Source organism: Phyllobacterium sp. GQ127, assembly GCF_059758635.1.
In genome coordinates, this window is sequence record NZ_JCAXDZ010000013.1 from 1 (window position 1) to 51,534 (window position 51,534).

A 51,534-nucleotide genomic window follows, 5' to 3' on the forward strand; every position below is an offset into this window, starting at 1 on the left:
TGGTCAGCGGACCAAGATCCTGCACGATCTTGTCGAAACCATCTGCAACGAACATTTGGCAGTTCTCAAAAGCGCCGCAGGTGCATGACGCACATCTCTACTAATAATTTGCAAAAGTTCAGTTCCCTAAACGTGCCCGACCACGAGCAATCGCGTGCAAGCCAAAGTGCTATACAACCCCGCGTTGAGTACTTTCAGATTATAGTAGACTAACTGCCCCGCTATTCGATTTTTAATGAGATCCCAACTATGCAATACATTAGGGGCTTTGGCTAATTGAGGTGGCGAAGCTGGCCTTTCCAATTTCAGCATGAGATGTCTTCGATACCCGTGCATCCGAACACTGAACGAGGCCACCATACTGCAAGGGAGTGCCTTTGAGACCTAGGAGTAAGGGCCAGACCGAAGGGCAATAAATAGGCTGAAAACGTCTCAAACCCGCCATATGCGGCCGCGCAAGCGCAGAACTTCCTCGAGCTAAAATACTGTGGCCCCACCTAGCCACCACACTTTGAATATCCTGTTAAGTGCAGCAGCAATCTTTGGGCAGTGCGACAGCGCCGACGCGATGCTAGGCTTGTGTCATGGTGAGACTGGTGCACGAGTCGATTCTCCGTATAACGGCGCGTTCAGTTCCATTGCCTGGAACCGGATTGCCAGCCAGAGCAATCAAATCAAATGAAGGCTTGCACCATCCCGAGCAGCAATTTGCATATATTTTCAGCAGCGCCATCGGAACGGTGAACCGCGTCAGTATGGCCGCCACAATTGCCGAACTTTCCGACGGCAAAGGCAATCCATCCACAACAGTTTGAAGAGCATAAGCATTCATGGGACGGTCAAGCGCTGAGGGCTGTTTCAGAGGCCACGTCTTGCGGCTCTTTTTAAACCATTAAACAAAGCACCGGTGTCACATCCGCTCTCCTCTGAAGATACCTTTCAAATGACAGGGCGTCCTTTGTTGCTTGGAACCTCCATTTGCTTCCAGCCTCCGAAGCAACGTGTTTCAGCTACTTTTTTCGTAGCGGGAGATCTTGGGACTGCCGGACAAGAGATATTCGCCGGATTTCACCAGGAAGTGCTCGTTGTCGCGAATTCTACGTTGTGCCGCCTCGCCAATCTTGCTGATAGTCAAGGCGGCGAGAATGTTGGCGATGGCGATTGCTCCGAGCGTGGATTCGGGGAATGCAGGGCCCGACGATTGCGCCACAAAATGCAGCGGCCCTGCAAACTTGCTGATGGGGGCGGCGAAGCTGTCAGTGATCGCGATAATCTTCCCTCCTGAAAGCGACGCCTTTTCAGTCAGCCTGTGCACAAGGCGGTTGAATGGTGCGAAGGTTGTCGCGACAAAGGCATCGCCGGGCTGGATATCGTCCAAAGCGCCCTCCGGCCCACCGCCTGGAGTGTCCAGCAGGACAATGTTTGGACGCGCTTTCTGTAGGGTATAGGCGAGGGTATAGGCAGGCGTGAACGCCGTTCGCCGGCCGATGACATAGACTTTCGGGGCGCTGGCCAGCAGTTCGACGGCACTTTCAAGTCTTTCCTCTGACAGATGCGCTCTTGCTTGCGCAACGACGCCTTGCTCGGTCGCAAAGAAGGAATCGACGAAAGCCTTCAGTCCGGAGCTTTTGCCCATTTCGGAGATGAGCGTCCGCGCGCTCGATTCATTGCGGTGTATGGACTGGCGATCTCGTTGACGGCCCTCCGGTGTTGTATCGATGAATTGTTGCCGCAGATCGCCATAACCTGCCATCCCCAACTTTTGAGCCAGCCGGACAAGGCTTACGGGCTGAACATTCGCGCGTCGCGCGATCTCCCGCATCGAGTAAAATGGAATCTCGTCGGCATTGTTGATGACGTAATGGGCAGCGTCTACGGTCTGTCCCGACAGTTCAACGCATATCACCTTAATTCGCTCGATCAGATCTAGCTTGGTCATTACTCCCTCTGAAGTTCGACTGTTGGTTGCAGTCGCCGGGCATTGCCCCGCGACGACCTAACAGATGAAGACTGTTCAGATCATACCTGCGACCTCGATTTTTCGACATGAATTGGGCATCCAGACACCACAAACCAAATGTTCCTCAGCGCACAACGTTACGCAGGATGCCCACATTCTCAAGCTCCACCTCTACAATATCGCCCGGCTTCAACCACATCGGCGGCTGCCGCTTTGCACCAATACCCTTGGGAGTGCCCGTCGTAATGATATCGCCAGGCGAAAGAGTCAGAAAATAGGAAACATAGCTCACCAAATGGCGAACCGGAAAAATCATTAGATGCGTATTGGATGATTGGACCTGCGCATCATTGACGCGGGTCTGAATATCGAGGCCCTGGATGTCCCCGACTTCATCCAACGTGACAAGCGCTGGACCACATGGCGTCGAACCATCCACAGCCTTGCCTGGCAGCCACTGCGTTCCGCGGTACTGAAGATCACGCGCCGTGATGTCATTCAAGACGGTCACGCCGGCTACAAAATCAAGCGCGTCCTGCGCAGGGACGGAGTGGCATTGCTTTCCGATGACGATTGCGAGCTCACCTTCAAAATCCAGGTTTGGTGTGATTTTGGAGCAGCATATCTCGTCGAAAGGACCGATAAGAGAACTCGCGAACTTCGCGAAAATGTCGGGGTGCGATGGTGGCGCGCGCCCGGTCTCCGCGACGTGATCGTTATAGTTGAGGCCGATGCAAAGGACTTTAGACGGATCCGTAACCGGCGGGCCAAGCTTCACCTTGTCAAACGGCCCAACCTCGGCTTGCGGATTCTCCCGGACAGCAGCAGTAAGCCGCGCCGAGAGTTCTGACAGCGCTCCTCCGTGTTCCTGCAGCAATCCACGGACCGATAAGACTGGTCTCGCGTTCTCTCCGGATTCGCTTTTGAGAAGCATATCCACGTCGAAAATCAACGAATCCACCACAACACCTGCTCGCCAAATGCCATCCGAGTCATAGGTAACGAGTTTCATAGGTCCTCCCGCACCATGTCGGTGCTTTCGATTCAAGAGTGAAAATGACAAAATTCAACCATCGGGCGATGGACCACAGCTTGAACTATCCGTCCGCAGTTGAAACTGGTTGACCCAATAGAGGGCTACACATTGTTGGTGTTTAGATCCGGTTCCCCTTCATGAAGTCGGCGGCGCGCTCACCGATCATGATCGCAGGCGCGTTTAGATTGCTCGATGACACGAACGGCATGACGGAGGTATCAGCAACCCGAAGACCGTCTATACCATGGACGCGCAACTGGGGATCGACCACGGCCATCTCGTCCGTCCCGATCTTGCAGGCACCGCTCAGATGATATGCCCCCTGTGTGTACGTTCTGACGAACGCTTCGAACTCTGCGCGGGTTTTCAACGGCTTGGCAGGCAAGTGCGACTCGCTCACGAACTTCTTCATCGAAGGCTGTTGCATGATCTCCTGCCCAAGCCGAATCCCATCAACAAGCCGATCTACGTCATACTGATGACTGAGATAGTTCGGGTCCACGATTGGCGGAACACTCGGATCCGACGAGCGAAGAGCAATCCGGCCGCGCGATTTGGGCCGGCAGGCATATACGTTAAGGGTGCATCCGCTTCCGCTCGCCGTCGTTTCCACACCTTCCTCAATGCCGGCACCAGCCAGAAAGTGATATTGGAGATCCGGTGTGGGATCCGCTTGATCACCCCACCAGAAGGCACCGCCCTCGCAGATATTTGACGTAATCGGCCCGGTTCCGAAAAGCATATATTGAGCTGCCGCCGCCAGCTGCCACCGTAACTTCTTGTACTTGTCGTAGCTTGTGTTCGACTTCAAGTTATAGATCAGGAAGCAATCGGTATGATCTTGCAGATTCTGCCCAACGCCAGGAAGGTCGTGAACGACCCGAACGCCAGCGCGCTGGAGTTCGGCAGCAGGCCCTATTCCCGAAAGTAAGAGAAGACGAGGAGATCCGACGCCTCCTGAGGATATGACGACCTCGCGTTCAGCCCGCATCGTTTCAACGCGGCCGTTCACCACGTACTGAACGCCAACGGCGCGACCGCCCTCGACCAGTATCTTCGTGACCTGTTTGTCGGTTACAACGTTCAAATTCCGGCGCTTTCGGGCCGGGTGGAGATAAGCGTCGGCCGAACTGCATCGCCGTCCGTTCTTCGTGGTCAACTGGTAAAGTCCGGCCCCCTTCAGCTCTCCAGAATTGAAGTCTGGATTGTAGGGTATGCCTGCCTCTTGGCACGCCTTCACCCATGCCTTGGTAAGCGGCAATGTATGCTGCTGGTTCGACACACTCAGCGGCCCATCTTGGCCGTGGACATCGCTCGAATAGACTTCATTGTTTTCTGCCTTGCGAAAGTAGGGGAGCACATCCTTATAGCCCCAACCGTCTGCTCCATGATCGACCCAACGGTCGTAGTCCGACGGCGCGCCCCTCATATAGATCATGGCGTTAAGCGAGCTGCCACCGCCCAAAACGCGCGCTTGTCCGACTTGTGGCTCGATGTCGTTCTGATGCTTGAGTTTTTCGACCTTGTACCAGTGAAGCAAAGAGCTCTTGAACGATTTGTAAAATGTTACCGGAAAGCGTATCCAGAGGCTGCTGTCCCTGGGCCCGGCCTCAAACAGCGTCACCGATACATCGGGATCCTCGCTCAGACGCCCCGCAATAGCGCATCCTGCGGATCCCCCACCTACCACAATAAAATCGGGCATCACCTATCCTAATCCGAGTCATATACCGCAAACGGCCCACATGGATATCGCGGGCAATGATCAGTGCTTTTTGGCGCCTATCGGATACCCGAGAAGAACGCATCAACTTCTGCCTGACGCATGTCACAAAACCAGCACTCCACGATCTGCTCGTTTTCGAAACGATAAGCTGCGAGTCGGTCAGTACGGACCTTCTTGTCACCACGCGTCCAGATTTCATGAACCATGATCAGGATCGCCTCATCCGACTCTGCGATGACCTCGTCATGTCCCGCCTCACCGCCGACTATCCACTCGTCGGTGTACGCGGCGACCTTATTTACCCAGCCTTCGACGAAGCCGTTGGCGCCGTGGAAATCGCCGGAAAGGACGGGGTGCGTACCCCCCATGTGCACGACGAGATTGTCTGCATAGTAGCTACAGCCCTTTTCAACATCACCGCTCGACCAAGCTTCGTGATATTCACGAAGAATGTCCTTCGCACGCTTCTTGCTCATGTTTGCTCCTCAATGGTTATACGGACATTTCATCGCTTTGAACCGCAGGGGGAAAATCATGCCGCCTTCTGTCTTGCCTCGGTCGAGAGAATGGATTTTTCATCGACCGAGATGGCGACCCCATAAGTCGCGAGTGCTGCCTGTCGAGATACCACACCGTCACGGACATCGCGCAGGACGGACGCAGGGTCGCGATGGTGCGGATGCCCCCAACCACCGCCAGCCGTAGCCTCAATCACCAAGTGAAACGGCTTGACCGCTTCAACTCCATAAGGCGGGCAGTAAAGCTCTTCACCGGTAGCAAGATCGAAAGCCTTGATCGATCCCTTCTCACCCCAATGTCCGCCATTGACACCGGCACCGCTTTTTTTGCGGGCACCTTCACCTCGCAGCAGATGCTCGCCACCGACCAAAACATCGACCACGTAGTCGACGCCGGTTCCACCCCGGTACTGCCCCGCCCCACCGGTATCACAGCGCATCTGGTAGCGGTGCACGCGGATCGGATAAGATTGCTCATAGGTTTCCACATTCGGAATGAACATACCGCCGAGCGTCATCTGGTGACTGGAAGTGGCAAAGCCATCTCGCCCTTTTACTGCGCCGCCACCGGAGCTGCCGTGCCAATGGTAGAGAACAAAGACGCCCCCGCCAGGTTTCGTGCCTGACGAAATGCCGAATACCGATTTTCCCCAACCTGCGCAGGCGCGTTCGGGGTCGGCTTGAGCCAGTGCCCCCCAGCACGCATTCATGATGTCGATCGCCGGGTATACCGTATTCATCGTCATCGGCGCCGGCGACAAGGCGTTCACAACAGTTCCTTCGGGCGCTATGATTTTAACACAGCGGTAGGTACCTTCGTTGTGCGGAATTGCTGGGTCCAAAAAAGCAGAAAGAGCGCAAAAGACGGCCGAATGCGTGTTGGCGATCCCGCTGTTCTTGAAACCTTTGATCTGCGGCGACGTACCGGTAAAATCAAACGTTATCTTATCTTCGTCGACAGTCATCTTTACGCGCGTTTCGATGTCGACAAGATCAAAGCAGTCGGTATCACTGAAGTCGGAAGCATGCCATACGCCGTTCGGAAGTTCGGAGATAGCTTGGCGCATCCGCCGCTCGCCGTAGTCGAGAAGAGCATCGAGGTAAGCACGGCCCTTCGTGACACCCAGTTGGACAATGACGTCAGCCAACCGCTGGCCGCCGATCCGTGTGGAGCCAATCATTGCGCCAAGATCGCCCTCCAGCAAATCCGGGCAGCGCGAGTTCAAGAGCAACATGCGCCACAGGTCGTCGCGTAGCTGGCCTTTTTCAATCAGCTTGAGGACAGGCAGGCGAATTCCCTCATGGAAAATCTCGGTAGCCTTGGCATTGTAGGTCCCGGCCGCACCTCCACCGATGTCGGACTGATGCGCACGATTGCTGCAAAAGCCGACCAGCTCACCGTCCACGAAAACCGGACGAATAAGAGTCCAGTCAGGCAAATGATTGCCGCCGGCCGCGTAGGGATCACTTAGAATAAAGACGTCTTCTGGCTCAATGCGTCCGGAGAAATCCCTTAGGACTGCGCGAACGGCAAATCCGCCACTGCCGGAATGGATGGGCAGACCATCCGCCTGTGCGATCGTCTCACCATCCGCATTGCTCAAGAAACAGGAAAAATCATGACTCTGGCTGAAGATCGGACTGCGCGCCGTCCGAATCATAATCGTTCCCATCTGCAGACTGATATGATCCAGCTGTCGCTGCAAAATGGCAATAAGAACCGGATCGTATTCGGAAGACAAAACAGTGCTCATAGTTTGACCTCATCAATTCTTGCAATAAAAAACCTGCCTTGCGGGGAATTAAACTGCTGTCGAGCCAACGATGCGGCGGTTTTCAAATAGTGCCCAAGGGTGCGTAGCTTGTTCATGCTGCTTTGCCCTTGAGAAGGTCTACGTGATAGTTTCCGGCATCAGTCATCGTCAGCTTGTCACCCGCCCCCAGCAGGAGCGTGGTGGTTGCTTCCTCAATGATGGCGGGCCCGGTCAGCTCCTGTCTCGGGGTCAGAACCGTACCATCGTAAACGGGTGTTTCGACGAAGCCCAACCCCTTGTCGATCCATACCGGCCGCCGCGAAATGGCCACCGGATCGGAAACCGTGGGAGAAACCTTCCCGACTTCCAAGGCATCCAGCTTACCGATCGCCGCCAATCTCAGATTGACGATCTCGATCGCACCCGCTGGCTGAACATAACCGAAAAGACGTTGGTAGATCTGTTCAAACGCTGCCCTTATCGTTGAGGCATCCGTCGAGGAGCATTCCACGGGTATGGTCCATTGCTGGCCGAAATAACGAAGGTCGTAGGCACGCTTGAGAAGCGTCTTATCCCCCGTGAAGCCTTCGCGCGCCAGAACCTCATTCGCTTCCGCCTGCATCTGGGCAAAAGCGGCTTCGATCGGTCCCGTTCCAGACGTCTGCACATTGCTCAACTCTTTGAGCCAGCTTCGCACAAAGTCGTGGCGAAGGTCAGAATTGCACATCCCAAACGCGCAGAACACGCCCGCAAGCCGCGGAACATAAAGACTTGAGCAACCGAGCAATCTTGCGGTCGAAGGACCGTGCAACGGCCCCGCTCCACCGCAGGCTACGAGCGTAAACGCCCGCGGATTGTAACCTTTCTCAAGCGAGGCTCGCTCCACTGCGTGAAGAATATTTTGTTCGACGAGTTGAATGATGCCAGCCGCTGCATCTGTGACGCTGAGACCAAGAGGCTTGGCGACATGTGTCTCAATCGCCTCGATCGCCTTTTCGAGGCTCAACGTGATCACTCCGCCGGCATATGGACCCGGCTTGAGTCGGCCGAGCACCAACTGCGCATCGGTCACTGTCGGACGTGTGCCGCCGCGGCCATAGCTTGCCGGTCCGGGCGTCGAGCCCGCTCCTTCCGGCCCAGCCTTCAGGAGGCCGGCACCGTCCACAGCTGCGATCGTCCCTCCGCCTGCACCTACCGTGTGAATATCGACGGACGGAATGTTCAAGTGGTAACCGTCGACCACGATCTGGTCGGTCATTGAGACCATACCGTGCTCCATCAACGTAACGTCGCAGCTCGTTCCACCGACCTCGATCGACAGCAAATGCTCGGACCCGGTATCCTGACCGAAGAACTTCAAGGAACCGACGCCGGCGGCCGGGCCCGAAAGAACCAGACTGGCGGGCGTGTGGCCAATCTCATCGATGGAAATCGCTCCGCCATTCGACTGAATCATCAACAGCTTGCGCTGCAAGCCGAGCGAGGCGAGCCGTTTTGATAGACTTTCAAGATAAGGGACAACACGGCGCGCAACATAGGCGTTGACGACGGTCGTCGACGTGCGTTCATATTCACCGATCGTTGGGGCGATTTCCGACGAAGCGGTGACCCAGACATTTGGAAGAAGCTTCTTCAGCTCTGCTTTGGCAGCCTGTTCATGTGCTGGATTTGCGTAGGAATGCAGGAAACAGATCGCCACAGCCTCAACGCCCTCCTCCTCGAAAACACGCGCAGCGGCCGCGACGGAACCGGAATCGAAAGGTATCCTCACCGTGCCATCCTGCTCCAGGCGCTCGAGGATAGGGAGGCGTAGATAACGGGGGACCAGGACTTCGGGAAACGGCTTTCGATGGTCCCACACGTCTTCACGCATCGAGCGCCTGATCTCCAGGGAGTCCCGGAAGCCGTCCGTGACCAGAAGTCCGACCTTTGCACCCTTCTTTTCAAGCAGCGTGTTGGTAGCAATGGTCGAGCCATGAACAAATAACTCAGTATTGGAAAGTAAGGTTTCGACTTCGATTGCCAAAGCACCGGCCGCGAGTCGGATTGCCGAAAGAACGCCTTCCGTTGGATCGGAAGGCACTGAAGGAGCTTTGAACGCACGAACCGCTCCTGTGGAGTCGACCATCACCAGATCGGTAAAGGTACCGCCAATATCAACTCCGACGCGGTAGGGTGCAATTAACATCGGCTGTCCACTCATCATTGCTCACCATATCCTTCTATGTTCTGTCAGAGGTTCAACTGAACTCTCCGGGTTCAGCCTGCCGAGCCTTGGTGAGCGCCGAGCTCCCTTTCGACGACGCGCACCAGTTTGTCTGCTATCGAAAAAACCTCGACTTCGGTCATTGGACTGGAAAGCGACCCCGAGCAATTGGGCGTCAGGAGCACGTTTTCGTCCAACATGGCCAATTGAATCCGACGGATGAGCTTTGCGGCCCCCGCAGTCGGAAATGCGCTCCGATAGCCGGTGACTTTGTCCGCTCCGACATGAAGCCGGAACAGCGATCCCATTCCTGTGACCGTTGCCGCTACGCCAGCTTCGGCAAGTCCTTTGCTGATTTTCTCGCGCAGGGTGTCGCCGAGTTTGTTGAGCCGGTCCACTACGGGCCGCGAATAATGCTCCAGTGAGGTCAAGCCCGCAGCCATGCTCAGCGGGTTAGCACTGAACGTACCCCCCATAGCCACTTTTGGCTTGCCGGCAGAGTGGTCGAAGACCGCCATACAATCGGCGCGCCCGGATACAGCGCCGATCGGCAGTCCGCCGCCAATGATCTTCGCCGTCGTGATCAGGTCCGGCTCGAGACCGAAAAGAGGGGAAGCCCCTTCATAGGACAGACGGAAGCTGATCACTTCGTCGGCAATGAGAATCATGCCGTCGCGGCGGCATGCATCTTGTATGACCGCAGCCGTCTCCTTCGACATGGGCACCGTACCGGCCCGCGAAGCATGCGGATCAACGATTATAGCCGCCAGCGTAGCCCCTTCACGGCGAAGGATATCGGCGCAACGTTGAGGATCGTCGTATGGAAGCACCACCACCTCCTGTAATACTGATTCCGGCGTACCCGCATTGCAACGGACAGATGCGGGATTGCCATTCTCGTCGTCCCAATTGGAAGGCGTCGGATCAAGGCTCACTTCCACCCAATCATAGGCTCCGTGATAGCAGCCTTCAAACTTGGCAATCCTGTGCCGGCCGGTCAGGCCGCGTGCACCCTTGATTGCGGCCAAGACCGCCTCGGTTCCCGAATTGCAGAAACGAGTCTGCTCCATCCGTGGGTTTCTGTCAGCCAGCGCTTCGGCCAGAAGGATTTCGCTTTCTGTCGGCATACCGAATGCTGTTCCCTTAGTCATTGCATTGCGCACTGCGTCCATAACAGGGCCAAAAGCATGGCCATGAATGAGGGAGAAGAAGTTGTTCGCGCAATCAAGAAGCCGCCTTTCATCAATGTCGATGACCCAGCAACCTTCGCCACGCGCTGCATAGGGCGGATGCGGTTGAAACCACGACGCCGCGCGCATTGAACCTCCTGGAACCACTTTCCGCTCTCGCAAGAATGCAGCATCCGAGCGCTTGCCGGTAACGGAACCTGCTTCACTGCTGCCGTGCGCTAAGCTGAGTTTCATATTGTTCTCCATCAGTCTTGAGTGAGCGCAATAAACACCATGATCCAATCACATGTCAACAGGATCATGTGATCCAAGATTCTTTTTGGAGTGCGGTAGAGCTGGGGCATCCAAAACGCTGGAGTCGCCGAAGTGGGTACTTGCCGCCTAAGCCATTGCGACCGCGTAACGTGACCTCTAATCTGCCGACGATCGACCGCTCATTTGTCGCTGTCGGACATGGCACGGCCACGTCAGTTCTAGCGCATGATTTCAACCGACGAAATCTCATTACTGAGCAATCACCTTGCATCCCCTACCCCGGGCAAAACGCACACGTTCCGGAATGGAACAGTGGGCCATGTGGGTAAGCCATGAGTTATTCTGGAAGATTTTGACTATTGAAGTGCTCGGTCTGGCCGACTAGGGGACGGACAAAATTCCGTTAGGATCACTTGATCCACTTGACATTCATCAGGATCATGATGTTGACTGTGGGCGATCAAGCGCGGGTAGAGATATTTGCGGTAGACTTGGAGACGGCTGTGAAAATAAGAGACCATCCCGCGTCTAAGAAGATGAGCCTAATATGAGTAGTGACAAAAGGGGAGGTCTTCGCTCACGGCTGGTACATACCGCTCTCAGCTACAAGGAGGCGAAAACCGCCGTCACCCCTGATTCCGCTACTGCGAGAAACAACAAGATCTGGAGCAGGGCTGCCGCCAAGGCGTAAAGAAGGTCGTGAGGCGGTAATTCCGTTGATTTTCTTGATATCACCGCGAGACACCGGCCGATTTGAAAGATGTCAAAAGTGGCATCTCCACGGAAACTGCAAAAATATGACACTCGGCATGGAATCCCGCCGCCCGACCGGCGCTGCGTAAAATTTAGGGAGTCAGCTAAATGACGAATGAAAGCCAAACGACTGTTTATGACGTCGTAATTGTTGGCTCCGGGCCGTCCGGGGCAGTGGCAGCAAAACGCCTTGCAGAAGAGGGAATGTCTGTCATCTGTCTGGAACAGGGTAGCTACCCTGACTACACGAAGCTTCGCCACTCTGGTCTAGAGTTCGAACTGACGAAAGCCCAGTATTTTTCTTCAAATCCGAACAGGCGGAGGTCACCGTCCGATTATCCCATTAACGTATCAGATTCGGACATTGAGCCGTTAATGTGGAATGGCGTGGGAGGGAGCTCGATCATCTATACAGCTGCATGGCATCGGTTGAAACCGAGTGATTTTCGTGTGCGTACGGTGGATGGTATCGCCGACGATTGGCCCTTGAGTTATGACGACCTTGAACCATTTTATACGCGTGTTGAGAACGATTTTGCCGTTTCCGGTGTCGGGGGGGATCCGGCTTATCCGCCAGGCTTCGAAATCCCGCTACCCCCCTTTCCGATGGGAGCAATGGAACGGAAATTCTCCGCAGCACATGACCGGCTTGGATGGCACTGGTGGCCGGGAAGCAATTCAATAGCGACAGTGAAACACAACGGGCTATTGCCTTGCGTGCGTCGCGGGGCGTGTGCCTGGGCTTGCTTCGATGGCGCCAAGGCCTCAGTCGACCGAACGCACTGGCCCACATGTCTTAAGCTCGGGGTTAAACTCGTTCAAAATGCACGTGTATTGCGCGTTGAGACCGGATCTGATGGTCTTGCAACTGGCGCAACCTACGTGGATCGCGAGACAGGGGCTACGCATTTTCAGCCCGGACGCATCGTGATTGTTTCGGCCAACGGTGTCGGCACACCCCGGCTGCTCCTTAATTCGGCTTCGAACGACCATCCCAACGGATTGGCGAATTCTTCAGGGCTGGTGGGAAAACGGTTAATGATGCACCCCTATGGAACCGTGAGCGGCCTGTTCGACGACTTCTTCGAAAATTGGCAAGGCCCCTACGGCCAGCGCGCCTACTCCCTCGAATTTGCAGAGACCCGCAAAGACACGAATTTCTACCGAGGAGCAAAATGGCAGCTCATGGGAATGGGCGGCCCTCTGGCGTCGGTTGGCAGCTGGCCATGGGGCAGCAACAGTGATGTGTGGGGCGAAAATTTCCATGTAACTGTGCAGAAGCGGTTCGGTCGTTCAGCTTATTGGGGGATCATGGCCGAGGATCTACCAAGTGATGAGAACATGGTTTCTCTCGATCCCGATGTGACCGATGCCCAGGGCATGCCTGCTGTGAAGGTGACGTACAAGGCATCGCAAAATACAAAGGATCTCCTGGATTTCAACCTCTTGCGCGCTGCGGAGTCCATGAAAGAAGCGGGCGCTTATGAAGTTTTGGGAACACCCTTGATGCGAGAAACCGGCTGGCACATACTCGGAACAGCGCGTATGGGCAACGATCCACACACCTCAGTCGTTGACTCTTTCGGTCGCTCGCACGACGTGCCAAACGTCTTCATCATGGACGGCAGCGTAATGCCAACCTCGGGCGCGGTAAATCCTACTGGCACCGTTACCGCACTGGCACTGCGAAACGCTGAATCCATCATTGAAAACAGGCGCTCACAGCCAGTAAGCCGGACTGCCGAAACGCGAAAGGTCGAACTATAAGCCATGACTTACAACATCGATGACTTTCAAAACAGGATCGCGTGGGTCGCCGATACCCTAATCCCTTCGGACGCGAAATTCGGGATGCCCTCTGCCACGCAAGCCGGCATGCTGGAACGTCTGCTGCCCCGTGCTTTAAAGGAGCGTGACGACATGGCGCGGTCATTCTTTGAGGCAATTTTGCGCCTGCCTGAGGCCTGTCCAAAAGATCCTTTGGACGCGATCCGCGCGCTCGGCGCCGATGACTTCTATGTGATTTCCTTCCTGATCGCGGGCGCCTATTTCCTGGACGAGGCCGTCACCGGCAAATTGCGATACCCAGGACAGGAAGCTTTGTACGACACGCCGGATTACGATGAGATAGTGGAGACGATAGAACGGGTGCAGTCGAGGGGAGCGGTTTACTTGGACGTGTCGGATGGGTCGAAACCCGTCTAGGTTACGCGGCAGAAATCGTGGGTACCCCGTTGTAACCTATGGGCATATTTCCGGTTTCCATTCCATTCAGCGTGATGCGGACGCTTGGCGGAGAAAATTTCGAAGGCCTTTTCCCAATTATTCCCGCTACCGCTCTGTTGGGGGGTGTAGAGACAGGTATGGGGCGTGACGTGACTGCGTGCCTCAAAGTTTTTCGCGCGCACGATTATCCGCGTCATCAGCTCGATTTCCCTTTCGCGCCGTTGGACTGAAGCAAGTCTAGCTGATGCGCCTTAGCCCATGTTCAAGCACTGGATGTCTCCCATTTCCAAATGCCAGCCCGTAGGTTTTGGGAGAGATATCTCGCCCCGCACTGCGTTTGAAAATCGCTTTTCTGTGCCCTCAACGGGAGAATGTTAAAGCGGACGTTGCCATCGCTGGCATGGCCGTAGATCGAAAGAATGGTGTCACTCCGATACCGGCGGCCTGACAATCCCAAGCTGCAACACGGATACCTTTCAAATAGTTTGCACGTATCTGGCCGCCACAGTGGCGGCCGCACTTTTGGTCTATTTCCCGCAGACCATTGGCGCTTGAGCGACGACTGCCTTCTGGATTAAGATGAAAATAAAATCAGCTATTCATACGCGGCGAGCACATCACTCACCGGGTTACGAGATCCGGAAGGGCTTCTCCCTGCAGTGCGCGCCGGGCTCTTTCGACGGCTTGCTCTTGCAATGCATCCAATGATGTGTTGGAGCGCCAGGCAACATGAGGCGTGAACACCGTATTTGGTGCTTCGAGGAGCGGATGGCCAGCGGGTAAAGGTTCCTGCGCGAATGTATCAAGCCCAGCGCCTGCTATGCTTCCCGCGCGAAGAGCAGCGGCAAGCGCTTCCTCATCGATCAGCCCACCGCGCGAAACGTTTACAATCACCGCATTGCGCCGCATACGCTCCAGTACCTCGGCCGAGATGATGTGGCGGGTTTGCTCAGTGAGAGGCAGATGAAGTGAGACGACATCCGACTCCTCCAACACCAGCTTCAGGGTTGCCGCGGGTACGTCTGAAAAAGTTGATACTGGGTCAAAAGCATGGACCTTCGTACCAATATCAGCCCACCATTTCGCGACCAGCCGTCCGATGCGGCCCATTCCAATTATGCCAACCTGCAGATTCGATAGTTTGGGCGTATCCAGGCCAATCACTCCCGCCCACTCGCCGGCACGGATAGCGGCCTGCCCCTGCGGAATGCGACGAGCCAAGTTCAGCCCCATCGCCAATGCATGTGACGCGACTTCCTCGGAGGCTGTATCGGGAACAATAGTTACGGGCACGCCCACTCTGTTAGCCGCTGCCACATCAATGTTGTCGTAACCGACACCATAGCGCACAACTGCCTTGCAGCGCCGCAGCATCCCAAACTCCTCTTCTGTCATCTGGGCGTAGGGCGTCACCAATACGACCTCCGCCTCGGCCATGCGACTGCGGAATGAAGCCTGATCCTCGGCAACCACGATTTCTCGACCGAAATGTTCAGCTAGTGCGCGTTCCCTGTTTACGTTCGGGAAGCGGTGGGGAGCGACCAGAATAATCCCCACCTCGTTTGCCATAGTCATCTTATCAGTTCTCCACGTTTGACAGGAAATCGGCGGACGCGATCCGGTTGGGTGTCGCAATCGAGACCCAAGGTTCGCATCGCGGTCGCTGGGCTTTTTGACTGGACCTCAGCTCATTGTGTCGAGGTCAATCAGTTCGATCTTGTACCCATCTGGATCATCGACAAAGGCAATCACGGTCGTACCGTACTTCATGGGTCCTGCGGGTCGCGGAATTCGAGCTCCGTTCGCCGCCAACTCATCGCAAATGTTGTAAATATTCCTGACGCCGAGTGCGATGTGCCCATAGCCAGTTCCGAGATCGTAGTCGGTTTCTTGATCCCAATTGTGGGTCAGCTCGATGAGCGCGTTGGATTCTTCCGGGCCATAGCCCACGAAGGCGAGCGTGAACTTGCCTTCGTGGTAATCCATCTTGCGCAGTAACTTCATTCCCAGGAGCCGCGTGTAGAAATCGATCGACCTGTCGAGGTCTTTCACCCGCACCATTGTATGCATTACCCGAAATTTGGGCTCACTCATCCGTCTTTCCCTCTCGACTGTCCGTCTCTTCGCGAGCGCCATCTAGATGGCATTGCCCGCAAAAAAACTTCTGGTTCCAGCGCCCGCCTTGGCGACACCACTGCGCGCGTAGACAGGCCGGTCTGGTTGTTTCTTGTCTCATGGCATCTGGCCGCAGACCGTTGATATCGGTGGTCCACCAATCTTCACCACTATTTGCATATGACAGGTCCGCCGCATCTAATAAGTTGCAAGCACCTGACTATACCCGCCTGCCGAAACCAAATTTCTGTGGCTGCCCTCACCAATTCCTGACGTCAGTGAACACTATGATCCCACTATATGTCAATAGGATCATCTGATCCACACCGTTTTTCTCGTCCGTTGTCTCGGAGGGCCGCATTTGGGAGCGACCGGCCACGCCACAAAATTCCTACTTTTTGGAACGGCATCACGAAAACGCGAAACCTTCGCGGGTCGTTGCCTCCATGGTCCACGCTCCAGCAGCGAACGTGCCGGCTTCCTCATGGATTCCACCTCTAAATGGCGTCCTCGCATGCATCACGCTGGCACCACCCGGCGCGGGTATGACCGCTTGAAATGTGAATCACAAAAATGCAGTTGGATCACATGATCCTATTGACAACTTATTGGATCATGATGTTCACTGCAGTCAATAAAAAGGGGATTGAGGGCAAGAGAGTCTGGGTCTTGCACCTTATAGCGATTTAACAGGGTACGTATCCGCAAGCGCTCCGAAGGCAAATTGTCTTCGGCTCATTCAGTTTAACCAGAAAGACGACCTCTGGAGGAGAGCTCATGACTTCCGTCACTTTCGCAAATGTCTGGAAGCAATTTGGAACGCACACGGCCATCGAAGACCTAAATCTTGAAATCAAAGATGGTGAGTTCATGGTGTTCGTCGGACCTTCCGGATGCGGGAAGACAACCACCCTTCGGATGCTTGCGGGCCTGGAAACCCCGACATACGGCAAAATCCTACTCGGGGATGAAGATATCACACTGAGGCAGCCCGGGCGCCGTAACATTTCGATGGTCTTCCAAAGCTATGCGCTCTACCCGCACATGACGGTTCGTCAAAATCTGGCATTTGGCCCCGAAATCCGACATGAGATAAAAACTAATATTGCCGCTGATATCGACAGGGTAGCGAACCTTGTAGGGCTTCAGGCGCTGTTGAATCGCTTTCCAAGCGAGCTTTCGGGCGGGCAGCGCCAGCGAGTGGCTCTCGCGCGTTCGATGATCCGTCGACCGCGTATTTTCCTTCTCGATGAACCTCTATCAAATCTGGATGCTAGCTTACGAACCCACATGCGCACCGAGATTGCCGAGTTACAGCGCAAGTTGGGAGTCACCGCTGTTTATGTCACACATGACCAAGTTGAAGCGATGACAATGGGGCATAGAATTGCGGTGTTTGATCATGGCCGCATTGTTCAGGTTGCAACACCGGCGGAATTGTATCAAGCGCCAGCCAACAAGGTTGTAGGCATGTTCATCGGTTCCCCACGAATGAACATCCTACCTGCCAACGTTAGCCTTGATGGCCGTACGGTGACGGTTCGCTGCTTTGGCACGACCTTTTCCATGGAGGGACGACACTTTGCCATGGATCGTTTTTCGGACAAGGTCGAATTGGGCGTTCGGCCAGACGAAATCCAATGGGTGAAGGATGCCCCTTTAAGATGCACTGAAAAAATCACGGGCACTGTGAAGTCACTTGAGACGACGGGATCTGACACCTTCGTCCTGGTTGATGTCGAGGGAACGGAAGTGAACTCCAAATTTCCAAGCTTTGCTCCAGTAAAGCGCGGAGACAGGGTCGATTTGGTCTTTGATCCAGCAGATCTGCATTTTTTTGATGCAGATACTGGGGCGAGCCTGAAGGTTAATTTGACCAACTATAACTAACCGGAAACGCATTCTAAACTGGGAGAAAGAGTTTATGTCGACATACCGAGTTGGATACACTTCCTACGCGACGCTGAATGATGAATCTGACGAGCGCTCGCAAGCCGATCACGACAGTAGTTCATCGCGGCGTCACTCAAACCGCTTGAAAAGCACGAAAGCCATCAATCGGGTATTGCGTAATTTTGCTTTGGCCGCCCTCATGGCCACAACGGTTTTTTCAACCGCATATGTGGACGCTGCCCAGGCAGCAAATGTGAAGGTAGCTTTCAGTCTGAACTGGACCTTCGCTGATCCCAAGCTCGCTCAAAAATGGTTCGCCGACGTCAAGACTCAATTTGAGGCGAAGCATCCCGGGGACACGATGGAACTCATCCCGGTCCCCGGCACTTATGACGACTTCATTACCAAATTGAGCCTCCTTTACAACTCGCCGGACACCAAGCCGGATGTGGTCCAGTATTTCGATATCAATGTCGGACAATTCGCTGGCAGCGAACTTCTTTCGCCGATCGACGAGAAAGTTGCGAACGCACCTTGGTGGCAGGACACTCCGGACGCCGTGAAAGAGTCAGGAAAATACGATGGCCATGTCTATTCGGTAGCCCAAGGGATCAATACCTATGGCATCCTTTTTGACCGTACTCTGACGGAAAAGGCCGGCATACCGAAGGATTGGGCGCCGAAAAGCTGGACTGAAATCCTTGACGCCGCGCGGGCGATCAAGAAGACGTCTCCCGATGCTTCGCCGCTCTACATCATAACAGGCACGTCGCAAGGCACCTTTGGCGTGGTGGCGGGACCTGGCCTTTTGCTGTCGGCATCCAGCACGCCAACGATCTATGACACAGCTACCAAGAAATGGGTCGTTGACAGCAAGGGCATCAGGGAAGTTCTCAACTTCTACAAGACTGCAGCAGCGGAAGGTCTTCTCGCGCCCACCTCGCAGGTCATGGATCCCAACGGCGCAACTCATCCCGCGCAGGCTTTGCACGATCATAAATTCGGTATCACCTTTGCAGGAAATTGGATCCCGGTCTTCTGGGGCAAGGATATATGCGCCCCTTGCTGGGATGATAAGGAAGAAACGATCGGTTTCGCCAAGGTGCCGACGTCAGAAGGCCAGACACCGGGAATGGGGGCGAGCTTTAACGGCGTTGTCCTGTCCATGTCCAAAGACCCGTCGAATCCCGAGCTCGCATGGTCTGCAATCGATATCATGCAGCAAAAGCAAAATATGCTGAACATTGCAGCCTGGGTGGCGGTTGCCCCGCCCATGGCGTCCTTGAAGACCGATCCAAATTATATTTCCCTCAGCCGTCCGCCCTTCCAAGAAGCGTTCGCCGAGTTGGGTTCAACCTCGAGAAGCATGCCTTCACAGGCCGAGTTTCCGATCTGGGGCAATGCGTTCCAGCAAGCTACTCAAGCGATGGTGTTGAAGCCGGAGACCACGATTGACGAGGGTGTCGGAATCCTCCGATCGTATATGGCAACCCAAGTGGGCGAAGACAACTTGGAGACCTTGCCTTGAATTCGAAGCACTCAATGAGTGCCAACCAGGGCCCGGTAGCTGCGCCCGGGACCCAGGTGGGAAGCAATACGAGTGACCAGGCGCACGCACGCGTGCGCTTGGATACGCCTCAAGTGAATCCAATCAGCTTTATTTTGCTGTCTCCGGCTGCATCGCTTCTTGGCATGCTTTTTCTTGGGCCAGTACTATATGCAATCTATCTTGGCTTCACCAATTTACAATTGATCGGCATCCATGCGATCAACTACCGCTTTACCGGGTTGAGCAATGTCGCATTTCTTCTAAACGACGCGATCTTTTATAAATCTCTGTGGCTTACGGTCATTTTTGTTGTCGGATCAGGTGCGATCGCAACGACGTCGCTTGGGCTTATCTTGGCTCTGGCGCTGCAGAACTGTGTGGCGCCGATAAGATGGATCACCAGCGCTGCCGCTATCCTGGCCTGGACACTGCCTCCAACAACAATAGCATTTCTTTGGATGGCGACGAGTACGCAATCCGGTCTTATCGCTCTCCTGGCAGGCAATCAGCGCCTTGATCTTCTATACCAGCACGCCATGCTGGTCGTCTCGACCGCAAATGCTTGGTCATTGGCCGGCCTCGCAATGACAATGTTCTCGGCGGCCCTTCGCAACATACCCGGCGATCTATTGGAAGCCGCTCAGTTGGAAGGCGCCTCCTCGCTTCAGTCGTTGAGGCGGATAACGCTGCCAATGCTGAAGCCAACGATAGTAACATGCGCTCTGCTGATGATGTTGATGACGTTCGGCAATTTCACCTTGATATATCTGATGACAGGCGGGGGACCGGGCAACGATACGAATATTCTACCCGTTTATACATACCAACAGGGCTTCAAGTTCCACAACCTCGGCTATGCCGCGTTGTTGGGCAATGTCATGGTGCTCCTATCGGCATTTCTCGGCGGTCTGTTTGTTTGGGCAACCAAGTCTCGTCGCTAGGCGTACCCCAACAATGCCGTTGATACTCCAATGATGAAGGTAATTGGAATGCAAACAACCTCAGTCGAGCGCACTTCTTGCCCACCACGAGGGCAAAAGGCAAACAAACCGAACAAAATTACGGCGGACCGGATTGTCAGTAATTCCACTGCGCTTGTTCTGGCGATATTCTTCGTATTGCCAATGATGTGGATGGTGCTTGCTTCAGTCGATCACGGTGCAACGAATCAGCTGAAGGCCCCGGACTTGACGGCTGAGCATTACTGGGTTGCTGTCCAAGCGGACAATCTTTTGGCGCTCGGAAATAGCTTGCTGATATCGACAGTCGCCACCGTGGTTGGTACGGCTGCTGCGTTCATCGCCGCTTACGCATTTTCGAAGCACAACATTCCATTCAAAAATCCCATTTTGCTAACTGTACTGTTCCTCTCCGGGGTGCCTATCTCGATTTTGATCGTTCCCGTCTACAAAATGTTCGCAACACTGGGGTGGCTGTCCATTATCCCGACGGGGATATTACTCGGCGTAACCGCTATTCCCTTCCAAATTTACCAATTGAAGAACTTCATAGATGCGGTTCCGACAGAGCTTGAGGAGGCAGCCGCACTTGAGCAGGCCAACACGCTCCAGATATTAATCCGTGTGATCTTGCCCCTGGTCAAGCCAGGTCTCGCTTCTTCTGCAATTTTCGGTTTCGTCAATGCATGGGGCAACTTTCTAATGCCAGTGGTTCTTATCAACAGTCTGGCTGATCAACCGGCACCGGTACACCTTTTCGGATTCATGGGCTCAAACTCGATCAACTATGGTGTCATAGCCGCCTATTCCATCGTCTACTCGCTCCCGCTAATCATGCTATTTCTGGGAATGTCCCGCCAATTCAAAGCAGGTTTTGCTCTCGGTGGCGCAGTAAAATAGCCGCACGCACGCTATTTTTAACTAACGAACCGCGATAACGCGGATCCTTAAACCAGCACCCTCAATACAGAGGAACCGCAAGAGCCAGTTACACGAGAAGCAAACGGGATTGCTCTCTTGGGGCTGGACATTGCGTTTCACTCACGAAGGCAGGGTTTGTCGGACGCCGCAAGAATTCTTAAACGGTCAAACAGAAATCTGATCCTCTCCGGTTTTTACAAGGCAATTCTAGCCGTTCGGCCGTTATCGTTATTGTCAACGAGCCGAATGCTACGTACATATTCAACCGAGGATGAGGATGTTTCTAACCAATGATTACAGACGGAGATCGAAAGATGGCCATCACTTGTGATTTCTCTTGGCGAATCGCCAACAGCTGGTCCGCCTCATATACGCCCAAGTCCTCCATGTTCCAGAGGCGCATGTGACCAGACCAGAACTGATAGAAAAGCTTAAGGTGATATGCGTTGAACTGTCGGGACAGACCGTAGACGCTGCCCATTATGTCATCAACAATGCCGACGAGATTCCATTTTACTCGATGCGGGAGATCGCGCGACGCGCGAATGTTCAGCCCGTAAGCCTTGTCCGGCTGGCTCAAAAGTTGGGGATGGCAGGTTATGGCGATCTGCGGCAACAATTCATCGATACAACACCGGAGGGCCGTCAACGAGATCGCCAGTCCATACACCGCAATGAATCGAGCGCGCGGACGCTCATCTCCGAATTGGGCAAAAGCTCCGGACTGAAGGCTTTCGTCGATTCCTTCTTTGCGACCGAGCAAGGCGTCGTTGCGCAAGCAAGAGCGCATCTGTCAGAGGAAAGACTTGAAAGTGCCGTCGAACTGCTGGCCAGCGCCCCGAAAGTCTATGTCATCGGCCGGCGAACGGCGTTCACGCCTGCCTATACCCTCGCCTATACCCTGCAGAAAGCGCGTCCAAACATTGTCCTGCTGGACACTCCAGGCGGTGGGCCGGAGGGCGCTTTGGACGATATCCAGCCCGGCGATGCCTTTGTCGCGACAACCTTCGCACCATTCAACCGCCTTGTGCACAGGCTGACTGAAAAGGCGTCGCTTTCAGGAGGGAAGATTATCGCGATCACTGACAGCTTCGCCGCCCCCATCAGCAAGTTTGCAGGGCCGCTGCATTTTGTGGCACAGTCCTCGGGTCGCGCATTCCCCGAATCCACGCTCGGAGCAATCGCCATCGCCAACATTCTCGCCGCCTTGACTATCAGCAAGATTGGCGAGGCGGCACAACGTAGAATTCGAGACAACGAGCACTTCCTGGTGAAATCCGGCGAATATCTCTTGTCCAGCGGCATCAAGAGTTCGCGACGGCGCCCGAAAACAGGTTATGAACCATCACTCGAAGAATAATGACAGAATACCTTAACACGCGAAGCTGACCAAGCGCTCCCCCACGCCGAGGCTAAAAGCCCAGTATGGGACAAGTGTGAACCGATCACCAGCGCTTATCTGCAGCGTCCCGCGATTGCGGATATCTCTCGGTGGCCTCTTCAAGATTTTGCTAACAGATTGCTCATTAAGCAATCTGCACAAAAAGCCGTAAGGTTGGAAAAAAGTTGACGCTGATAGATGTTGGCGAAGGATGGAACTAACCTGATACACAAGACCTAAGACCTACCTCACTTGGTTCGTCGCATGTGAAACAATTGGAATAGTCTTCAAAATGAGGCAACGAGCGAGTGATGAACAAAGGTAATTTCACAAACAAATTTAGGCTGAAAGCGTTCAAACAAATAACGGAACGTTATTCAATCGCGGATGTTGAGAAGCATCTGGGTGTCAGCACATACTCGCTTAACGGGTGGATGAAGCGCTGTAGCCTTTGGCCTGCCGCGAAAGGAAAACTCATTCAATTACAGCAACTACCAGAAACCCCTCCTTTAATAATACCGATAATAGGGGATTTCCGGCATCCGTTCGAATCTTCGTAACCAAATAACTTTATATTTCCTGGGGTGAACTGCCAACTGAACTACAGATGCTTGATGCCGCGCACAGCATGTCGCCGATGTATGAGCCGAAGAAACACTAGCAGAGCGCGTCTTCGATGGTTTTGTCGAACATACCAAGCGGATTTCTCCAGCCTGCTTCGTGTACTTCGATCATAATCGTAACAGGACACATTCAATTTTCAGTTGCGACACGTACAAACCCCTCGAGGATTCAATGCCCCGTAGTGTTACGCAATTGACGAAGGAGGCAGGCCGTATTGTTTCGCAGATGTTGCAAGCCGATTGGCCGATATCACATTAATTCTTGGTCGCCACCGCTCCACGATTCATGGTGAGATCAAACGCAACTGTTGGTATGATAGGGAAGTCCCGCAACCCCTGGTAGTGATTGATAATTAGTAGCGACCACAGTCTACCTTCATCTTGTCGCCCGTGGTCGCCGATTAGAGGCATAGTAGAGTGCCGCGCGGCTCATCTCGTGGGGTAACCCTGAATGCCCATGAGAGAGGACATGTTGTAGGCTACGGATTTCCGCGGCATCGTGGGCGGCCTATGTATTTAGCCACGCTTGCGAACCAGCAAACTCTTCCGCATGACTTTTCTGGAGTGGAATATAAAGCTATCACTGATTGAGCCTTGTAAGGCAATCTTTCAGCAAAGAGCAGCGATCGATTCCAAGGATTGCCGGTCCACCACATGCCTCCAGTTCGCTTGGACGCGTTGAAAGCTGCAGGCAACCATGGGAAGAAGCCAAGGTCCCGGTCAGTTCGGATTGCATTACTCCCTCAACGTTCGGGATCGATGCCGGGGCGGATGCGGCAGAGCAATTCATGCGCTTGAAAGATCTCCGACAGCGATCTTTGCCGCAAACGACAACATTGCGATCGGCGCATTGTCCGGGTCTGTCCCGCCTCGGAATTTCTGTACCCCACGATGTTTCAGTTGTCGGATATAATGACGTCCCCACCGTCAGTCACCTGCCCCCTGACGACACTGCGCGCCTTTCGAACAGAGCGCAATAAACGCCTTAGATCTGCTCACGAGCGGCCTGTTTCACCTAACGATCGGATCCACGTGTAGGCTCCGATATACCCAGGAATTCGTCCCGCCAAGCCCCATGTATAAAATCAGTTCGATATATGACTTGCCTAGCTGACAAATACTCATGCCAAGCTCCGCATAAAGTCTGTTTTTGAACATTCTCGCATTTTAAACCAGTTCCACTTGATATTCCCATATTTACAGACTTTGAATTGTATGATTTTTTGGTAGGGAGTCACCAGCTTCAAGCGTCGCGACACTGATGGGTTGGCGAACTTTATAGTGCGTTTAATCAAACATTGCAGATCAACGTTGCTCAATGACGAGTTGCGTATCGCTTGCTCATTTTCGGCAAGGGTTACGGATATTGTTGAGCATAACCCGGTGCACAGCCTTATATGAATACGCCGATAAACCATTCGCTTGTACAGCTTGATCTTTCGAATCCTTCCGGAATATTGAACGCAATTCCAGAAAGTGTCGGACCCAGATTTGAGACATCTGTCGGTGGAGTGATCAAGGCGAGCAGATCAGCAGGTTCAATGAGTTTTCACACCAGCGTGGATTTTGCCAGCATCATGCTTTCACCATCGCCTGGAATGGAAGCGGCATTCGCAAGCGACAGGACGCATCAGTTCAATGCGCCGGCAGGTGCTGTGGTCATCAACCCTGCGGATATAGACCGCAGCCTTCGCTGGTCAGGCATGAAAAAGAATGTTGCCGTTGCGTTCGGCCGCAATGCTTATGCAGCCTTGGCCGCCACAGAACTGGATGGCAACAAATGGGACCTTCGCCCTCCCCAATTTGGTCATGTTGATCTTAGGGCACTTCGCATTGGGACCGCGATGGCCAAGGAATTATCCAGCGCTGTCATCAATCCGGTATATCTCGACGCTTTGATGACCGTGCTGGCCGTTCATATCATCCGGACTTACTCGGCACATAAAATGACGAAGCCGGTGATGCAAACGCGATTGGCTGGACATCATGTGAAGCGTATCCGCGAGTATATTCATCAGAATTTGGCGGAAAATCTAACGATACTTTCAATGTCAAGGATTGTGCAATCTTCGCCCAGCCATTTCATTCGCGCTTTTACCCTTACCTTCGGCATGCCGCCACATCAGTATCTAACCAAAGTTCGTCTCGAGGAAGCGGAAGCATTATTGACGCAAACTAATCTTCCCATATTTGAAATTGCTCATCGGTCAGGTTTTTCCAGTCAAAGCCATCTCACAAACACAATGAAACGCCTTAAAAATCTTACACCTGGGCAGGTTCGAATCAACCGCTCTAGTGTCACCGAGTGAATTTCAGGATATTTGATCTTCGTTCATAACTTAGAAGCGGTGCAATCCGCTCAATACTGGCAAGTGACAAAACAAACCGGCTGATAAATCAGACCAGCCATACCAAGGCTGTACCAGCCGCCATTGTAAGATAATAAGAAACAAAGCGAGCCAAGGTTAAAAGCGACATCGCGAGAACAACCATCAGTCCGTCTTGCTCGGCAAGCGAGATTGCTATTAGGGCACATTCTATTTTCAAATGCGACACGTACAAAACCTTCTTTTTTTTCCAGGAGGATGGAATGCTTCGCAATTTCACGCAATTGACGATGGATGAACGCCGGATTATTTCGCAGATATTGCAAGCCAAGGCAGGCTTGGCGCAGATTGCAGTCGTTCTTGGCCGTCATCGCTCGACCCTCCACCGCGAGATCAAACGCAACTGGTGGCACGCCAAGGAAGTCCCGCAGGCGGATGGTTATACCCCGCATCGCGGATCTCAGCATCCGTGCTCTCGATTTCCTCGCGAACCGTTGTAGGGCTTACGAGGATCATGCGATTGTGCGACCAGGGAATGATTGGCGATCTCGTGACCGGCATCCGCTATAGCTTTGGGCCCCCTGCGGATTCTTGGCAGTCTCTCGGCCGGTGAGGAAGAATGTCGCCCTAACGTCATGCGCTTTCAAAATTTCGAGCACGGGTTGAGTATAGTCGGTTGTGGGACCATCATCGAAGGTAAGCGCCACAACGGCCTGATCAGTGTCGACTCGAGCTACGAGATCGCCAAAGAGCTGGAAGGTTCTGGCGTTGGTCAATTGCAAGATGCCGAACAGTCCGGCATGACCAGCGCAAAGACAACAGGTACCATTATCCAATGACGCATCAGTGCCTACTCGTTAAGGTCTTACGCAGCGCTTGGCGGTAATGCCAATGACGGCATCGCACATCACCATTTTCGCACTTTAACGGCAGAAATGAGATCCGTAGCGGCCGGACCGTAAAGCCCCAATATCGGCCATAGAGGCAATCTTTGCCTTCGCCCGGAAGCAGACATTTCGACATAAGTTCATAGTCGTGCCACAACCGGCCATTCGCGCAAGCCTTTGGGCGTCACGCCCGACTCGCCCGAACGCTCAGCCACCGATCAGGGGGCTTTCCGACGCACCGACGTACCTCGCTGACGATCCAGCCAGCGTCAGCTAGTGCGGACCGCAGGCCAGAGTCGCGCCAGTACGTCTCGACGTATCGCCGCGGCGCAGCAGTACTGCCATATGTGGACACATCCTGGCCGTCGCCCTCTCTAACCGAGGCGTGCAGTCGGCCACCGGTCCGGGTCGCCTCGGCCAGCCGTCCAAGCACCGTGCCGAAATCCTCGCGCGCGACGTGAATTAGGCTGGCACAGCCCCAGATCCCGTCGTACGGCGTGCCGGGACGTTGCGGGTCGGCCAAGTCATCGGTCAGCGGGTCCAACAGGTCAGCCTCGAAGCCACGTTCGCAAAGCAGGTCGACGAAACCCTTCGAAATGTCGGTGCGCCGGACACTAATCCCCCGCTTCTCAAGCTCAAGTGCATCTCGCCCGCCACCGCTTCCGATCTCCAGCACCCTGCCCGAGCGACCCAGCGCGGTCCCGAACACATCGATCTCTGTCGCGACCCATTCGGGCATCGCCGCGGCCTCTGAAGCGTACTCCGCCGCGACCGTATCATAGGACCGCACGGTATCCCGGTCGGTGCTCATCTTAGCGCTCCTCCTTCAAGACAAGAGGCTCGATGAGCGAGAGGCCATCAGCCCATTGCGCCTTTCTCACTTCGGCAGTTGTGACATCGCGGGCGATTTTCTTCCCAGCTCACGCCGAAATGCGGTCTGAGACACCGCCGACCGATTGTAAACATGCCGGGCGGCAACTGTTATCGAGAAGACAGCTTTGAGGCATCCAATCAACGACGCGGTTCTGTGATCTCGATCCTTGGGACGATCTTTTCCTTCGCGAATCCGTTCTTAGCTGACCCATCCGCCGACCGGAATAAACCTTCCATTGTTCATCTCCGAGATCAAACCAGCCTGCTGCGCGTGATGGCTGTCCTTTGACAGCGTGACTGGCGGGATCGTGCCACCAGACTCCCAGTTGACGATCGTTTCCATCGCTTCGATAAAGGACTCTCTCGTCAAGATACGGCCAGCGCGTTCGAGGGCGTGCACAATTAACTTGCCATAGACGTACCCGTACAATGTGTATCGGTTTGGTTGCCGCCCAGGGTGAAAGGTGTGGAGGGCGTCTCGATAGGCTTGAAGACCCGGTTCAATGCTTAATTCAGGGTCTGGAAAATGGCAGAAACCCAAAGTCCCTTCAGCGGATGTATCTCCGCCTAAGTACTGTTCGTCAGCCAGCGGACCCGAGGCAATCATCGTTCCCTGCCAACCTAGCGTAGCTTTAGCAGCCATAGCCGCCCTAGCCTGGGCCGGATATAGAGCCAGAAATACCGCATCGGCATCAGACACAACCGTTTTGAACACTTCTGAAAGATCGTCCGGTTCACGCAGTTCAACATGCGCCACTCCGCTGACAACATATCCAAACTCCGGTGCGTAGCGCTCAAGGACCTCCTGATACAGGTCGCCATACTCGTTTGGATCACGTAGAAGCGCGACGCGTTTGAGTCCGCGTTCTTTTGCTGCGTATTCAGTTATTTTTCGCAACTCGCCAACATAGTGGGGGAGCGACGTAAACACGTATCGGCGATCTTGGCTTGCGAACAGTGTCGTGTGGGGGAAGAGCAGAGGCACGCGATTCGTTTGGCTAAAATCTGCAAGGGTCATAGCTTCCGGCCCACCGAAATTGATCAACGCGAACACATGATCATCCAGCACAAGCTTGTGTGCATTGGCAACTGCGACATCAACAGCGGCCCCGCCTGATCGGGTGTAACCTTTCCAGGCGATCGTGCGGCCGTTGACCAAGCCTTGAGTGTTGCGCTGTTCGAAAGCCATGCGGAAGCCTCTGTTTTCTTCATCCAAAGAAAAGGAGTTTGTTGTGTCCTCCATTCCGAAAATGATTGTGCTGTCCGTGACACCGTGTTCGTCCTTCTCCCGAGTAGCGATTTGCGATAACTCGGTGTCCTGCGGTTGGATGTTGTTAAGTGCTGACAAGATCGATCTCCTTGCGCATCAGCGCGGTTCTAGTGTGCTCTTTCCGCCTTGAAACGTTGCTCAAGCAGCGCAACCAGTCGCACCATCGGCCAAAGAAAGACGAGATAAACTAGTGCGGCGCCGATGAGCGGCGATGGGTTTGCGTAGTATGCTTGAGCATCTGTTGCAGCTTTCAGTAACTCAGGAAGAGCAACGGTAGAGGCAAGAGACGTTTCTTTAAACATCGACACACAATTACTTGTGACCGGCGGAATGACTACACGAAATGCCTGTGGCAGCACAACTTTGCGCAAGGTCAAGAAGAATGGCAGTCCCAAGGCGGATGCCGCTTCGAATTGTCCCTTGGAAATGCTTTCGATACCAGACCGAAATATCTCTGCCGAATAGGCGCCAAGCACGAGTGAGAAGGCGAAAATGGCGGCCGACCACGATGAAAAACGTATGCCGACGAAAGGAAGAGCGTAGTAGACGAGTATAAGAACGACCAACGCTGGAATAGCTCGAAAGATGTCGATGAAGCCGACAGCTATTAGGCGAAGCAGCCTTGGCGCGTACAGTCTAACGAGGCTAACAAGCAGGCCAAGCGGAATGCCTATGGCGATGCTCATAATTCCGAGCAACAACGTATTGGTGAAGCCGCGCATTAATGCCGGTAGGCTGGATGAAAGGACTTCGGGACTAAAGAACGTTTCAAAGAGGCCCATCAGTGTTTCCGTAGATCAAGTAGCGGCACGGCGCGAGAGACTGGCGCAACATGTTCGCTAAGTTTCAGGTGATGCGAGTTAAAGAGGAAGGTCGCGGACAAATACCGCATCGATCATACATAAGGGCCGGATGATGGACCTTTGAGAGTCATCAGCTATAGGGCTGGCAGTGGCTCCATAGTAACGGTCGAAGAACCTGCAGTCGGTTCTGCGTTGAACCACTTCTTGTAAAGGACGGCCATCGTCCCATCCTTCTTCATGGCCCCGATAGCATCATTCACCGCTCCCAACATGGGGTGGTTCTTGGTCATCATCATCCCTAGGCGATCAGTTGACTTTATACTTTCCTTAACTTCCAGATCGGGATTCTTTGCCAGTCCATAGCGCATGCTGTCATTAACCGCGGCGTCAACACGTCCAGCGATGAGATCGAGCAACAATTCTTGCTTAGCGTTGTATGATTTAATATCGGCAATTCCGATTTCGGCTTTATGAGCGTTCACCCACTTCTCGCCGACGGTCCCGGAAATCACGCCGACAGTTTTTCCTTTAAGATCGGCAGCCGTCTTCAACGGGCTGTCCTTTCGTGCTGCTACGTCCGTTGTCGGGTCGTAATAGGGCTGAGTAAAAGACTGAGATTTCAATCGCTCACTGGTGATGGTGATGGACGAGATCGCAACATCAATACGTTTTGAGGTGGTCGCCGCAAACAGGGCTTGAAATCCGAAGTCTGAAATATTGACGGTTGCCCCGATACGTTTGGCCACTTCGTTAATAATGTCGATTTCAAAACCTTCAAAATTCCCGCTGGGTGTCCTGTATTCGAATGGAGGATTAGCCGGATAGGCTCCCACATTCAGAACCGTCTCGGCATGCGCCGTCCATGGCCAAGCCACAAAGCTAAGCGTAGTGGCCAGCGCCATTAGATTGCGTCGCGTGAATGCGGTCATCTCACATCTCCCTGTAGGCCCACGAGGGACAGACCCCCGCGATACGTGCCCCATTGGCACGAACTATTTTAGTTCCCCACGATGGCAGGATTTAAATCTCTTGAAGCCACCATTGTCTTAATGTACGTATAATCATACAATGAGTCAACGGAAAAACTGATGGGTCAAGGACGCAAATGGCACAGATGACGAAAAGCGCGAACGAGCAGGATATTACGCCCCTGCGGAGCACGGTGGTGCCTCGTTACCGCCAAGTCGAAGCACTCCTCAGAGATCAGATATGGCTTGGTGAGTTTGGTCCAGGCGATCAGCTGCCTACTGAAGAATCTCTATGCCGGCAGTTCGCAGTCAGTCGGGCAACCGTTAGGCAAGCGCTGCAGATTCTGGAACAAGACGGCCTTATCCATAGGGAGGCTCCTCGAGGAACCTTCGTCAATCCCGCGATTGAGCAAGGCAAACGTGGTTTGATCGATATCGCGTCGGACAATTTGCACTATATGGATATTTTCGATGAAATCGCGATGGAGCGATCCGGTTCATATATAGCTAAGGGTGAAATACAGGCAGCATTGGAGTTGCCCCCGGGATCAGACGTGTTCTTCTTCCTGCGCGTCTTCTATCTGTGTGGCGAGCCAGTTGGTGGTGAACAAGTATACGTGCCTTCTGTTTTAGCCGGCGCCCTGTCCGAAGATGATATGATTGCGCCAGCGATCTCGAGTGCTGTTTCCAAGCGCTTGCAACGCCGCCTGGGGACGATTGACTTTCGCCTCAGCGCGATAGTAGCCGATGCAAGGCATGCCATCCGGTTTGAGACGCTCTCCGGAGCGCCTCTGATCTCAATTCTTCGCACATCATACGACAACGATGGAGTGCCCATCGAGCACGGTCACATGGTGTTTCGCTGCGATCGATGTCAACTCACGCTTCAAGGTCAACAGGATGTCGGTTGATTCCGTCGCATGCTTCCCTTTTACTCTATCGCAATCGAGGACCATCTGATGCCAACATCGCTCCACACCGAAAATGCGCCTCGCGCTGTCGGACCATATTCGCAGGCGATCATTCACCGCGAACTGATCTTCATTTCTGGACAACTTCCCATAGACCCAAAAACTGGCAGTTTTATCTCTGATGATCCGGTGGACCAGCTTGCGCAATGCCTCGCAAACATCTCAGCTATTGCCGAAGCGGCCGGAAGTTCCATCCAAAAAACTGTAAAAGCGACCATTTTGGTGACGGATCTCGCTCGTTTCGATGAGTTGAACGCAGAGTACGCCAAGGTTTTCACATTGCATAAACCGGCGCGCGCCTGCTACCAAGTTTCCGCCCTTCCTAAGGGCGCGCAAGTGGAAGTTGAGGCGATTGTTGCGATCTAGAAACATGGCAAGACTGGAAGCGGGTGGCTTCGCAGCTCGAACGGCAAAATTCAGAAAAACAAGCCCGTAGGATGGTTCGTCGGTTGGGCAGAGCGCCAAGTCGCGTTGTTTTATTTGCGAGGCTTGGGGTCGGCACTATTGATGGCCGGCAGGGACTGGTTGAACGCGACAATTTGCTGACCGCTTTGGAGACCGACTGAAGCAGACAATCCAGCTGCCCTCTCCTGCGGAATTTTGGCTTCGTTTAATCGTTTGTACAAAAACGCTTCCACCACCACCACCTTGAAGAGGATTGAACCGAAAACCCGTAATTGGTTTAGCGCGTGGGCTCGAAGAAAAACTCGGCCACTGGCATTCCGCCACTAGCCAGCATGTCCAATAGAGGGCAGTCGTCTTCCGAAGGTAAATCTTGCGTGGCTTTTAAACTCTACTCTTAACATTTCACTTTAGGGGCACTCAGACGACCCCTTGAACTGCATTCCGGAGGCGTAGTTTGATTTCTCGGAAACTCGATCAGCACTTATACGTGACGAGCCACTATGCACCTACCGCAGGCTAGATTGCGCTGTACTGATTTTTTTGCTCGGAGCTGTAATTTTTTGACCGAGCCTTGATTGCTTGATCCAATTCTTTTAAGTAGAGAAAACGAGTCATATTTAAAAGAAGATGTTCATGTATGAGTCATCCACACGTTTTGAGACCGCCTCGGCAAAGAAATATCTTGCACAATTGTGCAAGCATTTTTCCCATAAAATAGATGTCACTTGGTCCGAAAATGATGGCGAATTGCGCTTTTCCTGCGGTGTCGCAGCGTTGAACGCAAAGGAGAACGCGATCGAGATTCGGATTAAATCGCCCGACCAGGATCAACTTTCGCAGACTCAGGAAGTCGTCGAAAACCATTTGCTCAGGTTCGCCTTTCGCGACAAGCCAACCCACCTGACATGGGTTGTTTGAACGATTGATACTAAAACGACAGTCTGAAACCAGCGATGCGGCAGCCGTGTCCGAGTCACGAGATAAACATGCACTCAACGCGTCAAATTGCAGAGCAATCGACCTTCCAAAGTTTTGCCAACTGTTACCTGCGTGAGATCAATCATGGCTTGCCTGTCAAGCATCTTTCTGACAAGTCCGGTCTGGACGATTGCATCGAACTGACATTTCCCGGACAGCAAACTGCGCTGCGCATCGAGGTGTGTTCCTGGTCGCTTTGCGGGCCGCACAAACTCGGCACTGCATGGTCAAGGCGGACATCCGAGAGTGTCTGGCGGCAGATTGAGCCATTCTCGGCGATCTACATTCTGATAGCGGATGCGTATCAACGGATTGGTGACGGACATACGGATGCGTTGCGCCATCAGGAACTGGAATTGCTGCAGCGTGTACTCCAGAGCTATCAATCAACAAAACTCTATCTCGACGCCAGAGATGGAGTGATGGTCGAGGATGCCGGTTTTATCAATGCCGAGCAATCTCTGGTCTTCGGTCACTGGCTCCATCCAACTCCCAAAAGCCTGCAGGGAATGACCGAGTGGCAGCAATCTGCGTATGCGCCGGAATTGAAGGGACAATTTCAGCTTGTCTATTTCGCCGCGGATCATGGCCTTGTCAGGCACGCCTCGGCATTTGAAACCGATGCAGCCGGAATAGTCAGCGCATTGATCGGCGATGTGAAACTCGACCTGGCACCGAACGAGATGCTGATTCCAATGCATCCGCTTCAGGCCGAGGCACTGCTTCTGGAACCCAACGTGCGAAAGCTGCAGTCGCAAGGCCTGCTCCGTTGCCTTGGGTCCCAAGGGCCTGCCTTCACCGCCACGTCATCTGTTCGCACTGTCTACAATCCGCAACAGGAATGGATGCCCAAGTTCTCACTGCCTGTGCGCATCACCAATTCGGTCAGGCTCAATCGCCGCCACGAGCTGGGCGCTGGCGTGGCAATGGCGAAGCTGTTTGTCCGAGCCGGCATCCCGGATACGGAACCAACCCTGCGGGTAATCCATGATCCGGCCTACATGACGTTGGATCTACCCGGTCGTGCGGAAAGCGGATTTGAGGTGATCTTCCGTCAGAACCCGTTTCGCACCGGACACGAGGAGTCTGCGATAACCATAGCAGCGCTGACCGCCGAGCCGTTTCCGGGAGCACAATCACGCCTTGCGGTTTTGCTGCAGCAAATCGCCGATGAACAACGTATGGATATTTCCCTCGCCTGCCAGGAATGGTTCAGCAAATATCTGGAATGTGCCGTGGAACCGCTGATCCGGGTCTACGACACTTTCGGGATCGCATTGGAAGCGCATCAGCAGAACAGCCTGCTTGACGTAACCAACGGCTATCCGGAAACCTACTACTACCGGGATAATCAGGGATTCTATCTTTCGAACCGCTACCGGGATCAGTTGAGCAAGTTATTGCCCGAAGCCGAAACCATTGACGGCCTGTTCTTCGATGACCGCGAGATCCGCGATAGATTTGCCTACTACCTTATGGTCAATCAGGTTTTCTCAATCATCACGCGCATGGGGCATGACGGTCTGACCACCGAAGACCTTCTGCTCGATATGTTGCAGCAACGTCTTTTGACGCTGTCGCGTACCTTGAAAGGAGCGGGTCGCGATTTCGCATTGAGCCTGCTGGATCGGCCGACGATCACCGCCAAGGCCAATCTCATGATCCGTCTGCTTGATGTGGACGAACTTTCCAACGAATCCGAAGGTCAATTGTATACCAGTTTCCCCAATCCGCTTTGCCGGCTTTCCGGGGCATTTGTTCGTGAGGCCGGCCGTGCCATTGCCTCTTGATATTCATGATCGCCCTGCCCTTCGCGTGGTCCGCCAACTGGTCGAGGCCATTCTCTACGAAGGACTTTCGAGCCAACCCATGACGATCCGCAGTAATGCGGAATTCACCTGGCGTCTTGGCGAGGACGATTACCGCAGCCGCGGAAAAATCGGTGCATTCGGCCGTGTACGCATTGTCCCGGATTCTGTTGAAATCTTGCGCGACGGCCGCTGGGTTAAAGCCGGATTGTCGCAACTCGTTGAAAGCCTTGGCGCTGCCCCCAAACAAAAACTGCAATTGCTGACGGAGCTTGAGCGTACGGCGCAGCTGAGTGCCCTGAACGATTTGCATTGCCACAGGATGTCACGACGCGAACTGCCTTTTGCCGAACTTGATTCCGCTCTCGACGAGGGGCACCCCTATCATCCCTGCTACAAGGCACGCACAGGGTTTAGCGACTGGGATCATTTGGCCTACGGACCAGAGGCGGCAAACGCTTTTCAACTGGTGTGGCTCGCCGTTTCGCACGATCTTCTACATCAGGCGCTTCCCAGTGATGAAGAGGCATTCTGGCTCGAAGAACTTGGTGCTGAACAATGGGCGCTCTTGAACAAGCGCAGATTGGCCTGCGGAGCAAGAAGCCCGTCATTCGGACTCATTCCGCTGCATCCCTGGCAATGGAATGAGCTGAAAGACACAGCTCTCTCCCCCTGGCTGGCTGGCGGCAGCGCATTTTTCCTTGGTGCTGCGGGCGATCACTACAGGGCCAGTCAATCGGTGCGCACGCTGTTCAATGCCGACAACCCGCATCTCGCCAGCGTCAAGGTAGCAATGAATATGATCAATTCATCTTCACGCCGCACGCTCGAACCGCACTGTGTCTGCACTGCGCCCGTGATCTCGAAATGGCTTGAGGATATTATCGAAAGCGATCCGCTTTTCGGGTCGCGATACAACCTCTCGATCCTTCCCGAATATGCAGGTATCATTGCCGGCCGCGATAGTCCGCTGGCGGGACAGGTTGCTGCGATCTGGCGGCAGAGCATAAACGGTTTGCTTAAGGACGGTGAGACCGCGGCTCCGCTCAATGCGTTGATGGTTATGGAAAAGGATGGACGACCGTTCATCGATGACTGGATCGAACGCTATGGCCTGGACACGTGGCTCGACCGGCTGATCGAGGTCTCCGTCATGCCGGTATGGCACCTCCTGGTTCGCCACGGGATAGCCACCGAAGCACATGGGCAAAATATGATTCTCGTTCATCGCAATGGCTGGCCGGAAAGGCTCGTTTTGCGGGACTTCCACGACAGTATCGAATATGTACCGGATTTTCTCGCCGCCAAAGCACAGGTTCCCGACTTTCTCGCCATCAACCCGGCCTATCGCGATGCCGCACCCGACACCTATTACTGGATGGAGGATGTCGAGAGCCTGGGTGAACTCGTCGTGGACGCGCTGTTTATCTACAATCTATGCGAAATTTCTCATCTTCTCGAACATTGTTACGGACTTGCGGAAACAACCTTCTGGGCAAAACTGCGTGCCCGACTGATCCGCTATGCCCGGGACGAGGCGCTGGAAGAACGGCATGGGCGGCTTTGTCCAGACAGGCGCCTGATCAATACGGAATCGCTCCTTTCCCGCAAGCTCGACGACAGGGGCCGGTCTTTCTCCCATCAGGTGGACAACAGTCTTGCCCCATCCGGCGATCTTGCCGATGCGGCGTAAATACAGGGCTTCTCGATGATTCAGATCGACGACAAATTCTTGAGCAAGGGACATTTCGACGCTGAAATGGCGCGCGTTACGGATACTGCACGGCTGGCGGAGCACGCGCATGGAAGGTATGCCGTGTGTTTCGAAAAAACGGCTGATTGGCTTTCCCTGTTTTTTGCCATTCGTTCGGTTGGCGCCAGTGTTCTGCCAATTCATCCGGGAACACCCTATGCTGCTGCGCGCAGACTGGCTGACAAAGCCGGTTGCAACCGACTTTTCTATAACAGTCTTGAGGCGGAGCTGCTTCCGCATGCCCTCCCGGAAAGGCGGGGCGAGCTGCTGCAAATGAGCTCGGGTACCACGGGCGAGCCCAAATGCATCGCCCGGTCCTGGAGCGATATAGACGCCGAGGTCGACAGCTATGTGGGCAGCTTCCACGCCCCGCAAGACATGACACCCGTCATTGCCTGTCCAACGACCCACTCCTACGGACTGATCTGCGGAATTCTGGTTGCATTGAAACGAGGCACGACGCCCGTCATTCTCGATACGGGCAATCCGAAATATCTCTTGCGCAAGTTGCGGGAATTCGACCGGCCGCTGCTTCTGTCTTCGCCCGCATTGCTTCACACGCTTGCGCGGCTTTTGCCGCAGGATGAAAAAATCCACGCAACAATGACGTCTGGAACCTTGCTGCCGGAGCCATGGTTTGCAAGGATCAGAGCGAAGTCGACCCATATGTACCAGCAATATGGGTGCTCAGAGGCAGGTTGCATTGCCATCAACCCCGACGTATCCGGCGCAAATGAGATCGGTTACGTGTTGCCGCATCTCAGGCTCGACAATCCAGGCAACGCCAACGCTCCCGCCGAGATTGTGGTCGCAAGGAAGCAAGGTGCGATCCATACGCAAGATCTTGGCTATTGCCGCGCCGACGGCATGCTCGTCTTCATCTCCCGCCTTGACGACATGATCAATGTCTCCGGCATGAATGTCTACCCCGGGGATGTCGAGGCAGCAGTCATGGCGATGCCGTGTGTGACCGATGCCGTGGCATTCCGCAAACCGGACCCCTTTGCAGGTGAACGCGTCGCGCTGCTCTTCAGTGCAACGGCACCTGTTTCAAGGCAGGAAATGCGCGATTGGTGTGGCAGCAATCTCGCCAGCCATCAGATTCCGATGGAGGTCGTCCAGGTCGATACGGTTGCCCGGCAGGCCAACGGCAAGATCAGCCGCCGCGAGATTGCGGCCCGTTACGAGAGCGGCGCATTTAACCCCGCAGGCAGGGAAGCAGCACAATGACCAACGAACACTATCTCGAAGCGATCCGAACCGTACTTCGCGAGGAGCTCAACAGTGTCCATCTGGACGCCTATGGTCCTGCAGCGCGGCTGAACGAGGACCTTTATCTGGACTCGGTTCTTGTTCTCGAGTTGTTGCTCGGCCTCGAACTTCGCTTCGGTCTCACGGTGCCGGAAGAAATCATCGGCAGGCAGGATTTTGAAACGGTTGCCGATCTCATCGCCGCCTTTGAGCCGGTTGTTCCTGCACCGGGCGAGACCTTAGCATCCGCACCCGCCGAAGCCGAGGCTGGCCTGGGGGTGCACGGTGAAGACTATATCGATATCAAGGTTCACTGTTTTGTCAGCAATGTCTGCCACGCGGTGAAGCAGAGGCCGGAGCTCGACCATCGTCCCTTTTTCTTCGGCGTATGGGATGCAGATTTCGCCATCACGCAAAACGGGACCCTCGCATATCACACCGAACAGATAAACCACGATTTTTTTCGGTACTGGTTCCAGCGACTCTACGGTCCGGAAGTAAGCCAGTGGTACGATCCGCTGCGGTCGAAGGAAGAGAATCTTGCAGTGATGCTGGATATTCTCGAAACCAAACGCCCAGGCCAGTACCTGATGGTAATGCTCGACCTGTTTCATCTTCCCGAGCGAGAGAACAAATTCAACCAGAACCCGTTTCCGCATTATTTGATGCTGGAGAAAACCGCAGATCCCGACATCTGGTTTGTGAACGATCCCGATTTTCGCTGGGAAGGCGAAATGGAACGGCAAAAGATCATTCATGCGATCGGCCAGCCGACGGTTGGCGGTGGTTTCCTGTTCGACAGTGCCGAGATCCGCAAGCCGCGTGACGAAGATATCAGGGACTATTTTCTGGCCTGCTTTCAGGAAAATCAGAACCCTTTGACGGATGCAACGCGCCGTATCGTCGTCAGGCATCTTGGTGCAGAAGGTGGTGCCGTCCTTAAGAACCTCGCAGCGGCGTTGCGGGAGCTGCCGGTCATCTCGATCCGGAAATATGCCCTGGAACACGGATTTGCCTATTTCTGGCGCGCAATGAAGCTGCCGAACGCCGAATTCGACATTATCTGCGACGAGATCGAGACGCTGATCCAGGGATTCAAATCGCTGCACTACGCCATTATGAAACTCTCCCAGACCGGCGACCGGGCCCTTGCAGCGGCCGTCCATGAACGCATCGATTCGGTAGACGCCATCGAACGCACGCTCAAACGGAAAATGGGTGAAACCTATCGGCTGTGGTGCGCCTCCCTCGGGATCATCGCCAATCCGCTCTGCAACGGAAAAGAAGAGGCGGCGGCATGAAGCTCTCCCTGTGCACCATTACCTTCCGCCATCATCTGATTTCGCTCGAAGAGATTGCACGTTGGGCAGTCCGGAATGAATTTCAGGGTGTCGAATTGTGGGCGGCTCATGCGCGTAACTTGGCCCAGAGACCTGAATATAATGCGGCCTGGCTGGCGTCCTTTGGTTTGACGGTCCCCATGGTGAGCGATTATCTGCCGCTTGAGGGGAACCGCGAAACGCTCCGCCGTGCAACGGCGGATCTGTGCCGGCTTGCCAACCGCTGGGGTGCACGGAAAATCCGGACCTTCGCCGGCAATCAGGCGAGCTGCGTTGCCACGCAGGAAACCAGGCAGCTTCTTTCGGAGCGTTTGCGCGATGTATGCTCGATAGCGGAAGACCATGGCATAGCGTTGCTTGTCGAGACACATCCGGGAACACTCGCCGACAACCAGGCCTCTACCCTGGATCTGATAGAAGACGTCAATCATTCGGCGCTTAAATTGAACTTTGATACATTGCATGTCTGGGAAGGCGGGGATGATCCGGTCGCGGCCTATCGCGTCATGCGTCCGCATATCCAGCATTTTCATTTGAAGAACGTGCGCGACCGGGCGGATCTGAATATTTTTGAACCTGCAAACGTCTATGCGGCGGCCGGTCGTCGCCAGGGCATGACACCGCTTTTCGAGGGTGCCTTGGACTATGCCGATTTCCTCGACGAAATCATGGATGACCCGGACGCGGAAGCATCGCTAGAGTGGTTCGGTGGAGATTGCTTTGACGTTCTTTCACATGATGCGGCAAACATCCGGCGTCTGGCAGCAGGCCGGACTGCCCCCTTGCGTACAGGGACATTCTAGTTGATTAGTCCACTTGTTGCCATTGAATGGACATACAGATGAGTTTGACAAAACGCCTCTTCCTTGCAGCAGGTCTTGCGATCGCGACCGGCAATGTATTCGCTGCCGAGATAGAGACCGCCAAGGGCAAGGTTGAAATTGCCACGCGACCTGCACGCATAGCCGTCTATGACATCGCCGCCATAGACACACTCAACGCGCTCGGCATCAAAATCGACGGAGTGCCGGAAAAACTTTACGTACCACGTCTCGAATCCCTGAAAGAAAGGGGAGAAGTCGTGGGCACGATCTTTGAACCGGATCTTGAGGCTCTGAGCGCGCTCGCACCCGAACTGATCATTGTCGGAGGCCGCTCCTCGCCGCAGCTTGATATGACGAAACAGGTAGCGGCCTCCATCGATATGACCATGGACGACACGGATCTTGTGACGCAGGCCAAGGCGAGGCTGAAAGCCTACGGGATGCTGTTCGAAAAAGAGGCCGAGGCCGAGGCTGTCAGCGGGGAGCTTGATGAAGCGGTCGAGGCCACGCGCGCTGCCGTCAAAGACAGGGGCAATGCTCTCATTATCATGACCAGCGGGCCCAAAATATCGGCATATGGCAAAGGATCACGCTTCGGGTGGCTGCACGCGGCGCTCGCTCTGCCATTTGCTGTGGAGAATGTCGAAGCGGCCACGCATGGCGAGGCGGTCTCATTCGAATTCATCAAAAAGGCCAATCCGGACTGGCTGATCGTCCTTGACCGTTCTGCCGCAATCGGATCGGGCGAGCAGGGAGCCAAGGTTACACTGGACAATGAACTGGTTGCCAGTACCACCGCGTGGAAGAAGGGCCAGATCATATACCTGCCTGCTGCCGATTTCTATATTGCCGCCGGTGGCAGCCAGGCTACGCGCGAAGTGCTTGCCCGGATCACCGAAGCATTCACAAGAGCCCAATGATCACCCCCACCGACCAGCGCGACCGTGCAATGCTGCTCATGGTCACGTTTCTTGTACTGCTGTTCGGTTTCGGTATCTTCGTTGGCGTCAGCGATATGCCGCTGACGCAACTCCTTGGCGATCGCGAGGCGCTCAACCTTTTGCTGATCAGCCGCCTGCCCCGAAACTTCGCCGCCGTGCTGTCGGGTGCAGGCCTTGCCATTGCGGGCCTCGTCATGCAAACGCTGGCACGCAATCGCTTTGTTGAACCGGCAACTGTCGGAACGGCGCAGAGCGCGGCACTCGGCATTCTCCTGGCCACTCTATGGTTGCCCTCGATCTCTTTAGGCATGAAAACGCTCATCGCCAGCGCGGCCGCGCTCATCGGCACCATGGGTTTCCTCAGCATTGCCCACCGATTGCCGCCGACACAACCGCTTCTGGTGCCTTTGTTTGGCTTGATCTATGGCGGCGTGCTCGGTGCAGCTGCCACGTTTATCGGCTGGCAAACCGATCTTCTGCAATATCTGGAAATCTGGATGAACGGCGAGTTCTCCGGCGTTCTGCGTGGACGATATGAATTGCTGTGGTTCACGACAGTGGTGGTGGCTCTCACCTGGTGGGTGGCCGACAGGCTGACAATCGTTTCGCTCGGCCGCGATGCCAGCATCGGCCTTGGCCTGAACTATTCCCGCATGCTGCAATTGGGACTGGTCATCGTATCGGTCATGTCGGCACTGACCGTTGTCGTGGTCGGTATGATTCCCTTTGTCGGGCTGGTTGTTCCCAACATCATCTCACGGCTTTTCGGCGACAATGTCCGCGGCGCCCTTCCCCTTGTGGCAACCAGCGGAGCTGTTCTCGTTCTCGGATGCGATATCATCGGACGGCTTTTGCGGTATCCTTACGAAATACCGGTGGGAACGATACTGGGGGTCGTAGGCGCGATGGTTTTTCTCTGGCTGCTGTTTTCAAGGGCAAGATATGAACAGCGCTAGGTCCGCGACTTATGGAAAAGCAATCAACGTACCGCTTGTCATGCTTGCCATCGCCGCGCTTGCATCGATTGTTGCCTTTATGACTTTTGGGCTGCGCGGCAATATTGGCTTCGTGCTCGAACTTCGCGCGCTGAAACTTCTGGCGCTGGTTCAGGTCGGAGTTGCGATCGCTGTGTCCACAGTGCTGTTTCAGACCATCAGCGGCAATCGCATTCTCACGCCATCGATCATGGGACTGGATGCACTCTACCTCCTTTGCCAGACTGTACTTGTGCTGGTCCTCGGCGGTCTCGGCTTTTCCGGTATTGATCCCAAATGGAAGTTTACCGGCGAGGTCACGGCAATGATGGCGCTTGCGTTTCTGCTTTTTCTGCCAATGCTCAAAGCGCGGGTCGATCTGACACTGCTGTTGCTTTCCGGTGTGATTCTAGGTGTCCTGTTTCGAAGTTTTTCGCAGCTTGTGACTCGGATGATCGATCCAAACGATTTTGCCGTCCTCCAGGGTGCCAGCTTCGCCAGCTTCAACTCGGTTCGCACGGATCTGCTTGCGGCAGCTGCATTGATCACCTGCGTCGGCTGCGCTGTCGCGTGGCGCGCCCGCAACACACTTGACGTACTGGCGCTCGGTGCAAACACTGCCATTGGGCTTGGCGTCGAGTGGCGGCGATACGTTACTGCCATGCTGCTTCTGGTTGCCGCCCTGGTCGGCGTATCAACGGCTCTTGTCGGGCCGGTGGCCTTCTTCGGATTGCTGGTAGCAGCACTCGGAGAACGCATCGTCAAAACGCAGCGCCATGCATTGCTCTTGCCTGCAGCCGCCCTCCTTGCCATCATCGTGCTGGTTGGCGGTCAGGCGGTACTGCAGCATATTCTTGGCGGTGCAGCCACGCTTGGCATGATCGTTGAATTCATCGGGGGCATTGTTTTCGTACTCATGTTGCTGTCGGCGGGAAAACGATGATCCTGATCAAAGATGTATCGCTGGTTCTGCAGGGCGCTACCATTCTCAAAAATATTGACCTTGAATTGCCAAGAGGCGGTATCACCGCCTTGATCGGTCCGAATGGCGCCGGCAAATCGAGCCTCTTCTCGCTGATAGCTCGTCTGCAATCGCTGCAGGGCGGCAGCATCAGTGTCGATGGCCTGCCGGTCAACACAACGCCCGGTCATGAGCTGGCCAGAACGATTGCAATATTACGGCAGGACATGGCGATAACCAGCCGGCTGACAGTTCGCGAACTGATCGGATTCGGCCGCTTCCCATACAACGGCGGAAGACTGGATGCCGAGGATTTGCACCAGATAGACCGGGCTCTGCACCGCTTTGATCTGCATTCCATGGCACACCGATATATTGATACCCTATCCGGCGGGCAACGTCAGCGCGCGCTGGTTGCAATGGCATTTTGCCAGGGCACGCAGTACATGCTGCTCGATGAACCGCTGAACAATCTCGATATGTATTATGCCCGCGAGCTTATGCGTGGCCTGCGAGAAATTTCCCAAAGCGAGGCAAAAACCATCATCATTGTCCTGCACGATATCAATCACGCGGCAACCTATGCCGACCGTATCGTTGCGATGAAGGATGGCAGGATCGTTGCGAACGGCGCGCCCGCCGAGGTCCTGACGCCGGCGCTGCTTAAAGCCGTGTATGGCTATGACATGACGGTCAGAAAAATCGATGGCCTTCTGACCGTCCTGCATCATCGTTAGGAATTTTCAGTGTGCCCGGGTCTCGCCTGCCGGGCAGGAACGCGCCCTAAAACCGTGCTGTGGCCGTAAGTTTGAAAGTCCTGCCCGGTTCCAGCAATGGCGTGACATTGGCAAATTCCTGTCCATAGGTTGCCCGGCTCGCGTATTCCTCGTCAAACAAGTTCAACACATCAGCCCGCAGGCTGAAGTTGGGATGCGATACAGGCCGATATTCGGCATAGGCGTTGGCGACCGTATAACCATCAAGTGGCTCCAACTCGGGAGCAACTTTGTCATAATCAAGCGTGAACTCGACATTGCCACCGACGGTCAGGCCCCACTCGGTGAAACTGTGGCCGGCACCGATCGAGATGATCTGTCCGACGGGCGTCGCAAGGTAGGTACCGGTATCCGAATCGGCAGGTTTGCCATCAATTTCAACATCGATGTCGACATATTTGACGTTCACGAACCCTTCATCCCAATTGTACCCGGCGCTGATTTCGTAACCTTCCGACCTGACGTCATAGGCGTCGATTGCGCGCGCTGCAGCATAACGGGGCGAACGCGTGTCATTCAGGTTGGTCTGGAAAACAGTCACGCCGAGCGTGAATCCGTTCCACGTCGCTTCAAGACCGGCCGTGTAATTGTCAGCCGTTGTCGGTTCCGGCCCGTCGCCATAGTTCCAGCCCGGATTCATGATGAAATTTTCGGCAAGTGGAATACCCGCCCAGACATGGGAGAAACCAGCTTTGGCAGTCAGGAATTCGGGTATAAGGTCATACTCGCCCGAGATATTGCCGCTCAGGCCGGAATTGCTCCAGTCAGAACCCTCAGTGCCGGTAAACCACTGGTGATCGCCGCGTGCGCCGAATGACAGGCGGGTGCGCTCCCATGGCTCAAGCCTCGCCTGCGCATAAAAACCTACATTGCTTGCTCGTTCGTGAGCAGTGTCTTCGCGCGCATCAAGCGCTGCCTTGTTGTTATAGAAATCCAAACCGGCGGTAATGCTGCCCATATCGAGGGCGAATTTGTTTTCCGCCTTGCCGTTAAAGCTGCGTGTCTCGCCCGTAACGGGATAGGATTCACGGCGCGTAAAGACCGGCGTTTCCACCTCGCTGTTGCTGAAGGCCAGCACGATCCTGGGATCCCACCATCCTTCCGGCGTGGTGTCGGTGTAAGTAAAGACTGTATTGTTGCGGTCGATCCTGTAGTTGCGGACTTCAGGTTCCCACGGCCTTACAGGAATGGACGTGTTGGCGCGAAACGGCCGCAGCGTATCATCATGAACCCGCTCATGACTGATCTCGATGCGGTCGCCACTGGCGAATTCATAAGCAAGCTTGCCGATACCGCTCAGGATATTCGTTTCCGTGCCCGGAATATCCTGGCCGTTTCCGCCCTCGAACTCATCTCCTTTGCCATAATTGATATAGCCGAGATACTCGAAATCGTTCTGGATGCCATAGGCGGCAAGACCGCCAATGAAGGTATTGCTGTTGAAGTTCCACGAACTTGTCGCCATGGCGCCGAATGTCTTGCCGGGCAGCAGCAGATCAGCTGCATCCTTTGTTTCGTAGGCGATTGAACCACCCAAAGCACCGGGGCCGGCATCAGCCGGTGCAACGCCCGCCTCGACCGTCACCGCCTTGAGTAGGCTGGGGTCTATCAGATTTGTGCCGTTGTGATGGAAAACCTTGTTGTTCTGACTGGACCCGTCGATCGTAACGGAAAGGTTGGTCTCTTCGATACCGTTGACATAGACTTTCTGCGATGCCGGGATGGAGCTGCCCACAGCGACCGCCGGCTCGCCGGCGAAAATGCCTTTCAGATCCACCGGATTGTTGCGTTGCAGATCTTCCGAGGTGATCTTTATTTCATTCGTTCCAGCTGTGGTTTGAGCACCCTCTATGACGATGGTATCCAGTACGATCGCACCGTTTGTCTGCTGCTCGGCAGGCGCGTTTTTCTTCTTTTCTTCGGTGGATTGCCCCAGTGCCTCACCCGAAGCCAACGTCAAACTGATTGCCGCCCCGAAATGAAGCGCGCTTTTAAAAACCGATGCCATCGATATCTCTAGCCCCTTTGTCTGCCCCGTCTCGTTATCGATCGATCGCGGCTGAATCTGCCCCAACTCATCAAGCGAATATCGATATCCGGGGTGGATTGCAATAAATATGATTTAAAAAGTATACTTTCTTCAAGAGAGCTCGTTTCAGGTTCGCTGGATGGTATTGCGTGCGAAGTTATGACCACCAACTTTCTGAGAACAGGCGTCACAAGCTATCCGATCAAGGTAGCGCAAACGGCTGACGGCGGTTATCTTTGAGGGCTGAGCTGTGCCGGATACGTTAGAGTGCGTGGCAGGACAGGCAATCCGAAAGACGAACGCGATTCCTTCACAGGCATCTCCACTTACAAGTGCACCTCAACGGTGCAGTTTTCACAATAATAAGCCGCCGAGTCGGCGGCTCGTCCGCGGCCAAAGTATAGTTCGCAGCAAATGAAATCGTCCATTTCTGGACTGGATTGGGCAACCCTGCCAGCCACGCGATCCATGGACAATGCTCGTAAAGCTTTCGTTCCGATCGATCAATTTGACAGCAGCTGTGGGCGGTTGCGGGTAATATGCGTAGCCGGTAGATGATCTAAACGGAGTCGACTGCAGAACGGCAGCTATCGGCGCAGCAGCACTCAAAAACTGACTGTACGCTTCCGGCCCCATGTCGGTCATTCGCTGCACCAACGCTCTTCCAACGATTAATCCCGGATTAACATGGCGAGGTATTTCATATTCGCTGCAACCGGTATTGTTCGGTGAGATGCCGTGGGTGAGCCTTTGGCCCAGCCCATTCCGGTTATTTCCCGCGCAGCACGACTGTCACCCCACCAGTGATCTTGTCGCCAGTCCATTCGACAATTCGATACACGTCTGCAGACCCTTTCTTTACGTGTTTGGGCAAGGAGGTTTCCATTGCAATACTCAGGCGGCTGTGTGGCTCGATATGCATTGCCAGAAGGCTGGTCTTTCCTTTTGTTTTATCAGCAAGCACGCTTAAGGTAGCTGGTTGGGGCATCGCGGACGCCTTCTTCGGCTTTTTTCCCACCGGTGCGGGCTTTCTGACTGCGCGGGCTTGCGGGGCAACCAGCATTTGAAGCGCCGCCCCCACCCTGCGTCTTTCGTTGGTACCAGGAAATGCATCCTGCAGCGTTTCACGGAATAAACCTGTTTCCATCCAATCGGCATGCGGTCCAACCATGAGATCCGCTTGAGCAGGCTGGCCGAGGAGTACTGTTTTCTGGCCAGCAACCGCCCACGCTTTCTGGCCGAGCGATAGCGCCAGCACTTCGAGTGCCTCTCCTTCGAGCCGCTGTACTTCAAGCGTAACGGCAGCAATGGAACGCGATAGATTCTGCGTGTAGAAAACATAATTTAAAGGTTGTCCAGCGGGCAGAGAAATCACACTGACGTTTCGCTGAGCCACATGCCTGTCTTGCACCGGATTAAAAGGTGCGACAATCGGATCTGAAACTGGGTCATAGACCTGCGCCACCAGGCATTCATGACCATCATTTGCCATTACCGGGGTCCAATCAAACTCAACGATCCGGTGTTGTCCGGCCGCGAGGTCAATCACGGTGGAACCAATAGCCTGCGCCGATTGAGCGTTGATGCCCACCGCAGGATCGCACCAGTAAAGATCGACGTGTGCAGCCCAGCAGTCCGCAAGGCCGAGGTTCCAGATGTGAACCATGACCTTGTTGATGGTACCCGGTGTAGCAATGTCTGGATCGCCTGATGGCCCTTCTATCCAGATATCCGGGCTTTCCCAGAACATCAGATTGGGTAACGGCCGTACTCCACTGTCTCCAGCGAAAGTACGGCACAGGAGTTCGACAGAAAATTGCGGTTTGTGTTCATCACGTTCTTTTCGTGATCCATCCTTTTCGAAATTTTCCCGATCTTTATCATCCCCAGGCCAGCGGTCCAATTCCGGACGACCCGCGACATGGGTGATGGTCCCGTCTGTCAATAAGCGGCCATGAAACGGGATCGCACCCGCATGTGTCAGGGCATTCTTCTGAAAAACAGAAATCGTCTCGACCGGTTTTGCTGTGACAGTTATTACCGGCGTCTTGCTCTTGGTGACCATCGATCAATCTCCCACATAGTTGGAATTGATGCCACCGGCAGGTGGAGGCTCAAGCTTGGTGCCTTGACCTATTTCCCAGCATTTGGATCCATATCCGCGGTCGGCGTCGAGGTTCCAGTCAGGCAGCTTCATCTTGCCGTCGCCGCCCCCATCGGCAGCGACCTCGCTCATGCGCCTGAGGAAGAAATCGATAGCGCTGCCCAAACTGCCTTTGTAGCTTTGACCCTTTTCAGGAAAGTATATTCCGCTTGTTATTTTCCTGGTAACGTCAGGGGAGTCCGCATTCATGAGAGCTTCTTCAACACCAAGGTCACTTGGTTCTCCCTCTATGAACCAATAGGGATAGTTGATTGGCCAACGGGTGTAAGGACCCGACATGGCAGGTTGCTTCTCGACACTGCTCAAAGGGAAGAACAGGCAATGATCCTGCTCTTCCGGATACTCCCTGCGCGGCATCTCATCGAGGCGGTCATAGGGATTGCGCGGATTGACGAATTGCTGGGCGAGTGGATTGGAAAGTTGATCCGGATCAGGATAGGCATATCCACTAAGGGCGAGAGCCCAGCGGAACTGTCGATAAATTTCGTAAAGACCTAGCTGCAGCAGATAAAGTGCGTAGCGGACAGGAAAGGTCAACGGGTACGTTACCTGTGAAAGGAGCCAGAGACCGAGATCTTGTAGGTAGTCAAACAGGTCATTGATGTAGTCGAGTATGGCCTGAAGCAGGGCGGCAAGCGAAAACGATCCGCCACTGCTTCCGCCTGAACCGCTGCCGCTGCTCTCACCGGGTACCGGAAACGTCGGGAAGGCATCGTCGTTGAAAACCGTCGGCGGTTTCGGCTTTGGCAGATAGCGGTCCTTGGATGTCATTATTTCCAAGCCTTCAACCATCATCTGGTAAGCCCGATTGATCTGCCCCTGGCGCAAAAATGGAACCGTGCCACCAACATTGGGGTGCGGTCGATTTTCGTAAACTTCGCTGAGCGTTGCCGCCAACAAGTCTTGAAGAGACTGAGGCATGTCCTCACCAAGATCGATGCTTTTGTGGAGGCTGGCGCCATTCACATTTGTCCATTTTGAATAATCAAACGGTATTTGTCCGGGAACTGCGGACGCCGGCATGGTAACGCCCGGTGTGGCGTAAAACCCCCAGACCCAGCTGTCCATGAACTTTTCCTGGATGAAATGGCGTTGCCAATGACTTCGGTAAGGACCGCCGACAGCCGTATTGACGTAAGCATGGCCCACCACATCAGCGGTCACATGCGATAACCAACCATACGAATAGGCCCGCAAGGAAGGGTCGCTGCTTTTATGTGCATTCTTGATCAATGCTTTGCTGAACTGACCGGTCCAGCGGTGATGCGTGTAATCAAGCCAGTTCCAGTCTTCAATCGGAGCCGCCGCTCCTCTTTTCTGCATTTCCGGCTTGAGAAAAGACAAAAGATCGATCTTGTCGGTTATGAGCTTGATCAACGCGGATTGGATGATACCGCGAACCAGTTCAAGGGTTTCTGTGATCTCGCCGGCTAGCCCGCCAGACAGCGCGTCCACATGCTTGTCGATGACATCACCGATCGGTTTCCAGATGGCTGATAGCTTCTCATAGACTTCGTCAAGCGTCTTATAGATGTCAAACAAGGCATTGACGATTGGCGTATATTCCGACCAGTCGGCCCAAAAAATCATATCCGGACCGATGGCTCCGAGATTGGCATGATTTCTATGGTTTTTGACGGCCTCGGCAATGGGGCCACTGTACGTTTGCGGATCGGCAAGCATCTTTTCGATTTGCTTGTCGACGATGAGGAGATGTGATGCTGGACCTGGAATTGTTCTGCCCTCCAACTGTGTTGTTGTTGTTCAGGTACTGGCTTTCGCAAGGCCAAGCGCTTCCGCTTAAATGATGACTGATCAATATCCGACTTGAATTGTTGCGGCGCTTAGGTAGCGGCAACCATTCCAGCCTTCGAAAAGCGTTAGCAACAGAATGCTTGCAGATGGGGATGGCCCCGAGTGCATGTTATTGAATGTGTGGCAGATAGAAATATCTGGATAGATGCCATATGATATCAAAATGGATCAATCTGGTTAGTAGTGCCTCAACTACCACCCTCAATGGTTATTTTAAGCTGTTAGTACAGCCTTCAGCATCACTCAGCTCGCAACATCCCAAGCTCATCTCTGGGTAACTCAGCGCTAAAATGAATGGGCCTGAACTGTCTCACCTCAACAGAGCGGCTGAATAGTTTTGAGAACAGCAATAAGCGCTCCTTGCTGGCTGGTGCCGGTCTTGCGGAAGATCCTGATCAAATAGTTTCGGGCAGTACCAAATCCTATCCCAACATGAGCGGCTGCATCTTTGAGGCTATGCCCTGAAACGAGCAGAGCTGCGAGCCTGGATTCCGCGCGTGTAAGATTGAATAATTCTGAAATATTTCTCTCAAAACCGGTCGGCAACTCGAGCGAAACTTCCTGGATCAATAACTCTGCGCAGTGGTGCAAACCCCGACCCGAACCGGCTGTATACGTTACGGGCCCGACAGAGATGAGGAGTTGCTTTTTGAAGGAGCCGTTGCCGCCTAAAGGCAGAAGAATCTTGCCACCTATGTGAGCGTTCCTGTGATCAATACCAGCTATGTCTTTCACCGAACATGCGGCTCGGATTAGCCGCTGCAGTTCCACCGCTTCTCGGGATTTGGTTGGTGCAACGCATCCTTGCTGCCTGGCGGATAACAGGTCCCCGGCCAATTCCATTAGTCTGGAAGCGACGCTATCTTTTGCAATGATGTTCAACCCGGCATCGACGATTGCAACGCCCAGCATCGGACTTTGAAGTCCGGTCCGCATCGCATCGGTGATACGCCGTCGGTGTGTGAGTTCAGCTGCTCGCTTAAAATGCGGCAAGATTTTTTGGATAACATCAACATCCTGAGCGTCGAACGAGCATTGGTTTCGTCCGCGCTGGACATCGAAGAACCACACAGAGGATCCAGAACTCATTACCTTGCATGCAAGGCCGCCATACATGTCCTGTGGGGCCATCCACTCGTTCCAAAGCCGCGAACGTCTGAGTTTGTCATGACCCACCAAAGTATGATCACTATAAATTTGACCCATGGGAACGTCGAGCACAGCATCGGCCAGCTCATTGTTTTCAGAAAACTCTTTCAGATAAAGATCAATGAATACCGGGTCGAATTCTGTCGAGACAGCGTCGCCTGGATGCAGATCCGGACCCTGGCGCGTGAAACACGCTTTTGAACCATTCAGGGTTAGTCTCAGCTGTTCGACAGCATCGGGCCAGGCCTGTTCTTCGCGGGCAGCATCGTAAAGTGTTTCAATTGTTTTCAGGACGAGTTCATATGTAGTCGCGTGCATATGCCTGCTCTCCGCAGTTTGCGTCGTCAGAATTAAACAATATAAGTGGATGCCGCCAAAACAAGTTGTCACATGTCAAATAATTCATTTCTAAATCCAATTATTTATAGGAACGTAATTCGCTCTACCAACTGCAGGATTTCAATCCACGCTTGTCGAGCTTTGAAAAATACTGGGAATTCATCTAATACTCCGTTTTTTAGTATCATATGGCATCTGTTCAACCAACATCAGAGCGCTAGCTTTTGGCATGAGCCTAACCGCTCGCTTAGCCTCAAGAAATCCAACCCTCGCCTAACAGTTTATGATGGGAGCTCGCCGGAGCATGGTTCGAATGAGTGACTTGTCGAAAGAAGAATGGGAAACATTAAAACGCCTGTTTGTTGGGCAATCCATCCAACGTACGGATAGCCAAACCATCCAACGCCTGACAGAAATCGGCGCACTGCAAAAGTCGAAAAAGGGACTGGAGTTGTCCAGTGCTGCCTATTGCCTCTTGATTGAACGTACGGCACGTATCAGTCGTGCGCGAAATTGCGAAAGCAAAGCGCATTAACGGCTGACCTCATGCTATAAAATCACTTCCCGTTTTGATGAATTGCCGTTCGTATTTTTACCGAATGTTTTATAAATTACAGCATGGTTTTCACTTTGCAGGTGATATTGTCGAGTGTTGCGACAAATCAATCCTTGGCTGTCATACATCTGGCGACCTTTGCCATGAACGGCCATGCCGTCACCTCGGAGCTTTATAAACCTCACCCTTTGTCGGGGGCGCCAGAAACTCTTCCTTTGAAAATGCCGATGACAGCCCATTTTTGGCGTTTTTGATTGTATCATGAAAGTCTACAATGGCCTTAAAGTTCGAATCAACAGCCTGGTAG

43 protein-coding genes and 2 pseudogenes are annotated in these 51,534 nt (G+C 54.1%); 26 read left to right on the forward strand and 19 right to left on the reverse strand.

The window, feature by feature from the left end:
- The first annotated feature begins 596 nt into the window (after positions 1 to 596).
- Positions 597 to 815, forward strand: coding sequence for a hypothetical protein (locus AC6CHM_RS24500; protein ID WP_498175850.1), 219 nt, complete (start codon positions 597 to 599; stop codon positions 813 to 815).
- Positions 816 to 1,006: 191 nt separating this feature from the next.
- On the opposite strand, the gene AC6CHM_RS24505 is transcribed toward AC6CHM_RS24500, so the two are convergent.
- From AC6CHM_RS24505 to AC6CHM_RS24535, 7 genes are all read right to left on the reverse strand, one after another.
- A complete protein-coding gene (locus AC6CHM_RS24505; protein WP_498175852.1) occupies positions 1,007 to 1,939 on the reverse strand; it encodes a MurR/RpiR family transcriptional regulator in 933 nt (310 codons plus the stop codon).
- A 145-nt stretch (positions 1,940 to 2,084) separates the two neighbouring features.
- Positions 2,085 to 2,972, reverse strand: a complete 888-nt coding sequence (locus AC6CHM_RS24510; RefSeq protein ID WP_498175854.1) for a fumarylacetoacetate hydrolase family protein — start codon at positions 2,970 to 2,972, stop codon at positions 2,085 to 2,087.
- Between the two features lie 142 nt (positions 2,973 to 3,114).
- Positions 3,115 to 4,701 (reverse strand): GMC family oxidoreductase, encoded by a 1,587-nt coding sequence (locus AC6CHM_RS24515; RefSeq protein ID WP_498175856.1) that lies wholly within the window; start codon positions 4,699 to 4,701, stop codon positions 3,115 to 3,117.
- Between the two features lie 77 nt (positions 4,702 to 4,778).
- Positions 4,779 to 5,198, reverse strand: coding sequence for a nuclear transport factor 2 family protein (locus AC6CHM_RS24520; protein ID WP_498175858.1), 420 nt, complete (start codon positions 5,196 to 5,198; stop codon positions 4,779 to 4,781).
- Positions 5,199 to 5,254: 56 nt separating this feature from the next.
- A complete protein-coding gene (locus AC6CHM_RS24525; protein WP_498175860.1) occupies positions 5,255 to 6,994 on the reverse strand; it encodes a hydantoinase B/oxoprolinase family protein in 1,740 nt (579 codons plus the stop codon).
- Between the two features lie 112 nt (positions 6,995 to 7,106).
- Positions 7,107 to 9,182, reverse strand: coding sequence for a hydantoinase/oxoprolinase family protein (locus AC6CHM_RS24530; RefSeq protein WP_498175862.1), 2,076 nt, complete (start codon positions 9,180 to 9,182; stop codon positions 7,107 to 7,109).
- Positions 9,183 to 9,253: 71 nt separating this feature from the next.
- Positions 9,254 to 10,624 carry an aspartate aminotransferase family protein gene (locus AC6CHM_RS24535; protein WP_498175864.1) on the reverse strand — a complete coding sequence of 457 codons (1,371 nt, stop codon included), beginning with the start codon at positions 10,622 to 10,624 and terminating at the stop codon, positions 9,254 to 9,256.
- A gap of 882 nt (positions 10,625 to 11,506) precedes the next feature.
- Between AC6CHM_RS24535 and AC6CHM_RS24540 the strand changes: the two genes are divergently transcribed.
- Together AC6CHM_RS24540 and AC6CHM_RS24545 are read left to right on the forward strand one after the other, a co-directional pair.
- A complete protein-coding gene (locus AC6CHM_RS24540; protein WP_498175866.1) occupies positions 11,507 to 13,165 on the forward strand; it encodes a GMC family oxidoreductase in 1,659 nt (552 codons plus the stop codon).
- 3 nt (positions 13,166 to 13,168) lie between these two features.
- Entirely contained in the window at positions 13,169 to 13,603 is a 435-nt protein-coding gene (locus AC6CHM_RS24545; RefSeq protein ID WP_498175868.1) for a hypothetical protein, read from the forward strand.
- Positions 13,604 to 14,245: 642 nt separating this feature from the next.
- Here AC6CHM_RS24545 and AC6CHM_RS24550 read toward each other — a convergent pair.
- Positions 14,246 to 15,199 (reverse strand): C-terminal binding protein, encoded by a 954-nt coding sequence (locus AC6CHM_RS24550; protein ID WP_498175871.1) that lies wholly within the window; start codon positions 15,197 to 15,199, stop codon positions 14,246 to 14,248.
- 108 nt (positions 15,200 to 15,307) lie between these two features.
- Complete coding sequence (gene gloA / locus AC6CHM_RS24555; protein WP_498175873.1) at positions 15,308 to 15,718, reverse strand: lactoylglutathione lyase; 411 nt, start codon at positions 15,716 to 15,718, stop codon at positions 15,308 to 15,310.
- Between the two features lie 798 nt (positions 15,719 to 16,516).
- Here gloA and AC6CHM_RS24560 point away from each other — a divergent pair.
- The 8 genes and pseudogenes from AC6CHM_RS24560 to AC6CHM_RS24595 all read left to right on the forward strand — a co-directional run bounded on the left by AC6CHM_RS24560 (position 16,517) and on the right by AC6CHM_RS24595 (position 25,892).
- Positions 16,517 to 17,629, forward strand: a complete 1,113-nt coding sequence (locus AC6CHM_RS24560) for an ABC transporter ATP-binding protein (RefSeq protein WP_498175875.1) — start codon at positions 16,517 to 16,519, stop codon at positions 17,627 to 17,629.
- Between the two features lie 34 nt (positions 17,630 to 17,663).
- Positions 17,664 to 19,160, forward strand: coding sequence for an ABC transporter substrate-binding protein (locus AC6CHM_RS24565; protein ID WP_498175877.1), 1,497 nt, complete (start codon positions 17,664 to 17,666; stop codon positions 19,158 to 19,160).
- A gap of 14 nt (positions 19,161 to 19,174) precedes the next feature.
- The gene (locus AC6CHM_RS24570) at positions 19,175 to 20,122 is read left to right on the forward strand and encodes a carbohydrate ABC transporter permease (RefSeq protein WP_498175879.1); all 948 of its coding nucleotides are present in this window, start codon (positions 19,175 to 19,177) and stop codon (positions 20,120 to 20,122) included.
- A gap of 48 nt (positions 20,123 to 20,170) precedes the next feature.
- A complete protein-coding gene (locus tag AC6CHM_RS24575) occupies positions 20,171 to 21,040 on the forward strand; it encodes a carbohydrate ABC transporter permease (RefSeq protein ID WP_498175881.1) in 870 nt (289 codons plus the stop codon).
- Between the two features lie 424 nt (positions 21,041 to 21,464).
- Positions 21,465 to 22,421, forward strand: coding sequence for a MurR/RpiR family transcriptional regulator (locus AC6CHM_RS24580; protein WP_498175883.1), 957 nt, complete (start codon positions 21,465 to 21,467; stop codon positions 22,419 to 22,421).
- Positions 22,422 to 23,688: 1,267 nt separating this feature from the next.
- A pseudogene (locus AC6CHM_RS24585) lies at positions 23,689 to 24,103 on the forward strand (substrate-binding domain-containing protein); the annotation flags it as partial.
- A 503-nt stretch (positions 24,104 to 24,606) separates the two neighbouring features.
- A complete protein-coding gene (locus AC6CHM_RS24590; RefSeq protein WP_498175885.1) occupies positions 24,607 to 25,374 on the forward strand; it encodes a helix-turn-helix domain-containing protein in 768 nt (255 codons plus the stop codon).
- A 308-nt stretch (positions 25,375 to 25,682) separates the two neighbouring features.
- Entirely contained in the window at positions 25,683 to 25,892 is a 210-nt protein-coding gene (locus AC6CHM_RS24595; protein ID WP_498175933.1) for a helix-turn-helix domain-containing protein, read from the forward strand.
- Between the two features lie 12 nt (positions 25,893 to 25,904).
- Here AC6CHM_RS24595 and AC6CHM_RS24600 read toward each other — a convergent pair whose 3' ends face one another.
- Positions 25,905 to 26,099 (reverse strand): polysaccharide deacetylase family protein, encoded by a 195-nt coding sequence (locus AC6CHM_RS24600; RefSeq protein ID WP_498175935.1) that lies wholly within the window; start codon positions 26,097 to 26,099, stop codon positions 25,905 to 25,907.
- On the opposite strand from AC6CHM_RS24600, the gene AC6CHM_RS24605 reads away from it, so the two are divergent.
- Positions 26,055 to 26,231, forward strand: a complete 177-nt coding sequence (locus tag AC6CHM_RS24605) for a hypothetical protein (RefSeq protein WP_498175937.1) — start codon at positions 26,055 to 26,057, stop codon at positions 26,229 to 26,231. The two genes, AC6CHM_RS24600 and AC6CHM_RS24605, sit on opposite strands and share 45 nt — an antisense overlap.
- A gap of 232 nt (positions 26,232 to 26,463) precedes the next feature.
- Here AC6CHM_RS24605 and AC6CHM_RS24610 read toward each other — a convergent pair whose 3' ends face one another.
- The 4 genes from AC6CHM_RS24610 to AC6CHM_RS24625 all read right to left on the reverse strand — a co-directional run bounded on the left by AC6CHM_RS24610 (position 26,464) and on the right by AC6CHM_RS24625 (position 30,127).
- Positions 26,464 to 27,090: a class I SAM-dependent methyltransferase gene (locus AC6CHM_RS24610; RefSeq protein ID WP_498175887.1), complete on the reverse strand. Its 627-nt coding sequence runs from the start codon at positions 27,088 to 27,090 to the stop codon at positions 26,464 to 26,466.
- A 261-nt stretch (positions 27,091 to 27,351) separates the two neighbouring features.
- A complete protein-coding gene (locus tag AC6CHM_RS24615; RefSeq protein ID WP_498175889.1) occupies positions 27,352 to 28,500 on the reverse strand; it encodes an ABC transporter substrate-binding protein in 1,149 nt (382 codons plus the stop codon).
- A gap of 29 nt (positions 28,501 to 28,529) precedes the next feature.
- Positions 28,530 to 29,204, reverse strand: coding sequence for an amino acid ABC transporter permease (locus tag AC6CHM_RS24620; protein WP_498175891.1), 675 nt, complete (start codon positions 29,202 to 29,204; stop codon positions 28,530 to 28,532).
- Positions 29,205 to 29,359: 155 nt separating this feature from the next.
- Positions 29,360 to 30,127, reverse strand: a complete 768-nt coding sequence (locus tag AC6CHM_RS24625) for an ABC transporter substrate-binding protein (protein ID WP_498175893.1) — start codon at positions 30,125 to 30,127, stop codon at positions 29,360 to 29,362.
- A gap of 203 nt (positions 30,128 to 30,330) precedes the next feature.
- Here AC6CHM_RS24625 and AC6CHM_RS24630 point away from each other — a divergent pair, with 203 nt between their 5' ends.
- The 13 genes and pseudogenes from AC6CHM_RS24630 to AC6CHM_RS24690 all read left to right on the forward strand — a co-directional run bounded on the left by AC6CHM_RS24630 (position 30,331) and on the right by AC6CHM_RS24690 (position 43,136).
- Positions 30,331 to 31,104 carry a GntR family transcriptional regulator gene (locus tag AC6CHM_RS24630; protein ID WP_498175895.1) on the forward strand — a complete coding sequence of 258 codons (774 nt, stop codon included), beginning with the start codon at positions 30,331 to 30,333 and terminating at the stop codon, positions 31,102 to 31,104.
- A gap of 48 nt (positions 31,105 to 31,152) precedes the next feature.
- Positions 31,153 to 31,530, forward strand: coding sequence for a Rid family detoxifying hydrolase (locus AC6CHM_RS24635; protein WP_498175898.1), 378 nt, complete (start codon positions 31,153 to 31,155; stop codon positions 31,528 to 31,530).
- Between the two features lie 3 nt (positions 31,531 to 31,533).
- Positions 31,534 to 31,664 (forward strand): annotated as a pseudogene (locus AC6CHM_RS24640) (class D beta-lactamase); the annotation flags it as partial.
- Between the two features lie 538 nt (positions 31,665 to 32,202).
- Positions 32,203 to 32,487, forward strand: a complete 285-nt coding sequence (locus AC6CHM_RS24645) for a DUF2218 domain-containing protein (protein ID WP_498175900.1) — start codon at positions 32,203 to 32,205, stop codon at positions 32,485 to 32,487.
- A 68-nt stretch (positions 32,488 to 32,555) separates the two neighbouring features.
- The gene (locus AC6CHM_RS24650) at positions 32,556 to 34,337 is read left to right on the forward strand and encodes an IucA/IucC family protein (RefSeq protein WP_498175902.1); all 1,782 of its coding nucleotides are present in this window, start codon (positions 32,556 to 32,558) and stop codon (positions 34,335 to 34,337) included.
- Entirely contained in the window at positions 34,321 to 36,048 is a 1,728-nt protein-coding gene (locus tag AC6CHM_RS24655; RefSeq protein WP_498175904.1) for an IucA/IucC family protein, read from the forward strand. The genes AC6CHM_RS24650 and AC6CHM_RS24655 overlap by 17 nt, the downstream gene beginning before the upstream one ends.
- Positions 36,049 to 36,063: 15 nt before the next feature.
- On the forward strand, positions 36,064 to 37,338 hold the full coding sequence (locus AC6CHM_RS24660) for an AMP-binding protein (protein ID WP_498175906.1): 1,275 nt from the start codon (positions 36,064 to 36,066) through the stop codon (positions 37,336 to 37,338).
- A complete protein-coding gene (locus AC6CHM_RS24665) occupies positions 37,335 to 38,660 on the forward strand; it encodes a DUF6005 family protein (protein WP_498175908.1) in 1,326 nt (441 codons plus the stop codon). The genes AC6CHM_RS24660 and AC6CHM_RS24665 overlap by 4 nt, the downstream gene beginning before the upstream one ends.
- Positions 38,657 to 39,502, forward strand: coding sequence for a sugar phosphate isomerase/epimerase family protein (locus AC6CHM_RS24670; RefSeq protein ID WP_498175910.1), 846 nt, complete (start codon positions 38,657 to 38,659; stop codon positions 39,500 to 39,502). The genes AC6CHM_RS24665 and AC6CHM_RS24670 overlap by 4 nt, the downstream gene beginning before the upstream one ends.
- A gap of 38 nt (positions 39,503 to 39,540) precedes the next feature.
- Positions 39,541 to 40,443, forward strand: a complete 903-nt coding sequence (locus tag AC6CHM_RS24675; RefSeq protein WP_498175912.1) for a siderophore ABC transporter substrate-binding protein — start codon at positions 39,541 to 39,543, stop codon at positions 40,441 to 40,443.
- On the forward strand, positions 40,440 to 41,420 hold the full coding sequence (locus AC6CHM_RS24680; protein ID WP_498175914.1) for an ABC transporter permease: 981 nt from the start codon (positions 40,440 to 40,442) through the stop codon (positions 41,418 to 41,420). Before AC6CHM_RS24675 ends, AC6CHM_RS24680 begins: the two co-directional genes overlap by 4 nt.
- Positions 41,407 to 42,381: an iron chelate uptake ABC transporter family permease subunit gene (locus AC6CHM_RS24685; protein ID WP_498175916.1), complete on the forward strand. Its 975-nt coding sequence runs from the start codon at positions 41,407 to 41,409 to the stop codon at positions 42,379 to 42,381. Before AC6CHM_RS24680 ends, AC6CHM_RS24685 begins: the two co-directional genes overlap by 14 nt.
- Positions 42,378 to 43,136 carry an iron ABC transporter ATP-binding protein gene (locus AC6CHM_RS24690; protein WP_498175918.1) on the forward strand — a complete coding sequence of 253 codons (759 nt, stop codon included), beginning with the start codon at positions 42,378 to 42,380 and terminating at the stop codon, positions 43,134 to 43,136. The genes AC6CHM_RS24685 and AC6CHM_RS24690 overlap by 4 nt, the downstream gene beginning before the upstream one ends.
- Positions 43,137 to 43,182: 46 nt before the next feature.
- Here the strand turns inward: AC6CHM_RS24690 and AC6CHM_RS24695 are convergent, their stop codons facing one another.
- The 4 genes from AC6CHM_RS24695 to AC6CHM_RS24710 all read right to left on the reverse strand — a co-directional run bounded on the left by AC6CHM_RS24695 (position 43,183) and on the right by AC6CHM_RS24710 (position 50,650).
- The gene (locus AC6CHM_RS24695; RefSeq protein WP_498175921.1) at positions 43,183 to 45,183 is read right to left on the reverse strand and encodes a TonB-dependent receptor domain-containing protein; all 2,001 of its coding nucleotides are present in this window, start codon (positions 45,181 to 45,183) and stop codon (positions 43,183 to 43,185) included.
- Positions 45,184 to 45,973: 790 nt separating this feature from the next.
- Positions 45,974 to 47,269 (reverse strand): hypothetical protein, encoded by a 1,296-nt coding sequence (locus AC6CHM_RS24700; protein WP_498175923.1) that lies wholly within the window; start codon positions 47,267 to 47,269, stop codon positions 45,974 to 45,976.
- 3 nt (positions 47,270 to 47,272) lie between these two features.
- Positions 47,273 to 49,117, reverse strand: coding sequence for a zinc dependent phospholipase C family protein (locus AC6CHM_RS24705; RefSeq protein WP_498175925.1), 1,845 nt, complete (start codon positions 49,115 to 49,117; stop codon positions 47,273 to 47,275).
- A 381-nt stretch (positions 49,118 to 49,498) separates the two neighbouring features.
- Entirely contained in the window at positions 49,499 to 50,650 is a 1,152-nt protein-coding gene (locus AC6CHM_RS24710) for a helix-turn-helix transcriptional regulator (RefSeq protein WP_498175927.1), read from the reverse strand.
- Between the two features lie 334 nt (positions 50,651 to 50,984).
- Here AC6CHM_RS24710 and AC6CHM_RS24715 point away from each other — a divergent pair, with 334 nt between their 5' ends.
- The gene (locus AC6CHM_RS24715) at positions 50,985 to 51,206 is read left to right on the forward strand and encodes a hypothetical protein (RefSeq protein WP_498175929.1); all 222 of its coding nucleotides are present in this window, start codon (positions 50,985 to 50,987) and stop codon (positions 51,204 to 51,206) included.
- A 14-nt stretch (positions 51,207 to 51,220) separates the two neighbouring features.
- Here the strand turns inward: AC6CHM_RS24715 and AC6CHM_RS24720 are convergent, their stop codons facing one another.
- Complete coding sequence (locus AC6CHM_RS24720) at positions 51,221 to 51,382, reverse strand: hypothetical protein (RefSeq protein ID WP_498175931.1); 162 nt, start codon at positions 51,380 to 51,382, stop codon at positions 51,221 to 51,223.
- Positions 51,383 to 51,534 lie beyond the last annotated feature (152 nt).

Bases quoted from the DNA above. Each gene is read 5' to 3' on its own strand.
- AC6CHM_RS24505 (WP_498175852.1), bottom strand. From the start codon at position 1,939: ATGACCAAGCTAGATCTGATCGAGCGAATTAAGGTGATATGCGTTGAA.
- AC6CHM_RS24510 (WP_498175854.1), bottom strand. From the start codon at position 2,972: ATGAAACTCGTTACCTATGACTCGGATGGCATTTGGCGAGCAGGTGTT.
- AC6CHM_RS24515 (WP_498175856.1), bottom strand. From the start codon at position 4,701: ATGCCCGATTTTATTGTGGTAGGTGGGGGATCCGCAGGATGCGCTATT.
- AC6CHM_RS24520 (WP_498175858.1), bottom strand. From the start codon at position 5,198: ATGAGCAAGAAGCGTGCGAAGGACATTCTTCGTGAATATCACGAAGCT.
- AC6CHM_RS24525 (WP_498175860.1), bottom strand. From the start codon at position 6,994: ATGAGCACTGTTTTGTCTTCCGAATACGATCCGGTTCTTATTGCCATT.
- AC6CHM_RS24530 (WP_498175862.1), bottom strand. From the start codon at position 9,182: ATGTTAATTGCACCCTACCGCGTCGGAGTTGATATTGGCGGTACCTTT.
- AC6CHM_RS24535 (WP_498175864.1), bottom strand. From the start codon at position 10,624: ATGAAACTCAGCTTAGCGCACGGCAGCAGTGAAGCAGGTTCCGTTACC.
- AC6CHM_RS24540 (WP_498175866.1), top strand. From the start codon at position 11,507: ATGACGAATGAAAGCCAAACGACTGTTTATGACGTCGTAATTGTTGGC.
- AC6CHM_RS24545 (WP_498175868.1), top strand. From the start codon at position 13,169: ATGACTTACAACATCGATGACTTTCAAAACAGGATCGCGTGGGTCGCC.
- AC6CHM_RS24550 (WP_498175871.1), bottom strand. From the start codon at position 15,199: ATGACTATGGCAAACGAGGTGGGGATTATTCTGGTCGCTCCCCACCGC.
- gloA (WP_498175873.1), bottom strand. From the start codon at position 15,718: ATGAGTGAGCCCAAATTTCGGGTAATGCATACAATGGTGCGGGTGAAA.
- AC6CHM_RS24560 (WP_498175875.1), top strand. From the start codon at position 16,517: ATGACTTCCGTCACTTTCGCAAATGTCTGGAAGCAATTTGGAACGCAC.
- AC6CHM_RS24565 (WP_498175877.1), top strand. From the start codon at position 17,664: ATGTCGACATACCGAGTTGGATACACTTCCTACGCGACGCTGAATGAT.
- AC6CHM_RS24570 (WP_498175879.1), top strand. From the start codon at position 19,175: ATGAGTGCCAACCAGGGCCCGGTAGCTGCGCCCGGGACCCAGGTGGGA.
- AC6CHM_RS24575 (WP_498175881.1), top strand. From the start codon at position 20,171: ATGCAAACAACCTCAGTCGAGCGCACTTCTTGCCCACCACGAGGGCAA.
- AC6CHM_RS24590 (WP_498175885.1), top strand. From the start codon at position 24,607: ATGAGTTTTCACACCAGCGTGGATTTTGCCAGCATCATGCTTTCACCA.
- AC6CHM_RS24595 (WP_498175933.1), top strand. From the start codon at position 25,683: ATGGATGAACGCCGGATTATTTCGCAGATATTGCAAGCCAAGGCAGGC.
- AC6CHM_RS24610 (WP_498175887.1), bottom strand. From the start codon at position 27,090: ATGAGCACCGACCGGGATACCGTGCGGTCCTATGATACGGTCGCGGCG.
- AC6CHM_RS24620 (WP_498175891.1), bottom strand. From the start codon at position 29,204: ATGGGCCTCTTTGAAACGTTCTTTAGTCCCGAAGTCCTTTCATCCAGC.
- AC6CHM_RS24625 (WP_498175893.1), bottom strand. From the start codon at position 30,127: ATGGCGCTGGCCACTACGCTTAGCTTTGTGGCTTGGCCATGGACGGCG.
- AC6CHM_RS24630 (WP_498175895.1), top strand. From the start codon at position 30,331: ATGGCACAGATGACGAAAAGCGCGAACGAGCAGGATATTACGCCCCTG.
- AC6CHM_RS24635 (WP_498175898.1), top strand. From the start codon at position 31,153: ATGCCAACATCGCTCCACACCGAAAATGCGCCTCGCGCTGTCGGACCA.
- AC6CHM_RS24645 (WP_498175900.1), top strand. From the start codon at position 32,203: ATGTATGAGTCATCCACACGTTTTGAGACCGCCTCGGCAAAGAAATAT.
- AC6CHM_RS24650 (WP_498175902.1), top strand. From the start codon at position 32,556: ATGCACTCAACGCGTCAAATTGCAGAGCAATCGACCTTCCAAAGTTTT.
- AC6CHM_RS24660 (WP_498175906.1), top strand. From the start codon at position 36,064: ATGATTCAGATCGACGACAAATTCTTGAGCAAGGGACATTTCGACGCT.
- AC6CHM_RS24665 (WP_498175908.1), top strand. From the start codon at position 37,335: ATGACCAACGAACACTATCTCGAAGCGATCCGAACCGTACTTCGCGAG.
- AC6CHM_RS24670 (WP_498175910.1), top strand. From the start codon at position 38,657: ATGAAGCTCTCCCTGTGCACCATTACCTTCCGCCATCATCTGATTTCG.
- AC6CHM_RS24675 (WP_498175912.1), top strand. From the start codon at position 39,541: ATGAGTTTGACAAAACGCCTCTTCCTTGCAGCAGGTCTTGCGATCGCG.
- AC6CHM_RS24680 (WP_498175914.1), top strand. From the start codon at position 40,440: ATGATCACCCCCACCGACCAGCGCGACCGTGCAATGCTGCTCATGGTC.
- AC6CHM_RS24685 (WP_498175916.1), top strand. From the start codon at position 41,407: ATGAACAGCGCTAGGTCCGCGACTTATGGAAAAGCAATCAACGTACCG.
- AC6CHM_RS24690 (WP_498175918.1), top strand. From the start codon at position 42,378: ATGATCCTGATCAAAGATGTATCGCTGGTTCTGCAGGGCGCTACCATT.
- AC6CHM_RS24695 (WP_498175921.1), bottom strand. From the start codon at position 45,183: ATGGCATCGGTTTTTAAAAGCGCGCTTCATTTCGGGGCGGCAATCAGT.
- AC6CHM_RS24700 (WP_498175923.1), bottom strand. From the start codon at position 47,269: ATGGTCACCAAGAGCAAGACGCCGGTAATAACTGTCACAGCAAAACCG.
- AC6CHM_RS24710 (WP_498175927.1), bottom strand. From the start codon at position 50,650: ATGCACGCGACTACATATGAACTCGTCCTGAAAACAATTGAAACACTT.
- AC6CHM_RS24715 (WP_498175929.1), top strand. From the start codon at position 50,985: ATGAGTGACTTGTCGAAAGAAGAATGGGAAACATTAAAACGCCTGTTT.
- AC6CHM_RS24720 (WP_498175931.1), bottom strand. From the start codon at position 51,382: ATGGCCGTTCATGGCAAAGGTCGCCAGATGTATGACAGCCAAGGATTG.